The 57671-nt window shown below is 71.5% G+C and carries 49 protein-coding genes, 3 pseudogenes and 1 riboswitch (2 of these 53 cut by a window edge); of the genes and pseudogenes, 24 read left to right on the top strand and 28 right to left on the bottom strand.

The annotated features are described in order from the left end of the window. The 5 genes and pseudogenes from C1A38_RS07200 to C1A38_RS07190 all read left to right on the top strand — a co-directional run. Positions 1-433 carry the end of a DNA gyrase/topoisomerase IV subunit B gene (locus C1A38_RS07200; protein ID WP_102657040.1) on the top strand. Its footprint begins 1625 nt before the window's first position, so only the last 433 of its 2058 coding nucleotides appear in the window; its start codon lies off the left edge, out of view; its stop codon occupies positions 431-433. Positions 434-464: 31 nt separating this feature from the next. Continuing rightward, positions 465-1085 (top strand): annotated as a pseudogene (locus C1A38_RS32560) (DNA gyrase subunit A); the annotation flags it as partial. A 138-nt stretch (positions 1086-1223) separates the two neighbouring features. Continuing rightward, positions 1224-1760 (top strand): annotated as a pseudogene (locus tag C1A38_RS32555) (LAGLIDADG family homing endonuclease); the annotation flags it as partial. Positions 1761-2153: 393 nt separating this feature from the next. Then, positions 2154-4235 (top strand): annotated as a pseudogene (locus C1A38_RS32370) (DNA gyrase subunit A); the annotation flags it as partial. 210 nt (positions 4236-4445) lie between these two features. Further along, on the top strand, positions 4446-5822 hold the full coding sequence (locus tag C1A38_RS07190) for an RICIN domain-containing protein (protein ID WP_199180117.1): 1377 nt from the start codon (positions 4446-4448) through the stop codon (positions 5820-5822). Between the two features lie 90 nt (positions 5823-5912). Here C1A38_RS07190 and C1A38_RS07185 read toward each other — a convergent pair whose 3' ends face one another. The 9 genes from C1A38_RS07185 to C1A38_RS07145 all read right to left on the bottom strand — a co-directional run bounded on the left by C1A38_RS07185 (position 5913) and on the right by C1A38_RS07145 (position 15414). Next, complete coding sequence (locus C1A38_RS07185; protein ID WP_102657037.1) at positions 5913-7256, bottom strand: uracil-xanthine permease family protein; 1344 nt, start codon at positions 7254-7256, stop codon at positions 5913-5915. Positions 7257-7434: 178 nt separating this feature from the next. Further along, positions 7435-8070 carry an alpha-ketoglutarate-dependent dioxygenase AlkB gene (locus C1A38_RS07180; protein WP_102657036.1) on the bottom strand — a complete coding sequence of 212 codons (636 nt, stop codon included), beginning with the start codon at positions 8068-8070 and terminating at the stop codon, positions 7435-7437. Between the two features lie 20 nt (positions 8071-8090). Beyond that, positions 8091-9140: a PseG/SpsG family protein gene (locus C1A38_RS07175; protein WP_102657035.1), complete on the bottom strand. Its 1050-nt coding sequence runs from the start codon at positions 9138-9140 to the stop codon at positions 8091-8093. Then, the gene (locus C1A38_RS07170) at positions 9137-9871 is read right to left on the bottom strand and encodes a cytidylyltransferase domain-containing protein (RefSeq protein ID WP_102657034.1); all 735 of its coding nucleotides are present in this window, start codon (positions 9869-9871) and stop codon (positions 9137-9139) included. The genes C1A38_RS07175 and C1A38_RS07170 overlap by 4 nt, the downstream gene beginning before the upstream one ends. Further along, entirely contained in the window at positions 9864-11753 is a 1890-nt protein-coding gene (locus tag C1A38_RS07165; RefSeq protein ID WP_102657033.1) for a hypothetical protein, read from the bottom strand. The genes C1A38_RS07170 and C1A38_RS07165 overlap by 8 nt, the downstream gene beginning before the upstream one ends. Continuing rightward, a complete protein-coding gene (locus C1A38_RS07160; protein WP_102657032.1) occupies positions 11750-12589 on the bottom strand; it encodes a hypothetical protein in 840 nt (279 codons plus the stop codon). The genes C1A38_RS07165 and C1A38_RS07160 overlap by 4 nt, the downstream gene beginning before the upstream one ends. Before the next feature lie 9 nt (positions 12590-12598). After that, positions 12599-13789: a DegT/DnrJ/EryC1/StrS family aminotransferase gene (locus C1A38_RS07155; protein WP_102657031.1), complete on the bottom strand. Its 1191-nt coding sequence runs from the start codon at positions 13787-13789 to the stop codon at positions 12599-12601. Continuing rightward, the gene (pseB, locus tag C1A38_RS07150; protein ID WP_102657030.1) at positions 13786-14796 is read right to left on the bottom strand and encodes a UDP-N-acetylglucosamine 4,6-dehydratase (inverting); all 1011 of its coding nucleotides are present in this window, start codon (positions 14794-14796) and stop codon (positions 13786-13788) included. The genes C1A38_RS07155 and pseB overlap by 4 nt, the downstream gene beginning before the upstream one ends. Positions 14797-14904: 108 nt before the next feature. Then, positions 14905-15414 (bottom strand): GNAT family N-acetyltransferase, encoded by a 510-nt coding sequence (locus C1A38_RS07145; RefSeq protein ID WP_102657029.1) that lies wholly within the window; start codon positions 15412-15414, stop codon positions 14905-14907. A gap of 78 nt (positions 15415-15492) precedes the next feature. Here C1A38_RS07145 and C1A38_RS07140 point away from each other — a divergent pair, with 78 nt between their 5' ends. The 4 genes from C1A38_RS07140 to C1A38_RS07125 are packed head-to-tail and all read left to right on the top strand — an operon-like array spanning position 15493 to position 18202. Next, positions 15493-15744: a phosphopantetheine-binding protein gene (locus C1A38_RS07140; RefSeq protein WP_233196682.1), complete on the top strand. Its 252-nt coding sequence runs from the start codon at positions 15493-15495 to the stop codon at positions 15742-15744. Further along, on the top strand, positions 15741-16985 hold the full coding sequence (locus tag C1A38_RS07135; protein ID WP_102657027.1) for an AMP-binding protein: 1245 nt from the start codon (positions 15741-15743) through the stop codon (positions 16983-16985). Before C1A38_RS07140 ends, C1A38_RS07135 begins: the two co-directional genes overlap by 4 nt. Continuing rightward, complete coding sequence (locus tag C1A38_RS07130; RefSeq protein ID WP_233196681.1) at positions 16978-17751, top strand: SDR family NAD(P)-dependent oxidoreductase; 774 nt, start codon at positions 16978-16980, stop codon at positions 17749-17751. Before C1A38_RS07135 ends, C1A38_RS07130 begins: the two co-directional genes overlap by 8 nt. Positions 17752-17788: 37 nt before the next feature. After that, the gene (locus C1A38_RS07125; protein WP_102657025.1) at positions 17789-18202 is read left to right on the top strand and encodes a hypothetical protein; all 414 of its coding nucleotides are present in this window, start codon (positions 17789-17791) and stop codon (positions 18200-18202) included. 386 nt (positions 18203-18588) lie between these two features. Here the strand turns inward: C1A38_RS07125 and pseI are convergent, their stop codons facing one another. Both pseI and C1A38_RS07115 read right to left on the bottom strand, forming a co-directional pair. After that, a complete protein-coding gene (gene pseI, locus C1A38_RS07120; protein ID WP_102657024.1) occupies positions 18589-19638 on the bottom strand; it encodes a pseudaminic acid synthase in 1050 nt (349 codons plus the stop codon). Continuing rightward, positions 19635-20756, bottom strand: coding sequence for a glycosyltransferase family 2 protein (locus tag C1A38_RS07115; RefSeq protein ID WP_102657023.1), 1122 nt, complete (start codon positions 20754-20756; stop codon positions 19635-19637). Before C1A38_RS07115 ends, pseI begins: the two co-directional genes overlap by 4 nt. Positions 20757-20987: 231 nt before the next feature. Between C1A38_RS07115 and C1A38_RS07110 the strand changes: the two genes are divergently transcribed. The 5 genes from C1A38_RS07110 to C1A38_RS07090 all read left to right on the top strand — a co-directional run bounded on the left by C1A38_RS07110 (position 20988) and on the right by C1A38_RS07090 (position 25895). Next, complete coding sequence (locus tag C1A38_RS07110) at positions 20988-22112, top strand: acyltransferase family protein (RefSeq protein ID WP_102657057.1); 1125 nt, start codon at positions 20988-20990, stop codon at positions 22110-22112. 157 nt (positions 22113-22269) lie between these two features. Beyond that, entirely contained in the window at positions 22270-22638 is a 369-nt protein-coding gene (locus C1A38_RS07105) for a hypothetical protein (RefSeq protein ID WP_102657022.1), read from the top strand. Positions 22639-22804: 166 nt separating this feature from the next. Then, positions 22805-23563: a hypothetical protein gene (locus C1A38_RS07100; protein WP_102657021.1), complete on the top strand. Its 759-nt coding sequence runs from the start codon at positions 22805-22807 to the stop codon at positions 23561-23563. Positions 23564-23880: 317 nt separating this feature from the next. Beyond that, positions 23881-24023: riboswitch (cyclic di-AMP (ydaO/yuaA leader) on the top strand. Positions 24024-24149: 126 nt separating this feature from the next. Continuing rightward, positions 24150-25046, top strand: a complete 897-nt coding sequence (locus C1A38_RS07095) for a C39 family peptidase (protein WP_102657020.1) — start codon at positions 24150-24152, stop codon at positions 25044-25046. 105 nt (positions 25047-25151) lie between these two features. Then, complete coding sequence (locus C1A38_RS07090; RefSeq protein ID WP_102657056.1) at positions 25152-25895, top strand: alpha/beta fold hydrolase; 744 nt, start codon at positions 25152-25154, stop codon at positions 25893-25895. A 10-nt stretch (positions 25896-25905) separates the two neighbouring features. Here the strand turns inward: C1A38_RS07090 and C1A38_RS07085 are convergent, their stop codons facing one another. The 5 genes from C1A38_RS07085 to C1A38_RS07065 all read right to left on the bottom strand — a co-directional run bounded on the left by C1A38_RS07085 (position 25906) and on the right by C1A38_RS07065 (position 31318). After that, the gene (locus tag C1A38_RS07085) at positions 25906-26127 is read right to left on the bottom strand and encodes a hypothetical protein (protein ID WP_146017470.1); all 222 of its coding nucleotides are present in this window, start codon (positions 26125-26127) and stop codon (positions 25906-25908) included. A gap of 97 nt (positions 26128-26224) precedes the next feature. Further along, positions 26225-27922, bottom strand: coding sequence for a CDP-glycerol glycerophosphotransferase family protein (locus C1A38_RS07080; RefSeq protein ID WP_102657018.1), 1698 nt, complete (start codon positions 27920-27922; stop codon positions 26225-26227). Between the two features lie 34 nt (positions 27923-27956). Then, on the bottom strand, positions 27957-29459 hold the full coding sequence (locus C1A38_RS07075) for a bifunctional cytidylyltransferase/SDR family oxidoreductase (RefSeq protein WP_102657017.1): 1503 nt from the start codon (positions 29457-29459) through the stop codon (positions 27957-27959). Positions 29460-29607: 148 nt separating this feature from the next. Next, entirely contained in the window at positions 29608-30408 is an 801-nt protein-coding gene (locus C1A38_RS07070; protein WP_043720190.1) for an ABC transporter ATP-binding protein, read from the bottom strand. 10 nt (positions 30409-30418) lie between these two features. Then, entirely contained in the window at positions 30419-31318 is a 900-nt protein-coding gene (locus C1A38_RS07065; RefSeq protein WP_102657016.1) for an ABC transporter permease, read from the bottom strand. Between the two features lie 218 nt (positions 31319-31536). Between C1A38_RS07065 and C1A38_RS07060 the strand changes: the two genes are divergently transcribed. The 5 genes from C1A38_RS07060 (at position 31537) to C1A38_RS07040 (ending at position 37334) form a co-directional block, all read left to right on the top strand. Beyond that, complete coding sequence (locus tag C1A38_RS07060; RefSeq protein ID WP_102657015.1) at positions 31537-32136, top strand: TetR/AcrR family transcriptional regulator; 600 nt, start codon at positions 31537-31539, stop codon at positions 32134-32136. 188 nt (positions 32137-32324) lie between these two features. Then, on the top strand, positions 32325-34655 hold the full coding sequence (locus C1A38_RS07055; protein WP_233196680.1) for a DUF6077 domain-containing protein: 2331 nt from the start codon (positions 32325-32327) through the stop codon (positions 34653-34655). 138 nt (positions 34656-34793) lie between these two features. After that, the gene (locus C1A38_RS07050; RefSeq protein ID WP_013732551.1) at positions 34794-35105 is read left to right on the top strand and encodes a hypothetical protein; all 312 of its coding nucleotides are present in this window, start codon (positions 34794-34796) and stop codon (positions 35103-35105) included. Positions 35106-35191: 86 nt separating this feature from the next. After that, positions 35192-35860, top strand: a complete 669-nt coding sequence (locus C1A38_RS07045) for a response regulator transcription factor (protein ID WP_199180116.1) — start codon at positions 35192-35194, stop codon at positions 35858-35860. Between the two features lie 10 nt (positions 35861-35870). Then, positions 35871-37334 carry a sensor histidine kinase gene (locus C1A38_RS07040; RefSeq protein ID WP_102657013.1) on the top strand — a complete coding sequence of 488 codons (1464 nt, stop codon included), beginning with the start codon at positions 35871-35873 and terminating at the stop codon, positions 37332-37334. 9 nt (positions 37335-37343) lie between these two features. Here the strand turns inward: C1A38_RS07040 and C1A38_RS07035 are convergent, their stop codons facing one another. The 4 genes from C1A38_RS07035 to C1A38_RS07020 form a co-directional block, all read right to left on the bottom strand. Then, positions 37344-38318 carry a TAXI family TRAP transporter solute-binding subunit gene (locus C1A38_RS07035; RefSeq protein WP_102657012.1) on the bottom strand — a complete coding sequence of 325 codons (975 nt, stop codon included), beginning with the start codon at positions 38316-38318 and terminating at the stop codon, positions 37344-37346. 88 nt (positions 38319-38406) lie between these two features. Continuing rightward, on the bottom strand, positions 38407-39081 hold the full coding sequence (locus tag C1A38_RS07030; protein ID WP_102657011.1) for a hypothetical protein: 675 nt from the start codon (positions 39079-39081) through the stop codon (positions 38407-38409). A gap of 99 nt (positions 39082-39180) precedes the next feature. Continuing rightward, complete coding sequence (yaaA, locus tag C1A38_RS07025; protein WP_199180114.1) at positions 39181-39975, bottom strand: peroxide stress protein YaaA; 795 nt, start codon at positions 39973-39975, stop codon at positions 39181-39183. 67 nt (positions 39976-40042) lie between these two features. Continuing rightward, positions 40043-41674 carry an ArnT family glycosyltransferase gene (locus C1A38_RS07020; protein WP_102657010.1) on the bottom strand — a complete coding sequence of 544 codons (1632 nt, stop codon included), beginning with the start codon at positions 41672-41674 and terminating at the stop codon, positions 40043-40045. A gap of 178 nt (positions 41675-41852) precedes the next feature. Here C1A38_RS07020 and C1A38_RS07015 point away from each other — a divergent pair, with 178 nt between their 5' ends. Beyond that, a complete protein-coding gene (locus C1A38_RS07015) occupies positions 41853-42893 on the top strand; it encodes an App1 family protein phosphatidate phosphatase (RefSeq protein WP_102657009.1) in 1041 nt (346 codons plus the stop codon). 19 nt (positions 42894-42912) lie between these two features. Here the strand turns inward: C1A38_RS07015 and glgB are convergent, their stop codons facing one another. The 6 genes from glgB to C1A38_RS06985 form a co-directional block, all read right to left on the bottom strand. Continuing rightward, complete coding sequence (gene glgB / locus C1A38_RS07010) at positions 42913-45015, bottom strand: 1,4-alpha-glucan branching protein GlgB (RefSeq protein WP_102657008.1); 2103 nt, start codon at positions 45013-45015, stop codon at positions 42913-42915. Next, complete coding sequence (locus C1A38_RS07005; RefSeq protein WP_102657007.1) at positions 45003-47102, bottom strand: alpha-1,4-glucan--maltose-1-phosphate maltosyltransferase; 2100 nt, start codon at positions 47100-47102, stop codon at positions 45003-45005. Before C1A38_RS07005 ends, glgB begins: the two co-directional genes overlap by 13 nt. A gap of 62 nt (positions 47103-47164) precedes the next feature. Next, a complete protein-coding gene (locus C1A38_RS07000) occupies positions 47165-48010 on the bottom strand; it encodes an SDR family oxidoreductase (protein ID WP_102657006.1) in 846 nt (281 codons plus the stop codon). 101 nt (positions 48011-48111) lie between these two features. Next, positions 48112-49827 (bottom strand): 3-ketosteroid-delta-1-dehydrogenase, encoded by a 1716-nt coding sequence (locus C1A38_RS06995; protein ID WP_102657005.1) that lies wholly within the window; start codon positions 49825-49827, stop codon positions 48112-48114. A 15-nt stretch (positions 49828-49842) separates the two neighbouring features. Next, a complete protein-coding gene (locus tag C1A38_RS06990) occupies positions 49843-51072 on the bottom strand; it encodes an NADH:flavin oxidoreductase (protein WP_102657004.1) in 1230 nt (409 codons plus the stop codon). After that, positions 51069-51683 carry a TetR/AcrR family transcriptional regulator gene (locus C1A38_RS06985; protein WP_102657003.1) on the bottom strand — a complete coding sequence of 205 codons (615 nt, stop codon included), beginning with the start codon at positions 51681-51683 and terminating at the stop codon, positions 51069-51071. The genes C1A38_RS06990 and C1A38_RS06985 overlap by 4 nt, the downstream gene beginning before the upstream one ends. Positions 51684-51801: 118 nt before the next feature. Between C1A38_RS06985 and C1A38_RS06980 the strand changes: the two genes are divergently transcribed. Together C1A38_RS06980 and C1A38_RS06975 are read left to right on the top strand one after the other, a co-directional pair. Beyond that, positions 51802-52041, top strand: a complete 240-nt coding sequence (locus C1A38_RS06980) for an AbrB/MazE/SpoVT family DNA-binding domain-containing protein (protein WP_102657002.1) — start codon at positions 51802-51804, stop codon at positions 52039-52041. Between the two features lie 13 nt (positions 52042-52054). Continuing rightward, complete coding sequence (locus C1A38_RS06975; protein ID WP_233196679.1) at positions 52055-52501, top strand: type II toxin-antitoxin system VapC family toxin; 447 nt, start codon at positions 52055-52057, stop codon at positions 52499-52501. On the opposite strand, the gene glgA is transcribed toward C1A38_RS06975, so the two are convergent. Then, entirely contained in the window at positions 52491-53714 is a 1224-nt protein-coding gene (gene glgA, locus C1A38_RS06970) for a glycogen synthase (protein WP_102657000.1), read from the bottom strand. The two genes, C1A38_RS06975 and glgA, sit on opposite strands and share 11 nt — an antisense overlap. Positions 53715-53785: 71 nt before the next feature. On the opposite strand from glgA, the gene glgC reads away from it, so the two are divergent. Both glgC and pgm read left to right on the top strand, forming a co-directional pair. Further along, entirely contained in the window at positions 53786-55018 is a 1233-nt protein-coding gene (gene glgC, locus C1A38_RS06965) for a glucose-1-phosphate adenylyltransferase (protein ID WP_102656999.1), read from the top strand. Continuing rightward, a complete protein-coding gene (gene pgm / locus C1A38_RS06960; protein ID WP_102656998.1) occupies positions 55015-56661 on the top strand; it encodes a phosphoglucomutase (alpha-D-glucose-1,6-bisphosphate-dependent) in 1647 nt (548 codons plus the stop codon). The genes glgC and pgm overlap by 4 nt, the downstream gene beginning before the upstream one ends. An 81-nt stretch (positions 56662-56742) precedes the next feature. Here the strand turns inward: pgm and wecB are convergent, their stop codons facing one another. Then, on the bottom strand, positions 56743-57671 hold the 3' portion of the coding sequence (gene wecB / locus C1A38_RS06955; protein ID WP_199180113.1) for a non-hydrolyzing UDP-N-acetylglucosamine 2-epimerase. Its footprint extends 157 nt past the window's final position; only the last 929 of its 1086 coding nucleotides appear in the window; the start codon falls outside the window, past its right edge — the gene reads right to left on this strand; it ends in the stop codon at positions 56743-56745.

The raw sequence follows: 57671 nt of genomic DNA, 5'->3' as shown, positions 1-57671 counted from the left end.
CGTCGACGGCGCGCACATCCGGACCCTGTTGATCACCCTGTTCGCCCGGTACATGCGACCGCTGATCGAGGCGGGTCGGCTCTACGCCGCGATGCCGCCCCTGCACAAGATCACCACCAAGGGGCGTAACCCGGAGACCGTCTACACCTACACCCAGGCGGAGATGGAGGCGACCGTCCGCAAGCTGGAGCAGGCCGGCAAGCAGATCGTCACCCCCATCCCCCGGTTCAAGGGTCTCGGTGAGATGGACGCCGACGAGTTGTGGGAGACCACGATGAACCCGGCCACCCGCTCGGTGCGCCGGATCACCCTGGAGGACGTCGACGCCGCCGAGCGCATCCTCGAACTGCTGATGGGGGAGAAGGTCGAGCCGCGCCGCAACTGGCTGATCGACTCCGCCGACCGCGTCGACCGCGACGCCATCGACGCCTGACCAACGGGTTCTTCGGAAGGAAAGCTGAACCATGGCACGCCGCAAGGAAACGAAGGTCGACCACTCCGCGTTCGACCGGGCCGGCGCGCGGGTCTTCGACAACCCGCTGGTCACCGAGGTCTCCGACTCCTACCTGGAGTACGCCTTCTCGGTCATCCACTCCCGCGCCCTGCCGGACGCCCGCGACGGCCTCAAGCCGGTGCACCGGCGCATCCTCTACGCCATGTACGAGTCGGGCTTCCGGCCCGACCGGGCGCACGTCAAGTCGGCCCGCGTGGTCGGTGACGTGATGGGCCGCTACCACCCGCACGGCGACACCGCGATCTACGACGCCATGGTTCGGATGGCGCAGGACTTCTCCCTCAACGTCCCACTCATCGACGGGCATGGAAATTTTGGGAGTCCAGACGATGGACCGGCGGCGGCGCGTTACTGCGTGACGGGCGATACTCGAATTCGCCTGGCGGACGGTTCGAGTCCTCGAATCGGCGAGCTGGTGGATCTCGCTCCCGATAGTGAGGCTGACGTCGATTTCGAGGTGCTCGACAAGGACGGCAAGGCCGTCCGGGCAAGCAAGGTTTTCAACTCGGGAGTCCATCCCACCATCCAGATCCGTACCGAAGCCGGGTTCTCACTCCGGGGCAGCGAGAATCACCTGGTCTTGTGCCTGGAAGCACCGCTCGGCGTGCCAGTGTTCCAATGGCGACGTCTCGACGAGGTGGCCCCCGACACGGTCGTCTGCATCGCGCGAAACGCCTGGTACCAGGTAACCCCTACGGCTCGGGAGTACATGCTGGGAGTACTCGGGGGTGCCTGGGTATCCGAAGGGTTCGCGAGTGAGTCGCGAGCGGGCTTCAACAATACGGATGAGCACTTCTTCGGCGAGGTTCTGCATGCATACGACCAAGTCGTAGGCGGGCAGCGCTACGTCAGCGAGCGGCATACCCGCCGCGACCGCAAACGCATCCAGGAGCTGGATGTACAGGAGTATGCCGGGGGGATGGCCGCGTTCCGTGCCAGCCCGCTCGCCGAACTCATCGGACATCAGGCGCGGGACAAGTTCGTTCCGCAGTTCGTCTGGACCGGAGGGTGGGGTGTGAAGCGTGCGTTCCTGATGGCGTTGTTTGAAGGAGACGGCGGCGTACGGGTAGCGAAGGACAGCTTCACCATTCAGTACACGAGCTTCAGTGAACGCCTTACTCGGGACGTCCAAGAGTTGTTGGCGGAGTTCGGCGTCATCGCGTGTTGGCGGCAATATACGCGTCCGAGTGGCTCGGTGGAGCATCGACTGGTCATTTCAGGGATGCGGAACATCGCGGCGTTCGCCAATCGAGTCGGGTTCCTCCGTACCAAGCAGGCTGTGCTGCACAGGGTGCTCAAGCGTTCACCGCTGCGCCCGCATCGACTCAGTAAAGACCACGCGCCCTTCGTGGCCGAGTACGTTCGTGGGGCGCTCGCCTTCGACAGGCGTGGTTCGGGCCGCAAGTGGCTGACTCGGCACAACTTCGACCGGGTAGAGCGTTGGGAGACTGAACGGCTTCGCATCGTCGATCGGATCAAGGATCCCGAGATCTTGGCGACGATCCTGCCTGTGATGGACTCGGGCTACCGATTCGAGCGGATCACCGAGGTGACCCCGTGCGAGCCGGCCGAGGTCTACTCAATCAGGGTCGACACAGAAGACCACTCATTCCTCGCTGGCGGTTTCGTCAACCACAACACTGAGGCTCGAATGTCGCGGGAGGCGATGCTGCTCGTCGGCGAGCTGGGTGAGGAGACCGTCGACGTCGAGCCCAACTACGACGGCTCGCTGACCCAGCCCACCGTGCTGCCGGCCGCCTTCCCGAACCTGCTGGTCAACGGCACTTCCGGGATCGCGGTCGGGATGGCGACCAACATGATCCCGCACAACCTGGGCGAGGTCGTGTCGGCGGCGCGCTGGCTGATCCGGCACCCGAACGCCACCCTCGACAAGCTGATGGAGTTCGTGCCCGGCCCCGACCTGCCCACCGGTGGTCTGCTGCTCGGCCTCGACGAGGTGCGCCGTGCCTACGAGACCGGCCGGGGCGTGGTGCGGATGCGCGGCAAGGTGGAGATCGGTCCGCTGGAGGGCAGCCGGGGTCGGCAGGCGATCACCGTGGTCGAGTTGCCGTACGGGGTGGGCGCGGAGAAGGTCATCGCGGCCATCACCAACGAGGTCACCAAGACCAAGCGGCTGACCGGGATCGCCGACGTCAAGGACCTGACCGACCGGGAGAACGGCACCCGCCTGGTCATCGAGTGCAAGGTGGGGGTCAACCCGCAGGCGTTGCTGGCCGACCTGTACCGCCTCACCCCGCTGGAGCAGTCCTTCGGCGTGAACAACCTGGTGCTTGTCGACGGGCAGCCGCGCACCCTCGGGCTGAAGGCGCTGCTGGAGGTGTTCCTGGCGCACCGCTACGAGGTGGTGACCCGGCGCAGCGCGTACCGCAGGCGTAAGCGCGAGGAGCGGCTGCACCTGGTCGACGGTCTGCTGATCGCCCTGCTGGACATCGACAAGGTGGTCAAGCTGATCCGGGCCAGTGAGGACGCCCAGGAGGCCAAGGACGGCCTGATGCGCCGGTTCAAGCTCTCCGAGATCCAGGCCAGTTACATCCTGGACACCCCGTTGCGTCGGCTGACCAAGTACGACCGGCTGGAGTTGGAGGCCGAGCAGGAGAAGCTGCGCGCCGAGATCGCCGAGCTGTCCACCATCCTGGACGACGAGAACGTGCTGAAGAAGCTCGTCTCCGACGAGTTGGCTGCGGTGGTCAAGCAGTTCGCCGCACCGCGTCGGACCACGCTTGTCGACGGTGACCTGAAGGAGGTGCTCGCCGCCTCCGCCCCGGCCGGGCCGCTGGAGGTGGCCGACGACCCGTGTCAGGTGATCCTGTCCGCTACCGGTCTGGTGGCGCGGACCGCGGCCGAGTCGGAGGAGGCCGCCGAGGGGCGCCGCCGGCACGGCCGGGTCAAGCACGACGCGGTACGCGCGGTGGTGCACTCCACCGCCCGGGGTCGGGTGCTGTTGGTGACAAGCGCCGGTCGCGCGTTCAAGGTGGACGTGTTGCCGTTGCCGGTGTTGCCGGAGCAGGCGGGCACGGTGTCGTTGCGTGGTGGGATGTCCGCGGCCGAGTTGGTGCCGTTGGAGCCGGGGGAGAGCGTGGTCGGTCTGGCGCCGCTCGGCCCGACGGCCGAGGGTTCTCCCGGTTTGGCGTTGGGCACCCGGCAGGGGGTGGTCAAGGTGTGTGCCCCGGACTGGCCGGTCCGCTCCGACGAGTTCGAGGTGATCGGGCTGCGGGACGGCGACGAGGTGGTCGGGGCGACCTGGTTGACCGACGGTGCGGAATCTCTGGCCTTCCTGACCAGCGCGGCGTCGCTGTTGCGTTTTCCCGCCGGCACGGTTCGTCCGCAGGGGCTCAAGGGTGGCGGCATGGCCGGCATCGCCCTGCCGGCCGGGACGCAGGTGGTGTACTTCGGTGCGGTGCGTACCGACGATCCGCAGCACGGTGAGCCGATGGTGGTGACCTCCACCGGCGGCACTGTCAAGGTGACGCCGTTCGCGGCGTACCCGGCGAAGGGGCGGGCGACCGGCGGGGTGCGTGCGCAGCGGTTCCTCAAGGGTGAGACCGACGTGGTCGTCGCTTGGATCGGTCCTCGCCCGGTGGGCTCGACGGCGAATGGTGAGCCGGTCGAGCTTCCGACCGCCGATCCCCGTCGGGACGGCTCCGGTTTCGCCGTGATGCTCGGCCCCACCGTGATCGGTCATCAGATCGATCGCCAGTAACTGGAGGTCCCGGTCTGGCCTGGACGTGTGAATCGGGCAGGTCGGAGTCATATCGATGTTCGTCATTGACGTAAGACGTATGACGACGCTACGTTGAGGCTGTCCGCAGGGGCAGCCTTGACGTGTTTTTGCACCACCACCCGGACGTCGGCGCCTGCGGCGACGTGCGCCTGTCCTGAGCGCGCGTGGTCCCAGTCGAAGGAGTCAGTAATGACCGGTGAGGTTCGTCCCGCCTCTCCTGAAAGACGTCGACGGTCCTCCGCAGTGGCTGCGGCCGGTGCGGCGCTCCTGGTGGCCAGCACACTCGTCGCAATCGATGCGGCCCCCGCCGCTGCCGCGACGCCGGACACCAATGCCTGGTACGTGCTCGTCAACCGCAACAGCGGCAAGGCGCTGGACGTGTACGGGCTGGCCACCAACGACGGCGCGCGGATCAGCCAGTGGTCGCGCAACGACGGGGCCAACCAGCAGTGGCAGTTCGTGGACTCCGGTGGTGGCTACTACCGGCTGAAGTCGCGGCATTCCGGCAAGGTCCTGGACGTGTCGGGGGCGTCGACCGCCGACGGTGGCGCCATCGTGCAGTGGGCGGACCACAACGGGACGAACCAGCAGTTCCGGCTGGCCGACTCCGACTCCGGCCACGTCCGGCTGATCACCCGGCACAGCAACAAGGTGGTGGAGGTGCAGGGCGCCTCGACCGCCGACGGGGCGAACATCGTCCAGTACGCCGACCACAACGGCGCCAACCAGCAGTGGCAGTTGGTGGCGGTCGGTGGCGGGTCCACGCCACCGCCCACGGGTGAACCGGGGGCCGGGTGCGGGAGGGCACCGACGTTGAGCAGTGGCTCGCACACGATCCAGAGCGGTGGCAAGAGTCGCAGCTTCATCCTGCGGATTCCCGCGAACTACAACAACAACACCCGCTACCGGTTGATGTTCGCGTTCCACTGGCTGGGTGGCACCTCCGGTGATGTCGCCTACGGTGGCGCCGACGGGGCCGCCTGGGCCTACTACGGGCAGCAGGAGCAGTCGAACAACAGCGCGATCCTGGTCGCGCCCCAGGGCATCGGCAACGGCTGGCCCAATTCCGGCGGCGAGGACGTCACCTTCGTCGACGACATGATCCGGCGGATCGAGAGCGACCTCTGCGTGAACACGACGCAACGCTTCGCCCTCGGTTTCAGCTATGGCGGTGCCATGAGTTACGCGCTCGCCTGCGCCCGACCGAACATCTTCCGGGCCGTCGCGGTGTACGGCGCGCCGCGCGAGCTGAGCGGGTGCAGCGGTGGCACCCAGCCGGTGGCGTACTTCGGTATCCACGGCATCTCCGACAACATCGCCAGCGGGCGGGCGTTGCGCGACAGGTTCGTCCGCAACAACGGCTGCAACCAGCAGAATGCGCCGGAGCCGGCGCCGGGTAGCCGGACGCACATCACCACCGTCTACTCGGGGTGCCGTGCCGGGTATCCGGTGCAGTGGGGCGCGTTCGACGGCGGTCACACCCCCGGCCACGTCGACGGTGGCGGTGACAGCGGCGCCAGGACGTGGACCAAGGGCGAGGTCTGGCGGTTCTTCTCGCAGTTCTGATCCGGACGTGTCGAAGTCCCCGGCGCTGGCCGGGGACTTCGACATCCGGTTCGGCCTCGACGCTGCCGGCGAGCCGAGCGGTGAATCCGCTCAGAGTTCCGGCTCGGGGCCCTGGCGGGAGGTCGGGGTGGTGTTGCGGAGGCGGGCGATCAGGCGCATGCCGTGGTACGCGATCAGGGCGGCGGCGGTGCCCAGGGCGATGCCGTTGAAGGAGAGGTCGCCGGCGGTGAGGGTGTAGTCGGCGGCACCGATGATCACCGCGACGGCGGCGGTGAGCAGGTTCACCGGGTCCTGGAAGTCGACCCGGTTGTCCAGCCAGATGCGGGCGCCGAGGATGGCGATCAGACCGTAGAGGGCGGTGGTGGCGCCGCCGAGCACGCCGGCCGGCACAGTGAGGATCAGCGCGCCGACCTTCGGGCTGAGCCCGAGCAGCACCGCGGCCAGCCCGGCTACCCAGTACGCGGCGGTCGAGTAGACGCGGGTCGCCGCCATCACACCGATGTTCTCCGCGTACGTGGTGGTGCCGGAGCCGCCGCCGGAGCCGGCGAGCACGGTGGCCAGGCCGTCACCCATGAACGCCCTGCCCATGTCGCGGTCCATGTTCCGGCCGGTGGTGGCGGCCACCGCCTTCACGTGGCCGGCGTTCTCCGCGATCAGCACCAGCACCACCGGGATGATCAGCACCACCGCACGCAGGCTGAAGCTGGGCGAGTGGAACTCGGGCAGCCCGATCCAGGCGGCCTCCCGTAGCCCGGTGACCGTCGTCGGGTCCAGCCCGCCGGTGAGCGCGGCGAGCAGCCACCCGACGAGCACCCCGAGCAGGATCGACAGTCGGGCCAGGAAGCCCCGGAACAGCACCGTGAACAGCAGGATCGACACGAGCGTGACGACCGCGATCAGTGGTTGGGCCTTGACTCCGCCGTCGCCGCCGCCGTCCCAGGCCACCGGGGCGAGGTTCAATCCGATCAGCATCACGATGGCGCCGGTGACCAGGGGCGGCATCAGCCGGCTGATCCAGCCCGCGCCGGCGATCTGCACGACCAGGCCGACCAGGGCCACCGCGACGCCGGCCACCACGATGCCGCCGAGGGCCGGGCCGATGTCACCGCCGGCCTTGGCCGCCAGCACCGGGGCGATGAAGGCGAACGACGAGCCGAGGTACGACGGCAGCCGGTTGCCGGTGATGAGCAGGAACAGCAGGGTGCCCAGCCCGGAGAAGAAGAGCGTGGTGGCGGGCGGGAAGCCGGTGATCAGCGGCACCGTGAAGGTGGCGCCGAACATCGCCACCACGTGCTGCACGCCGATGCCCAGGGTGCGGGGCCAGGAGAGCCGCTCGTCGGGCTGCACCACGTCGCCGGGGCGTACGGTGCGGCCGTCGCCGTGCAGGGACCAGGGCGACCAGCGGGAACGCGGTTCGGTGGGGGACTGGGTCATGGTGGCCCTTCGCGTCGGAGTGCTGACGGGGGCGATCGACCCTGGAGGTAATTTCTAGCACGGCCGGTCGCGGGGCCTGCGGAGGCTGCGGGTGGCGGCGGGCGGCTGCGGTTGGCTGCGGCGTTAAGAAGGGGCCCTTCCTCTACCCGAGGCGTTAACAAGGTGCCCTTCCTTACCGTCAGGCGACGCCGGCGGGGCGGAACTGGACGCTGACGCGGGGGCCGACCGGGCGGGTGGTCTTGGGCACCGCGTGCTCCCAGGTGCGTTGGCAGGAGCCGCCCATCACGACCAGGTCGCCGTGACCGAGGGGGAAGCGCAGGCTGGTGCCGCCGCCGCGTGGGCGCAGCAGCAGGTGGCGGGGGGAGCCGAACGAGACGATGGCGACCAGGGTGTCGGTGTGTGCGGAGCGGCCCTGGGTGTCGCCGTGCCAGGCCACGCTGTCGCGGCCGTCGCGGTAGAGGCACATGCCGGCGGTGACGAACGGCTCGCCCAACTCGTCGGCGTAGTGCCGGGTCAGCGTGGTGCGGGCGACCGAGAGCACCGGGTGCGGCAGCGGCCGGCCCGCGCCGTACCAGCAGAGCAGGCGGGGGACGTCGACCTCGGTGTCGTACATGGTGCGTCGCTCGGCCCGCCAGGGCACCTCCCGCAGCAGGACGTCGAGCACCTGGTCGGAGCCGTGCACCCAGCCCGGCAGGTGGTCCACCCAGGCGCCCCGACTCAACGGATGCCGGCGCAGTCGTCCCGGCAGCGGCCCGAGCGTCGGCTCCGCGTCGGTGACGTCCAGCATCGACGGCTGGTAGGCGGCCTGCGACATAGGGGCACCCTAGCAGGCGATTAGCACAAGCGTTCTACCGAACGGCGAAGCGTGTCGAGCACGGCGTCGACCACCCGGGCCCGGCCCCGCCCGTCGACCGCCGACCAGGCCCGCTGCGACAGCGCCGCCCGGCGCTGCGCACTGCCCAGCAGCGCGTCCAGGGTCCGCGCGGCGGCGGCCCGGGCGGTCGGGTCGGCGACCAGGGTCGGCAGGTCGCCGAGCCCGGCGGCCAGCCCGGCGGCGACCACCCGGTGGTACGACTCGCGCTGGTTGTCCACCACGCAGACCAGCGCCGACGGCGCACCCAGACAGCACAGCTCCCAGGTCGACGTGCCGGCCGCGCTGACCACCAGGTCGGCGGCGGCGATCAGGTCCGGCAACCGGCCGGTCGGCGGCAGCACCGTCAGCGTCTGCCCCGGCGCCGGGACGAGCCGGGCCAGCCGGTCGGCCAGGTCGGGACGACCGGCGACGACGGTGAGCGCCATCGGCCGGCCGGTGGACAGCAGCACCTCGGTCAGCAGCGGCGCCGCGCCGGCCGCGTCGGTGCCCCCGAAGAAGGCAAGCACCGTCGGACGGTCCACCGGCACCGCCGGGCGGGCCGCTGCCGGCCGGGCGGCCAGCACCTCACCCCGCAGCAGGGCGTACGCGCTGCCGGCCAGCAGCCGTCCCGCCGGCACCACCAGGTCGGTGTCGAAGTTCTGGTCGAGGTAGAGGTCGGCGTCCTGCCCCCGGGTGTCGCCGTCGACGATCGCCAGGGTCACCACGGCCGCCGCACGCACCGCACCGGCCGCGGCCGGATCCAACTCGTACGAGTCGAGCACCAGCACGTCCACCTCGTGTCGGCGTACCGTCTCGACCAGTTCCTCAGGCGTCTCCGGGCCCGGATGCCGTGGGATGCCTCGGGCGGCGAGTTGGTCGGCCGCCCAGTCGACGCCGGCCACCGTGCCGAACATCTGGACCCGAGCACCCCGGCTCAGGAACTCCTCACCGAGGGCGAGGCAGCGGACCAGGTGCCCGACCCCGCGCTGCGGCCCGGCGTCGCACCGCAGACCGACCCGTGGCGTGTTCAGCTCTCCTCCAACCGCTTCTGCCGGACGTCGGCGTTGAGGGACCGCAGCTGCGGCTGCCCGTCGAGCCAGTCGGCGAGCTTGGCCAACGGCACGCTGACGTCGCCGAACTGCTCCACCACTGCCCGCACCAGCTGCCAGTCCGGTTCGGTGTCCAGGGTGAGCCGCAGCGCGGAACGATCCGGGGTCAGCGTCACGCCGAGCACCCGGAACAGCTCCGGATGACGGTACGCGTACGAGGTGACGTGCACCCGGTGGTGCGCGGTGGCGAGCCGGTCCACGGCCCGCAACGCGTCGGCCCGGATGATCTCGACGTCCAGCCCGCGGGGCAGCGTACGGGCGATCGACGTGCTGACGTAGTGCAGCCCCGGGGCGCCCCGGTACACCCCGGCGACCAGGGCGACGATCTCCGGGTCGAGCAGCGGACAGTCGGCGGTGAACCGCATGACGGCGTCGGCGGGATACGCGTCGAGCGCGCCGACGAACCGGGTCAACACGTCGTCGACGGGCCCCCGGTGCCAGGCCACCCCGAGCCGGTCACACTCGGCGACCACCGCGTCGTCGGAGCCGTCGGTGCTGGTCGCCACCACCAGGTCGGCGAGCACCCCGCTGTCCTGAGCAGCCCGCACCACCCGACCGAGTACACTGCGACCGGCCAGCGGGCGCAGCACCTTGCCCGGTAGCCGGGACGAACCCATCCGGGCCTGGACGATGCCCACTATCCGGTCACTCACGGTTGCCGTCCTTCCGGGTGATGGCCGCACGGGCCCGTCGTTTCACGGCCCGCGCCCCTCGACGGGCGATGCGGGCCGGGGTGACGGCCAGCCGGGCGAGCTGGTAACTGACAGTTCCGCTGAGCAGGTCGAGCTTCGCCTCGGCCCGGCGCAGCGCCTTCTCCCGCGAGGCGAGCAGGTCCTCGGTCCAACTCAGCGCCGCAGCCAGCCGGGTGTTCTCGTCCCGCTGCCGCAGCCAGGCGTCACGCAACTGCTGGTAGCTGTGCCGTCCGGGCGGCGGGTCGGTGGACGTGACCGTCCGCAGCCCGGCCTCGGGGCCGCCGCGTCGATCGGCGCCCCGACTGTCGCGGCCTTCCGTGCCCCGGTTGTCCGGGCCTTCCGTGTCCCGGTTGTCCCGGTGTTCTGCCTCTCGGATGCGTCGGACCGCGGCGTCGACGTCCAGCGCGGCGTCGACAACGGCCCGGTCGAAGTCCCGCCCGGCCACGCCACCGAGGACCACGGTCAGACCGATTGCGTCCAGTGTGGAGGTCCACGGGTGGGCGTAGCCGCCGGTGAGTAGTTCGGTGGCGAAGCGCCACAGGGCGCGGGCCAGCACCACGTCGACAGGTAACGGGTCGTCGGCCCGCCAGCTCGGATCGAGCACCGCGAACCGGTCACCGGCGACGACGAGGTTGTCCACCCCGGCCAACGCCACCGCACCGGTGAGCGGGTCGGCGGCGGCCTGGTGGGTGAGCCAGTCGGCGTAGCCGCGTAGCAGTCGACGCAGCAGGGCCGTGTCGCGGCGCAGGCAGCCGTCCAGCAGCAGGTTGTGCAGCAGACGGCCGTCGGGCACCGGCCCGTCCGGCGCCGCCGGATCGAGGTGGGCGATCTCCCGACTGGCGTACGGCGCGGGCGTCGCCGCAGCCGCCACCGGCCCAGGTCGATGCCAGTGCCAGCCGTGCGGACCGTCGACGACCTCGACGATCCGGGCATCCGAGCCGCCGCCCCACAGCAACACCGGTAGTCGCCCTGGCCCGCCGCCGGCCGTGGGCAGGCCGGCTGCCGACATCGCCGGTTCGGGACCGAAGGCGGGTGGGCGGTGGGCGACGGCCAGCCAGGACGGGGCGAGGTCGCACGCCCGGCCGGCGAACAGCGCGTCGACCGCCAGCCGTGCCGGGTCGGCGAGCACGAACCGGCCGGTGTAACCGTGGGTGCAGCTCTCCTGCAGGACCGCCTCGAACAGCCCGGAGGTGGTCCGCCGGGCCAACTCGTCGGTCGCCAGCAACGCGGTGGTCGACTCCGGGCGGGGATAGCCGGCGTAGCTTCCCGCCACCCGCAGCCCCACCGCGTCGAGCCGCAGCCGCAACTGGTCCAGGTTCGCCGGACGGCTCTGGTCGAGCACCCCGCCGAGGGTCCACTCGGCGTCGTCACGGCCGACGTACCAGCCGCAGGACGCCACCAACCGGTGGACACCGAGCGGGTTGTCCAGCCGCAGCAGCAGGACGCCGCCGGGGCGTACCGCCGCCGCCAACCGGGCCAGCACCCCGTCCCAGCCCAGCCGGGGGCCCTCCACCGACTCCACGGCGTCCAGCCCGGCGGCGGCGATCACCACGTCGTACGCCTCGTCGGCCGGCAGGCCTGTTGCTCCGGCGGCCACCACCCGGTCGACCCGGCCGGCCAGCGCCGCCGCGTCCGGATAGCCGCGCAGCAGAGCGGTGACCCGGGCCCCACCCAGCGCGTCGAGCACCGCCGGATCGACCGGCCCGGCCAGCAGCACGTCGGCACCGGGCGGCACCAGCCGCGCCACCAACGCGGCAAGCGGCCGGTTGCCGGCATCGGCACGCCGGTCGGACCAGGTCAACATCTCGCCGCCGGGCAGCGTCACCGCGGTCTCGGTCGTCACGCGCTCTCCTTGTGCACAGCAGCCGTCCAACCGAGCAGTTCGCGCAACGCGGCCGGTGGGTAGCGGTGGTCGACGCCCAGCTCGGCGCGGGCGATCTCCACGGCGGTCGGCAGGTGCACCTGTTCGCCGTGCAACTCGGGCCACTGCCGCCGGATCCGGGCGGTACCGCCGAAGGTCGGATCCTCGTCGGCCAGCACCATCGGGTTGCCGTACACCGCCGGTTCGCAACCGGCCGCGATGCCGTAGAAGACGGCGCTGGTCAGCCGGTTGGAGGCGACCCGGGCGTGCCGGCGCAGCTCGGTGAGCTGGCGGTCCAGGAAATCCGGGTCGGTGCCGGACCACCAGTGCCCGCGGTAGCCGTGACAGATGACCCGGAAACCCGCGTTCTCGTACCGGCGGCGGACCCGGCGCATCCGGTGCTCGTGCCAGTAGAGGCAGACCGTGACCGGCCCAGGCTCGGTGTCCCGGATCTGGGCGATCAGCCGGTCGTGGTCGCCCTCGACGTGCTGGCCCTCCCAGCCGTGGAACGGGTACCAGATGGTGCCGGCCCGCTGCGGCGGCGACTGCGGTTCGGGGCGCATCGCCAGCAGGTAGCCGAACGGTGCCCCGATCACGGTGACGTTGCGCCGCCCGACCGACCAGGCCCGCCGCCGGGTCTGCTCCGACCACAGCAGACTCGGGGTGCCCTCGGCGTACGGGTGCCCGGGGGCCAGGCCGTCACCGATGTTCCAGCCGTGCTGGACGTACCCGTTGATCCGCGGTGGATGCCCGTCGCCGAGGCCCGCGTACCGGGCCAGCACGTGGGCGTGGCCGTAGAAGTGGTTCGCGTGGTGCATCGGCGTCCCTCAGGTGACGGGGCGGACCGGGACACCAGCCGGTCGTGGAGGTCCAGGCCAAACTGGTCGCCGCAGGGCCGCGGCGAGCGCGTCGACGACACGCTCCTGGTCGCTGTCGCGCAGCCCCGGAAACAGCGGCAGCGACAACTGCTGGGCGTAGAACCCCTCGGCCACCGGGCAGCTGCCCCGCCGGTAACCGAGGTCGGCGAACGCCGGATGCCAGTGCACGGGAAGGTAGTTGACCTGTACTCCGATGCCGGCGGCGCGCATCGCGTCGTACACCTCGCGGCGTCGACCGTCGAGCACCCGGATCGGGTACAGGTGCCAGGCCGGGCTCGCCCAGTCCCGTCGCCCCGGCGTCAGCACGCCCGGTAGGTCGGCGAGGGCTTCGTCGTAGCGGGCCACCAGTTCGGCGCGGCGGCGCAGGAAGGCATCCAGGCGGCGCAGCTGGCTGCGGCCCAGCGCGCAGAGCACGTCCGGCAGCCGGTAGTTCAGCCCGAAGGCGTGCACCTCCTGGTGCCAGCCGCCCTCGTCGGGCCACCGCAACTCGTCGCGTTCCCGGACCAGGCCGACGGTGCGGAACCGGCGGGCCCGGGTGAGCAGCTCGGGGTCGCCGGTGGCGACCGCGCCGCCCTCGGCGGTGGTCAGGTTCTTGGTGGGGAAGAAGGAGAACGTGGTCAGGTCGGCGAGCGAGCCGACCGGACGGCCCCGGTAGGTCGCGCCGATGGAGTGGGCGGCGTCGGCGAGCAGCAGCGCGTCGCTGCCGGCGAGGCCGGCCCGCAGGGCGTCGTAGTCGGCCGGGTGACCGGCGTAGTCCACCGCGGCGACGACAGCCGTCCGCCCGGTGGTCGCCGCGGCCACCGCCGCCGGGTCGAGGGTGAACGTCTCCTCCTCGACGTCGGCGAAGACCACCCGCGCGCCCAACGCGACCGCGCTGCTCGCGGTGGCGACGAACGTCATCGGCGGCACGATCACCTCGTCGCCGGGGCCGACCCCGGCCGCCGCGTACGCCACGTGCAACGCGGCCGTGCCGTTGGAGACCACGGCCACCCCGGCCCCGCCGGCCCACCGGGACAGCTCCGCCTCGAAGGCGGCGACCTCGGGGCCGGTGGTGAGCCAGTCGCTGCGCAGCGCCGCGACCACTGCCGCGACGTCGTCGTCGGTCACCGACTGCCGGCCGTACGGCAGGAGAGAGGTCATGCTTCGCCACCGGCTGGCAGGCTCGCCGTCGTGATGCCGAGCATGTCGCGCAACTGCGGCACGCTGAGCCACTCGTCGTTGGTGTCCGACTGGTACGCGAAGCCGTCCGGCACCGGCGCACACTCCACCGGCGGCTGATAGCCCCAGGTCGCGATGGTCGGCTGGACGATGAACCGGTCCTTGGCGATGAGCGTCCGCCGGCTGTCGTCCGGGGCGATCATCTCCTCGTGCAGCTTCTCGCCGGGGCGGATGCCGATCTCGTGGGTGGTGGCGTCCGGGGCGACCGCCTCGACCAGGTCGAGGATGCGCATGCTCGGGATACGCGGCACGAACAGCTCGCCGCCCTGCATCTGGTCGAACGAGTCCATGACGAACTGCACGGCCTGGTCCAGCGTGATCCAGAAGCGGGTCATCCGCTTGTCCGTGATCGGCAGGCTCCTGCCCTCGGCGGCGAGCCGCCGGAACAGCGGCACCACCGAACCCCGGCTGCCCACCACGTTGCCGTAGCGCACCACGGCGAACCGGGTCGGGTGGTGCGCGGCGTAGTGGTTGGCGGAGATGAACAGCTTGTCGCCGACCAGCTTGGTGGCGCCGTACAGGTTGATCGGGCTGGACGCCTTGTCGGTGGAGAGCGCGATGACCTTGCGCACTCCGGCTTCGATCGCGGCGTCCACGACGTGCTGGGAACCGGTGATGTTCGTGGCGATGAACTCCGACGGGTTGTACTCGGCCGTGTCGACCTGCTTGAGAGCGGCGGCGTGCACCACGTGGTCGACGCCGTGCATGGCGCGGGTCAGCCGGTGCCGGTCCCGGATGTCGCCGATGAACCAGCGCAGCCGGGGGTCGTCACCGAGTTGCTGGCGCAGCTCGTACTGCTTGAGCTCGTCGCGGGAGAAGACCACCACCCGCGCCGGGTCGGCCTCGGCGAGGAGATGCCGCAGGAAGGTCCTGCCGAAGGAACCCGTACCCCCGGTGACGAGGATGGACGATCCACTCAACTCGCTCAATGTGGTGCTCCCGTGTTCGTCGTGATGCGGTTGACCGGATCCACTCAACCGGTGAATGGCCGGCCGGCGGAAAACGTCTCGTGAACAGTTGATGGACGGTACGATAAATCAGCGCCTACGGCGGGCCGCACGATCGAGAGAAATGGGAATGACGGTGATTTCCCGACCGTCGTGAACCTCTGCTCGTCCGGTGCCTTCGACGAATCGAAACCGTCGGTTCATCTGGCGTACGGCGGTGTTGTGCGCGAGCACCTCGCCGTCGAGCCGGTCCAGATTCAGCACATCGAAGGCGTGGTCCACCGCCGCGCGCATGACGTCGATCCAGGCGGGCAGCGTCTCGCCCCGCTCGGCCAGCGCGTCGGCATCCAGGTAGAAGCCCCAGGAGCCGGTACGCGGAGCGTCGAACCGCAGGTCGAAGAAGTTCACCACCCCGCAGGGCAGCCCGTCGCGCAGGTAGATCAGCACCCGCCGGGCGGGGTCGGCCCGGACGGTCGCCCACCAGTGGGCGTGCTCGTCGGCGCTTATGACATGGTGCGTCCTGCTGGCCATTCGGTTGATTTCCTGATTACGCCAGGACAACATCAGGTTAACGTCTTCCTCGGTGGCGTCACGCAGCATGTCCCGCTCGCTTTCTGCTCCATTTTCGGGCACCCCGGGAAACCTAGTCACCAGCAATCTGGCTGTACACTCCGCCGCATGACGGAATTGAGTCGTGCGCGAATTCGCGACCTCATGGGACAGGTGCTGGCCAATCAGGGCAAGGTGCTGCCCGATGACGACGACGCGGATCTGCGGGAGATCGGCTTCCGGTCGTTGGACTTCTCCGAGTTGGCCCTGCGGGTGGAGGACGAGACCGACGAGGAGTTGAACTTCGACGCGGCGGGACTGCGCCGGATCGCCACCGTCGGTGACGTCCTGGACTTCCTCGCCGACCTCCAACGGCCGTGAGCGTCGACACCGCGCGCCCGGCCGCACCACCCCCGGCCGGCCTGGACAACCGGGTCGTGGTCGACGGCACCGCGTTGTCCTGGCGGGACCTGCCGGAGTTGCGCCTGCCCGCCCCGGTGGCGCTGCTCGCGCACCGTGCCCGGTACGCCCTCGCCGCCGCCCGCCACCACGCGGTGCACGGCACCGAACTGCTGCTCACCACGGCCGGCCGGGCCGACAGCGTGCTGCGCGCCGAACTGTCCGAAGCCGGCTTCACCGTCACCGACACCGGCGGCGCCGACCTCCCGCCGTCGCGGCCACGTGCTGGCGAACCCGGCCGACTGTGGCTGCTCACCTCCGGCACCACCGGCCGCCCCAAGCGGGTCGGGCACACCCTGGAGTCACTGACCACCGTCCGTGGCCGCCAACCCGGCCGCACCTGGCTGTGCCCGTACGCGCCGGGCAGCTACGCCTGGTGGCAGGTGGTGACCCTGTCGCTGACCCAGCCGGGTCAGCATCTGGTGGTGGTGGAGCCGGAGCAGCTCGACGACTGGCCGACGCTGGCCGCGACGCACGGGGTGGACGCGGCCTCCGGCACCCCGACCTTCTGGCGTCGAGCCCTGCACCGCGACCCCGCCGCCCTCGCCCGGGTGCCGCTGCGCCAGCTCACTCTCGGTGGTGAACCGGTCGACCAGACGATCCTGGACCGGCTCCGCGAGGTCTACCCCACCACCCGCATCTCCTGGATCTACGCCTCCTCCGAGGTCGGTGCGGCGATCGTGGTGCACGACGGCCGGGCCGGGTTTCCGGTCGAGTGGCTGGACCGCCCGGCACCGGGACGCCCCACCCTCGGCGTACGCGACGGGGAACTGATGGTCACCTCGCCGTACCACGGCGTCGGCCTGGCCGGCCCGATCCGTACCGGCGATCGGGTGCAGGTCGTCGACGGCCGGGTCCTGATCACCGGTCGACTCGACTCCGACGAGATCAACGTGGGCGGCAGCAAGGTCTCCGCCAGCGCGGTGCGGGACGTGCTGACCGCCCATCCGCAGGTGGCCTGGGCCCGGGTGGGTGCCCGGCGCGCGCCACTGCTCGGCCACCTGGTCGTCGCCGAGGTGGTACCCACCGCCAGCGTCGGGCCGCCCGACGAGGCGGCGCTGGCGCGCTGGTGCGCCGACCGGCTGCCCGAGTACGCGGTGCCCCGCCGGATCCGTCTGCTGCCCGAGATCCCCGTCAAGGAGACCCTGAAAAGCGATGTCTGACCCCACCATGTCTGACCCCACCACGTCCGCCCCGCCGGTTTCGCCCTCCACAGTGGTGCTCGTCTCCGGTGGTTCGCGCGGGCTCGGCCTCGCCATCGTCACCGACCTGCTCGATGCCGGCCTGCGGGTCGCGGCCTTCGCCCGCACCGTCACCCCGGAGTTGGCGAAGCTCGCCGCCAACCACCCGGACCGCTCGCATGTCGGCCCGGTCGACGTCACCGACCTCGCCGCCGTGCAGGCGTTCGTCCGGGCCGCCGAGCAACACCTCGGCCCGATCGACGGTCTGGTCAACAATGCCGCCGTCGGGCAGGACTCGCTGCACGTGCACACCGCCACCGCCGACCTGGCGGGGATCGTCGAGACGAACCTGACCGCGCCGCTACAACTGACCCGCCTGGTCGTACGCCGAATGCTGGCCCAGTCCCGACGCGGCCGGATCGTCAACATCACCTCGATCTGCGGGCAGCGCGGCTTCCCCGGCCTGGTCGCGTACTCGGCCACCAAGGGCGGCATGGACGCGGCCACCCGCTCCCTGGCCCGGGAGCTGGGCGGGCGGGTCCTGGTCAACGCCGTCGCGCCCGGCTTCTTCGCCTCGGAGATGTCGGCGGTGCTGGGCCAGACCCAACTGGACCAGATCGTCCGCCGCACCCCGACCGGTCACCTGACCGAGCCGGACGAGGTGCTCCCGGTGGTACGGATGCTGCTGCGCGAGCAGACCAACATCAACGGCCAGGTCCTCGTGGTCGACGGTGCTGCCTCGATCTGACCCCGCCCCGCCATCGGACGGGTCCGGGGCACCGTCGGTGGTCTCGCTGCTCGCGGTCGCCCACCGGCACCTGCGGCTCGCCGCTCCGGCCGAGTCGGTCGACGCGACCACCCGCAGCTATCTGGACGACGGCCGCTGCCTCGGCTGGTACGCACCGCCGGTGCCACGATGGCGGGCGGCGATCGACGCCGAGCGAGTCGGCGCAGCAGTACCGACGGCGCTGGCCCGGCGCTTCGGCACCGGTGATTTCTGGGCCCGCTGGACCCGCGCCGAATGCCTGGCCAAGCTCACCGACGTCCCGATGGCCATCTGGTGGCAGCGGCACGGACTGGAGGTGCCGCCCCGCATCGACTGGCTGTGGCGCACGCTGACCCTCGCCGACCTGGTCGTCACCGTCGCCTTCGTCGCCACCGACCGACCCCGCAACACCACTGACGGCACCCCTACCTGACGGCGCGACCCTGACGGCGCCGCCCTGACGGAACCGCCCGGGTGGTGACGTCCGGGTAGCGATGCTCGGGTGACGGCGCGGACCACCGCAGCCGCAGCCACTACTGTAAGTAACAATCGGCGTCCTCCATCATGGTCACCGACCGTGACTGGCGGCCTGTCGCCCCCTCATGTTCTCTTCTGGCCCTTTGCTCTGCTTCAACCCACGCAATAGCGTCCGACCAGGGAAGTTGTGGTGGCGAGGCTGCATGCCGCCTTGGTGGCTGCTCACCGAGGGTCACTGTTGCGTATGTTGAAGCAGAGCAAAGGGCCAACGGGCACATGGCGGCCGGGCGAGGTGAGACACCGACAGTGACGCCGTGGTCGAGCTGCCCCCGGGACGGCCGGTCAGATCAGGTCCCAGCTGAGGGGGGTGCCGCGTGTGACGTCGACGGTGAAGTGGCGGCCCAGCACGCGGTCGATCTCCACTGGGGACAGTCCGCCGGCCGGTCGGATCGAGCGGACGTTGGCGGCGGTGACCTCGTCGCCGGCGCGGACGTCCGCCACCACGTAGAGCGAGCGGCGGAAGCGTAGCCCTTCCCGTTCGGCCGGGGTGGGGCCGATGGTGGTGCCGCCGAGTGCCGCGTGGGCGCGTTCCGCCTCGACCACCAGGGCCGACAGTTCCGCCGGGTTCAGGGAGAAGTCGGAGTCCACGCCACCGTCGGCCCGGTCCAGCGTGATGTGCTTCTCGATGAAGCAGGCGCCGAGGGCCACCGACGCGACGGGCACGCCGATGCCGGGGGTGTGGTCGGAGAGGCCTACCGGTACGCCGAACGCCTCGGCGAGCACCGGGATGCGGCGCAGGTTGCTGTCCGCGGGTGGGGCCGGGTAGGCGGCGGTGCAGGCCAGCAGCACGATCCCGCCCGTACCGGCGGACCGGGCCGTACGGACCGCCGCGTCGATCTCGGCCAGGGTGGCCATCCCGGTGGAGATGATCAGGGGTTTGCCGGTGGCGGCGACGAGCCGGATCAACGGCAGGTCGACAAGTTCCGAGGAGGCGATCTTGTACGCGGGCGCGTCCAAGCCCTCCAGCAACTCGACCGCCGTGGCGTCGAAGGGGGAGGAGAAGACCGTCAGGCCCCGCTCGCGGGCCCGTTCGAAGATCGGACCGTGCCACTCGTACGGGGTGTGGGCCCGCTCGTAGAGCCGGTACAGGTTCTGCCCGCCCCACAGTTCGTGGCCGCCGGAAATGCGGAAGGCCGGGGCGTCGACGTCGATGGTGATGGTGTCCGGCCGGTACGTCTGGAGCTTCAACGCGTGTGCACCGCTTTCGGCCACGGCGTCCACGATGGCCAGTGCCCGGTCCAGGTCACCGTTGTGGTTGCCGGACATCTCCGCCACCACGAAGGGACGTTCGCCGGTGCCGATCAGATGCGGCCCGATGGTGAGCGTGGTCATCGCGTTCCGTTTCCGTGTGTCCGCATCAGTGTGCGAGGTTGCGTGAGGTCGGGACCGGCGTCGGGGCCGGTCGTCGCGGGCGGTGGGGCCGACGGGCTGCGTAGCCTGCCGGCCAGCCGGTGGGCGCGGCGCAGTGCCACGTACGCCAGGTAGTTGTTGTGGTCGACCAGCCGGTGCTTGAGGCCGGCCACGCCGCCCGGCCGGGGGTAGCCGCCGCCGGGTAGGTGTCGGCGGTAGTGGGCGGCGACCCGGCGGAAGAAGCGCCGCCGCAGGTGCGGGTGCAGCCGGTCGTCGTTGCCGACCACCACCAGGAAGTGGTTCACCATCAGGTCGAACAGTTCCGCGTGCCAACGCCCGTCGGGGTGGTGCTGTCGCAGCCAGGCGAACAGCCGGTCGTACTGGTCGAAGGCGTCGAAGTGCCGGCCGCTGCGGGTCGAGGTGATCGCGCCCTGGCGGCCCTGCCGGTACAGGTAACAGACCCGGTTCAGCACCGAGATCCGATTCGCGCCGATCAGCAGCGGATGGCTGAACGGGATGTCCTCGTACCAGCCGGGGTGGAAGCGCAGCCCCAGCTCAGCCATGAACGCCCGGCGTACCACCTTGTTCCAGGCGGTGTGTTGCACCCGCAACAGCTGCGGCCGGTCGACCAGCCGCACCACGCCGGGTGTCCCGCGCAGCAGGTGACTGCTGGCGTCGGTGTCGCGACGCCCGCACTCGTGTACCCGGAGATGATCGACCATCATCACGTCGGGCCGGTCCGCACGCAGCCGGTCGAGTATGGCCGCGATGCTGCCCGGTGGCAGCCAGTCGTCACTGTCGACGAACCAGACGTAGTCGCCGGTGGCCACGTCCAGGCCCGCGTTGCGCGCCGGCCCGAGACCGACGTTCGTGTCCAGGTGCAGCACCCGCACGCCGGGGTGGTCGGCGGCATACTCGCGCAGCAGGTGTCCACAGCCGTCCGGCGAGGCGTCGTCGACCGCGATCAACTCCACCGTCGCCGTCTCGTCCGCGGGCACATCGCCGTGAATCGAGTCGAGGCACTGACGCAGGTACGCCTCGACGCCGTAGACCGGCACGACGATGCTCAGCAACGGCGCTCGCGTCGGCTGATTGACCACGCCGACACCCTCGACCGCCAGGGTGGACGGGACGGGAACCAGACATGGCCGACAGCGGTGAAGCGATTGAACAGCGTGACAGCGTACGGTCACCGATCACCCGGCGAGTGGATCGATCACCGAGCGGGTAGGGTGCCCGACGGCGACGCCGGGTGGCCCCGGCAGCCGATCGGACGGGCCAACCGGCCCTGGGGAGGGGAGACGCGTGCCGCCGACGCCGGAGGTGCCCGTATGACCAGCGCACCGGTGGCGGCGCCGCCGGGCTCCGCGACCGACCGGGCCCTGGCCAGCCGGCTACCGTCGTTGACCGGGCTGCGGTGGATAGCCGCGCTGCTGGTCTTCGGCTTCCACGCCGGCACCATGCGGATCATCGCCGAGCCGGACTACCAGGCGGTCGTCGGCAAGGTCTTCACCCTGGGCCTGTCCGGGGTGCAGTTCTTCTTCATCCTCAGCGGCTTCGTGCTGGTCTGGTCGGCCCGACCTGAGGACTCCCGGCGGCGGTTCTGGCGGCGTCGGTTCGCCAAGATCTATCCGAACCACGTCCTGCTCTGGGCGTTGGCCATGGGGGCCGCCGTCTGGTTCGCCGATCCGATCAACCCCGTCGCGGCGCTGGAGAACCTGTTCCTGCTCCAGGCCTGGGATCCCCGTCCCGGGTACTTCTACAGCGTCAACAACGTGAGCTGGTCGCTCTCCTGCGAGCTGTTCTTCTACCTGTGCCTGCCGCTGGTCCTGCCACTGGTGCGCCGGGCCCGGCCCTGGCACCTGTGGGCCGTGGTGATCGCCGTACCGCTGCTGATCCTGGCGCTGTGGCCTGCCCAGACCCTGGTGCCGGAGCAGAGCCGATGGTGGTTCACCCAGGTGTTCCCCCTGGTCCGCTCGCTGGAGTTCTGGATGGGCGTGGTCGCCGCCGAGCTGATGCTGCGCGGGCGGTGGCGGGGCCCCGGCCTGCCCCTGGCAAGCCTGATCTTCGTGGGCACCTGGGTGGTCGCCGCCGAGTGGATCCGGGCCGAGTTCTGGGCGGCGCTGCTGGCGGCGGCGTACATCCTGGTCATCGCCGCGGCGGCGGACGCCGACGTGCGGGGGCGTCGCTCCCCGCTGCGGTCGCGCCCGATGGTCTGGCTCGGCGAGGTCTCGTTCGCCTTCTACCTGGTGCACGTATTCGTGATCATGACGATTCTCCGGGTCACCGGGGACTGGGGGACCGGCCTGCCCGGCTGGTGGGGCCCGGCCGCGGTGATCGGCTTCCTGGCCCTCACGCTGGGGCTCGCCGCACTTGTGCACCGCTTCGTCGAACAGCCGATGATGCGTCGCCTGGCACCGCGCCGACCGCCCCCTGCCGTCCAGCCTGGACGGTGACTCCACCCCGCTGACCTGCGGCCCTCCGGTCAACCCGAATCAGGTTCTTCGCTGCGACACGCCGGGCGGCAGTGCGGCCCGCGGAACCTGGCGGTAGCGTGGCAGCGTGTTCCCGGTCGTCCCCACTCGTCCTCCTCTGTGGTGGTTGGCGCGTCGGGTGACACGGCTGCTGACCGGGTTCGCCGTCGCCGCCGCGTTCGCCGTCGGCGCCTGGACGATGCCCGCACACCCCGGCCACCCCGGTGATCTCGGACCGGCGGCGGGCCCTGCCGGGCAGCCCAGCATGGTCAGCTTCGCCCCGTCGACCGGGACGTCGGCATCCGACCGGTGCGCCGCGATTCCGCCGACAGTCGATGGACTGACCAGCGGCAGCGACGACCGCCCCGCCGCTGGCGCCGCGACGACACCGGTGTCCCCGGCGCGGCCCGACCAGGGCGCCGACCCGACTGGCGTGGCTGTCGACGATCAGCCGCCTGCGGTGGACACCTCGGGTCTGCGGTGCGTCCGCGCCCCGCCCGGCGCCTGACTCCCGCCCGTACCGTCGGCTGACCCGGACGTCCCTCGCACGGCTGTCCCGGTGTGCCTTCCGCCTCCCGCGCTCCACCACCTTGACGATCCGGGATCCGTCGCTACGCGGCGACCCGCCACCGGCGGCACCCCAGGCCGCCACATCGCTCCCGCGAGGTATCGACATGGAGAAGACCGTTCTCTACCAGTTCCTGATCGACGCGCCTCGGGCCGCCGCCATCTGGTCGGTGTTGCTGGTGCTCGCGCTGGGCGTACTCACCGCGCTTGTCGCCCGGCCCGAGCCGGGCCCGCCGACCGACCGGACCCCGGACCTCCCGGACCTCCCGGACCACGACGATGTCGCGGACCAGCGTCGCTACGCCGGTGAGGTCGCCGTCGCCGCGGCGGGCGCCACGCAGAACGCCGGACGTCGCCGCGACGCATGGCAACGCGCGCAGACGGAACTCGACCGTGCCTGGGCCGCGTACGACGAGGCGGAGACCGCCGCCCGACGGCTCGCCGCCGCCACCGCCTGGCCCAGCCCCGGTACGCCCCGGACCCCCGCCGAGTACGCGGCTCGGGAGCGCTGGCTGCACCACGCCGCGATGACCGCATACTGGCGCGGCGACCTGACGGGGCGGCAGCTCGCCGACGCGCTGGCCCACCGGGCCGGCTGGGATCCCCGACGGCATCCCGCGGAGCAGGAGGTCTTCCTGGCCCGGGTGGTGCGTGACGGCCGCCTGGCGGCCTATCAGGCGGCCGCGCAGCGGGAACGCGACGCCTGGCGGGCCGCGGAACTGGCCGCCGACGCCGCCCGCGCCCTCTCCACCGAGGCGTACGCCGCAGCTCAGCGGCTGCGGCCGAACCCGCTGCCGGTGCCTCGTCGGGTGGTCGCCGGTCGGCCCGCAACAGCCCTGCGCTGGCGGCCGGCACGGGTGGGATGAGCGTCGCCTCCCCGTCCGTTCAGCGGCAGGTGGCCGAAATTCGGTGACCCCGGTCACAGCAATTGCCGAATCGGTCAACGTGGGTCAGACGTCGAAGACGGGCCACAATGTGCGGGAACATTGTCAACGTCCGGTCCGGTTACCGCCCCGACAGGAATGTCCGCGAGCGCTGTCCCATTGAGCGACGACAGTTCCGCGATACCCGAAAAAAATCGCACCGGACCAGGTTTAGGCAGGTCAGGGCAGGCTTGGCAGGAGCGATACCGGACAGTAGTGTCGGCCTGTCCGGTGCGGTAAATGATCGCAAGTGGCGACGCCGCGCCGACCCGCTCAATCGTGATCACACGAACCGGGGAACCACTGCACCACTTGGGGTGAATCCGCGAGCCACGGCTCGCGGTAGGGCGATCTTCCCGCCCGAATCCGTCAGCTAACCCGGTCGGCGGTGTCGGAAGGAGTTCCTGTACTCGTGCAGCACAATTCAACACCCCCGATATTCCCCCGCCTCCACGGCACCGTGGTGCCTGCGCTCGCCGGTCCGCTCTCCGCAGCCTGAGCCAGGCCCCACCCGTCCACCCCTCAGCCCGTGGAGGCTCTCGTGAAGCACACCCTCAAGCGTCAGCTCCGTAAGCTGGCCACCGAACGCCCCTATCAGCTCTTCGCCACGTCGGCGGTGGCCCTCGTGCTGGCCACCGGTGCCGGTGCCCTGGTCGCCCGGAGCGACGACAACCTGGTCGACGCGCCCACCGCCACCGCCGTGGCCGAGCTGCGCGACGACAGTGCGGCCTCGCGTTCCCTCGCGCGGGTCGCCACCGCCCCCAGCAGCGACGCGCCCAGCAGTGCCGACCCGAGCAGCACCCCGCGCAGCGCCGTCCCCAGCAGTGCCGCGCCGAGCAGCGCCGCCGCCTCGCCGTCGGCGCGGGCCACCACGGCCGACCCGGACGTGGCCAGTAAGAAGGCCGCCCCGAAGCCGCCGGCGGAGAAGGTGCTGTCGTACGACTACCAGGCCCAGATCAACGGTTACTACTGCGGCCCGGCAGCGGTGCGCAACGCGCTCAGCGCCGCCGGCATCGAGCGCGGCCAGGAGACCCTCGCCGCCCAGATGGGCACCACCTTCGCCGGCACCAACTCGGCGTACGACACCACGCGGGCGCTCAACGCCGCGGTCAAGGGTGAGCCGTACAAGACCACGATGATCCCCGGTGGCGCGGCGACCCCGGCCCAGATGGACCAGCTTCAGGCCGATGTCGTGGCGGCCATCTCCGACGGGCGCGGCGTCGTGGTGAACGTCGCCGGCAGCGTCGTGGACACCGCCGGTGGCTGGCACTCCTTCCCCGGCGGCCACTACGTCGCCGTGGTCGGCTACGAGGACGAGGGCCGGATGGTGAAGATCGCCGACTCGGCCGACGCGTCGTACTACTCGTACTGGTTGAGCACGATCGACCTGGCCAACTGGGCTGCCACCCGGGGCTATTCGTCCTGACTCATGCTGTTCGTGCCGGGCGTCGATCCTTCGGGGTCGGCGCCCGGTGTCGTATCCCGGTCGCGGCTCTCGCCGACCGGACCGGGCGGTGGCAAACTGCCCGACATGATCACGGAGTCGGGTGAGCGGGGCGGCGCGCCGGTGTTGCTGCTGTTGCACGGGATGGGCGCCACCGGCGACGTGTGGCTGCCCTGCGCGCCGCTGCTGCACCAGCGGTGGCCGGGACGGTGGATGGCCCCCGATCTGGCCGGCCACGGCGCGTCGACCCCGCTGCCGGCGTACTCGTTCGCCGCACTCGCCGATCAGGTCGCCGCGAGCCTGCACCCCGGCGACCGGGTGATCGTGCTGGGCCACTCGCTCGGCGGGGTGGTCGGTCTGGCGCTCGCCGCCGTGAGCCGAGCGGTCACCGTCGACGCGGTGGTCGGGCTCGGCATCAAGGCGGTGTGGTCCCCGGCGGAACTGGCCCGCGCCGGTGATCTGGCGGCCCGCCCGGTCACCTGGTTCGACAGCCGTGACGAGGCGGCCCGACGGTATCTGCGGGTAGCCGGCCTGGCCGATCTGCTCAGCCCCGACGATCCGGCCGTGGCGGCCGGGCTACGGCAGGTGGACGGCCGGTGGCGACTGGCGATGGATCCGGCCGCCTTCGGCGTCGGCGAGCCCGACCTGACCACCCTGCTGGCCGGGATCGACGCGCCGGTGCTGCTGGCCCGTGGCGAGCACGATCCGATGGTCTCCGAGACACAGCTCAAGCAGTACGGCGTACCGGTGGTGACCCTGCCCGGGCTCGGTCACAACGCCCACGTCGAGGATCCGGCGGCCGTGCTGGCGCTGCTCGACGCCGTCGGGTGACCGGTCCCGGTCAGGAGCGTTCGCCGTCGCCGGCCTGCTCGGGGGAGACCTGGTCGGGGGACTTGCGTAACCACAGGACCACCCCGAGCACTCCTGCCACTGCGCTGCTGATCGCGATCGCCGTCTCCGCCAGTTCGGGCCAGTCGTCCATGAACGGGTACATGCGCGAGAGGACCATCCCGACGAAGCAGTACAGCAGCAGAACGACGGCGACGACGCGCTGGAGAATCATGGCATTCATTGGAGCACAGTGTCGCGAGCGACCGTCGGGCACCATCCACAGTGTCCACTGAGCCAGCCGCCGGGCCGGTACCCGGCGGCGGCATCGCTCAGGTGGCGGGGGAGAACGGGGCGTCGCTGGCGGACCGGGGGGCCGGGGCGGCCCAGTGCGGGTCCAGTTCGCGCCGGGCGGCGGTCAGGAACCCCTCGGCGTACGTCTCGGTCGGGAAGTCCCCCAGGTACCGGCGGCGGGTGGCCCACCGGGCCTCGGCCAGGGGGTCGGTGTCCAGCAGTCGGGTCAGCACCTCGTCCACCTCGGCCAGGTCCCGACGCAGGACGTAGCCGGAGGCGGCCAGCGGGAACCGTTCCAGGAACCGGTCGCCGTCGACCCCGGTGTCGGTGACCGCGTACGGCTTGCCGGAGTGCAGCCAGTCGGACACCACCCCGGAGACGTCGGAGATCAGGGCGTCCGCGCGGTTCACCGACTCGGCCAGGGTCAGCGCGCCGGCGGCGGCACCGAACAGGTGCGGGCGACCGGTGCGGGCCCGGTCGGCGGCCAGCAGGTCGTGCAGCCGCCCCAACTGGCGGGCCGAGGCCGGGTTGTGGGCGGTGTACGGGTGGGGCCGCACGATCACCGTGGCCCCCCGGTCGAGCAGCCGGGTCAGCAGGGCCTCGGCGAACGGCAGGGAACAGTAGTCGGCGTCGGCGTGGTGCCCGGTCCAGGTGGGGGTGTAGAGCACCGTGGGGTTCGGCAGGCGACGGACCGGGCCGGTGCGCACCTCGATCGCCTCGACCTGGGGCCGGCCGACCACCACGAACTTGTCGGCCGGGATGTCCACCCCGGCCCGGGCGTACCTGTCGATGGCCGCCTCACCCGCGACGAAGATCCGGTCGAAGATCGCCGACACCGGGTTGGCGCTGGAGGCCTTGTCGCTGTCGCCGTGATGCAACTGGATGTGGGTGAGCTGGGTGAAGCGCAGGCAGTGGCTGTTCTTGGCGCCGTGGTTGACGTAGAACGCCGCGCGCAGGCTCGGCACCAGCACCTCGTCCATGCTGCGCAGGGTGGGGCAGTAGAGCACCGGAGCGGTGGTCGCCGCCGCGATGACCGGCAGCGCGTCCGGCTCCCGCAGCATCACCACGAACGGCCGTCCGATCCGCTCCAGGTACGGCAGCCACATGGTGACCTGGTACTCGGACCCGGGCGGGGCGGAGAAGTAGAGCAGGAACTCCGGCTGGTGCCGGCGTAGCTCCCGGGTCACCGGGGAGCCACCAGAGGCGGGACGCAACCGCCGCTGGACCAGTTTGACGGCGACCGCGCCGACGGCCCCACCGGCCAGCAGGCTCGCCGCCAGGGCGACGACAGCGGGCAGCGCCGCCAGTGCGGCAAGCGCCAACACCGCGAGCAGGGCGGCGACCAGGTCACCGAGGCGGGCGGTGACCTGCGGCACCCAGGTGCGTACCGGCAGGTTGGCGGTGCGGAGCTCCAGGTTCCCCGCGTCGCGCAGCGGGCCGGTGAGCGCCATCAGCCCCAGCAGGATCAACGCGGTACCGGCCAGGGCCGGGTCGAAGCCGGCGTCGAGCTGCCGGGCGTAACCGACAAGCACCCCGGCCGCGATCAGTGTGGTTTCCGCACCGCTGTCCGCCCCGGGGCGCACCCGACGTTCCCAGACCGTGGCGGCGAGGGCGAGCACCGAGAGCGCGAGCCCCCAGGTGGTCGCGCCGGTGAGCGCGACCACGATGAACGCCAGGACTGCCGCACCGGTGGCCAGGCCCCGGGCGGCCAGTTTCCTGACCAGGTCACCACGCATCTCGGTGCTGCCTTCCGCGGTCGTCGTGCGTCGGTCAGCCGACGGGGGTGGTGCTGGTCGACCGGCTGCCCTGGGCCGGCACGACAGGGGTCGGCGCCTCGCCCGGGGAGCGGCGCACGTCGATCACCTGGCCGGTCAGCTCCGAGACGAGCACGTCCAACGAGGCCTGGGCGACGATCTCGGCGGCGAGCAGCGTGTGCTCGGGCTCGGTGCCGAACGCCTTGGTCCGCATCGGGGTGGCGGTCCGCTCGGGGTTGATGACGTTGACCCGTACGCCCAGCTCGGCCCACTCGTCCGACAGCGCCTGGGTGAGGTTGACCAGGGCCGCCTTGGTCGCCGAGTAGAGCGCGTAGTCCGCCCGACCCCGGGTGTACGAGCTGGAGGTGTACAGCAGCAGCTGGCCCTTGGTGTGCTGAAGGTAGGGCAGCGACTGCCGGGCGACCGTGACCGGGCCGACGAAGTTGACCTGGAGCACCCGGTCGATGGTCTCCTGGTCCATCTCGGCCAGCGCGCCCTTCTCCAGGATGCCGGCGGTGACCACCACGTAGTCGATCCGCCCGGTGGCCTCGAAGGCCGTCTTCAGGGCGGCCTCGACGTCGGCCGGGCGCTCGACGTGGGTGCCGGTGCTGGAGCGGCTGAACGGGAAGACCTGGGCGCCGTAGCGGCGGGCCAGTTCGGTCAGGTCGTGGCCGATGCCGTAGCTGCCGCCGAACACGACGATCGTGCGGCCCGCGACCTCGTCGCTGTAGGTGCGCTGGTCGGCCAGGCGGGGCACCTTGGCGGCGGCCAACTGGAAGAGCTTGTCCGCCAGGTGCACGTCGACCGGGTGGGTGACCTTGATGTTCTCGTCCGAGCCGTCGATCACCTTGATCGGCACCTCGGGCAGGTAGCGCAGCACCACACCGCAGTCGTCGGTGGCGGCGAAGTTCGGGTCACCGGCGGCCCGCCGGTACGCCTCCCGGATGGTGCTGGAGCGGAACGCCTGCGGGGTCTGCCCCCGGCGCAGCGTGGAGCGCACCGGGATGTCGGTGATGCACTCGTTCTCGTCGACCTGGATGATCGTGTCGGCCGACGGGATGGCCACGTCGACCGCCGAGTACGTCCAGAGGGCGTTCACGCACTCCCGCACGATCCGGCCGCTGAGCAGGGGCCGTACCGCGTCGTGGAAGAGGATGTTGCAGTCCTGCTCACCGACCGCGTCCAGGGCGATGCGGGTGGTGGCGTTGCGGGTGTCGCCACCCTCGATGACCTTGGTGACCTTGCGGAAGCCGGCCTTGGTCACGATCTGCTGCGCCTCGGCGACGTGCCCGCTGGCCATCAGCACGATGATCTCGTCGATCTCCGGTGCGGCCTCGAAGACGGCCAGGGTGTGCTCGATGATCGGCTTACCGGCGATCTTCAGCAGCTGCTTGGGGATGCCGAGGCCGAGCCGGGTACCGGTGCCGCCGGCCAGCACCACGGCCACCGTCCGTGAGGGTCGCCACGGCGCCGTGTTCTGCGGCGTGGTGCCCGAATCGGTGGTCTGGTCCTGCGTCATTGCCGGTCCTCACTCTCGGTGCATGGCGGTGGGGGGTTGTGTGAACGGAAGGTGTTGTCGACGATGCGACGGGATGAACGATAACGCGGGTGGGCATCGTTCGGGCGCGGCGCTGTCGCCCGAACGATGCCGAACATTCACCGAAACTCTACTTCCCGCTGGTGAACGCCTCGTATGCCTTCAATACCTCATCGGTGGGGCCATCCATCTTGATGACTCCGGATTCCAGCCAGATTGTCCGCTCACACGTGTCGCGTACCGAGGAGAGCTGGTGGCTGACCAGGAACACCGTTCCGGCGTTCTCCCGCAGCTGCCGCACCCGCGCCTCGCTGCGCTTGCGGAACCGCTTGTCACCGGTGGCCAGGGCCTCGTCGATCAGCAACACGTCGTGCTGCTTGGCGGCGGCGATGGAGAACCGCAGCCGGGCCGACATGCCGGAGGAGTAGGTGCGCATCGGCAGCGAGGCGAAGTCACCCCGCTGGTTGATCCCGGAGAACTCGATGATCTCCGGCAGTTGGCGCTGCACCTCGGCCGGGGACATGCCCATGGCCAGGCAGCCGAGTGTGACGTTGCGCTCGCCGGACAGGTCGTTGAGCAGGGCGGCGTTCACCCCGAGCAGGGACGGCTGGCCCTCGGTGTAGACCGCGCCCCGCTCCACCGGCAGCAACCCGGCGATGGCCCGCAGCAGGGTCGACTTGCCGGAGCCGTTGGTGCCGATCAGCCCGATCGCCTCGCCCCGGTACGCGGTGAAGGTGACACCCCGCACCGCGTGCACCTCCCGCACGTTCGGTGTGGAGGTGCGGGTCACCAGCCGCCGCAGCGCGGCCACCGGGCTGTGGCTGCCTGCGGCGCCCTTGTGCACCCGGTAGACGACGTGCGCGTCGTCCACCACCACCGTCGGGATCCGATCCTGGATCCGGGGCAGGGTCACCGTCACGTCGTTGGACATCGCGAGGTGATCAACCACGGCCGTACTCCTGTTCGCCGCGCCAGAAGTAAAGGTAGCCCCCGAGGCCCATCACGAGCGACCAGCCGATCGCGACCAGCCAGGTCAGCGGCAGGGAGTCGTTGAGCAGGGGAGTGTTCTCCAGCAGCGCCACGCGGGCCAGCTCGATGTAGACAAGCATCGGGTTGAACTGCACGATGGCGGTGGCCCAGCCCGGCAGGTTCTCGGCGAACAGCTCGACGCTGTAGAGCACACCGGAGCCGTACATCCAGGTCCGCAGGATGAAGGGCATCACCTGCTTGAGGTCGGTGGCCTTGGCGCCCAGCCGCGCCACCGTCATGGTCAGCCCGGCGTTGAACACCGTCTGGAGCAGCACCGCCGGCACCAGCATCAGCCACATCAGGGTGATCGGCTCGCCGGTGATCAGCACGATGGCGATCAGCACCACCATCGAGCCGAGCAGCTGCTGGAACTGGGTGATGGTGATGGCCAGCGGCAGGCTGGCCCGAGGGAAGTGCAGGGCGCGGATCAGCCCCAGGTTTCCGCTGATCGCCTGGGTGCCCTGCTGCACGCTGGTCTGGGTGAAGTTGAAGATGAACAGCCCGGCGGTCAGGTAGGCGATGAAGTTGTCCATCCCCCGGCTCTGCTGGAGCACCAGACCGAAGATCAGGTAGTAGACCGCCGCGTTGCTCAGCGGGGTGAGCACCTGCCAGAGCTGCCCGAGGCGGGCGTTGCTGAACGAGGCCGCCAGCTTCGCATTGGCGTACGCGGTGATGAAGTGCCGGTAGCGCCAGAGCTGGCGGCTGTAGGTGCCCAGGGAGGGGCGTTGACCGGCCATGCGCAGCCCGTGCCGGGCGGCCAGCTGCGCAGGGGGAAGGCCGGAGTCGGGATCGGCCAGCGTGGTGTTGGCCATAGGGATGGGCGCTCCGATCTTGTCGAGCCGGCGGGTGCGTTCGCGACGATGGAATCTAGCGTGTTCGTACCCGGAGCGCCGCCTCGCCGCTGCGTGGACATTAGTCCGAAATACGTCGGGACGCAACCGTACCGTCGTTGCGGTACATTGTCCTGCGTGACAGCCGAGAAGAGTCCCAGGTGACGACCGGGAAGAGGCGGGCGCCGGCCGGTGCGGCGGTGCTTCGTGGAGACATCACCACGGCCATCCGCCGGGCCCTGATGCAGGAACTCGCCGCGGTCGGCTACGGCCGACTATCCATCGAGGCGGTGGCCCGCCGCGCCGGAGTCAGCAAGACGGCAATCTATCGCCGCTGGAACTCGAAGCTCGACCTGGTCCTGGAGGTGGTCACCGCCGCCGCCGGGGCGCGCCTGCCCGCCCTGGACACCGGCAGCCTGCGCGGCGATCTCGCCCTGCTGTTCCAGGTGGTGGCACACGCGCTCGGGCACCCGCTGGCCGCGCAGATCATCCCGGACCTGCTCGCCGAGGCCGCCCGCAACCCGACGATCGACGAGACGCTCCAGCAGGTGCTGCGGGCCCGGCAGCAGGAGGTCGCCGGTCGGCTGATCACTCGTGCCGTGGACCGGGGCGAGTTGCCGGCCACGACCGATCCGGACGCGGCGGTGGACCTGATCGTGGGGCCGCTGTACTGGCGGCTGGCCATCGCCCGTACCCCCGTGACCGACAGTTACCTGGAGGGCCTGGTGGATTCGGTGGCGCGGGCGCTGGGCGCCGTGGACGCCGTACCCCGTCAGCGAGCCTCGCCGACATCGGGTTGAGCTGGACCGGTCCGGGGTATGGCTGCTCGCTGTGGCCCGCCACCCGGGCCCGGACCGGCGCCGCCACCACCGGTCCCAGGGAGCCGGCTACTACCCTCGGTGGCGTTCGCCCGGCACGGTGGCTGCCGCGACGAACCCTGCCCGCCTGAGCCGCACCCGCCCGTACGACGACAAGGACGCTCGTGTCGATGACCGACCACTCCGTCGCCGTCGCCGCAACCAGACCGGCTGCGACTGACGAACCGGCCGAACCGGCACCGGTGCACCGCAACCGGATCCGGGCCGTGCTCGACGGGGTCCGCGCCGGCATCGCGGCGATACCCGCGCTGCTGACCGACTGCGCCGTGCTGGCGTTCGCGCTCTTCACGCTGCTCTACCACGCGGCCCTCCCGTTGGGCCTCGCCCCGTCGCTGACGCTGCGCATCTGGCTGGTCGTCGGATCGGTGCTGGCCGTGCTCGCCGTCCTGCTCCGGCTCGGCCTGCGCCTGCGACGCCGACGCGCGACCCCGGGTTCTGACTCCGACCCGGACGCCACCTCCGACCCTGACTCCGATCCGGACGCCGAGGACGCCTCGGATGCTGAAACCGGTCCGGACGCCGTGGCCGAGGATGCCTCCGACCCCGGACCCGGTCCGGACGGCGTGGTCGAAGTCGCCTCGGATGCTGCACCTGCCTCCCGCGCGGCCGGGGCGTCGGTGCCGGCGGCCTCGACCGTCGACCGGGCCGGCTGGGTGGGTGTGGCGCAGCGGTGGGGGACGGTGCTGACCCTGCTGGTCGGCACCGTCGCCGCGATCACGGCCGGGCTGGCCGGCACCCCGGCCGGTGCGGGCATCTCCTGGTGGGTTCCCGGCTCCGCCGGGCTCGTGGCGGCGGTCGGTGCGGTGCTGCTGACCTGGCAGACCTGGCGGGCCACCCCGCCGACCCCGACGGACGTCCCGGCGCCGAAGGCCTGGCAGTCGGTGTACGCGCTGCTGATCGCCGGGCTGGCCGCGGTCGCCTCGCTCTACCTGGCCCGTAGTACCCCCGACGACATCTACTACGTGGGCCGCTCGGTCTGGGTGGCCGAGCGCGACATCGTGCCCCTCAACGACTTCCTGTTCAGCGAGAATGTGCTCCCGGCGATGGCCTCGCAGCCCCCGGTCGCCAGCATCGAGGTCTTCGCCGGAGCACTCGCCCGCTTCTTCGGCATCCCGGCCGCCTCGGCCACCTGGTACCTGCTGCTGCCCGTCCTGGCCGTCCTCGCGGTACTGGCGCTGTGGCGCCTGGTGCAGCGGTGGGCGCCGCGCCGTCCGGTGCTCGCCTTCACCGTGGCCGTCACCTTCCTGGCGCTGGTCTGCGGCCCGGACGCGGCGCTGGGCACCTTCCACCTGCCCCGCCTGTACCAGGGCAAGGGCATGTTCGTCTCCGCGGTCGTGCCGTTGATGTGGCTCTACCTGACCCGCTGGTTCGACGACCGCTCCAAGCGGAACCTGGTGCTCATCGTCGCCCTGTCGATCACCGCGATCGGGCTCACCACCACCGCGGCGATCATCCTGCCGATGCTGGTCGGTGGGGCGGCCCTGATGATGCTGCTGGTGGGGCGCTGGAAGTCTGCGCTGATCGCGGGGGTCGCCGCGTTGGCCTACCCGGTCGGGGCGGTGGTCATCACCCAGTTGCTGATCGGCACGTCCGCCAACGAGGCGGCGGCGGACGTCAACTTCTACGACGCCGCGCACACCTACCGGCGGACCTTCGAGATCGGCATCGTGGGCGTGATCGGCGGGCTCGCGTTGTGGTGTGGTCCGTTGCTGGCCCGCCGTCGTACTCCGGCGCTGCTCGCGGCCGGCGGTGCGCTGACGCTGAGCGTCCTGCTGGTGCCCGGGGTGCTGGAGTGGCTCAGCGCGGTCACCGGCATCTCGGTGGTGCTCTGGCGGGTTCCCTGGCTGCTGGCCGTCCCGGCGTTGATCGGTCTGCTCTGCACCGTCTGGCTGCCCACCCGGCTGCGCGTGGTGCGGGCCGTGGTCGGTGTGGTGCTGGCCGCCGCGATGGTGACCTCGTTCGCCGTCTACGCCGTGCCGATGTGGGACGAACGCAGCGGTGTGCTGGTGCACGAGGAGCCGACCTGGAAGATCCGGCCGCAGCGGCAGGCCATCGCGCAGTTCATCATCGATCTCGACCGTCCGGACGGCCTGGTGCTCGCCCCGGCGAGCATCATGCGGACCATCCCGGTGATGAGCAGCGCACCCCGAGTGGTGCTGCCCCGCGACTTCTTCCTGGTCGAGTACGACATCAACTCGCAGTTCTCGCAGGACCGGCTGCTGCTGACCAAGTTCGCCAACGGGGGCCCGAGGGTGGAGCGGCCGGAACGTGACGACGTGATCGCCGCGCTGCAACGGCTGGACGTGGGGACGATCTGCTTCTACAGCCAGAACCGCTACGCCCTGCGTACCGGTGAGCGGGCCGGTTACACCATGGTCGCCGAGCGGCCCGCCGAGCCGCCCGTGCACCCCAACGCGGTGACCTGCATGGTCCGGCAGTGACCGGCTCCGGCCGAGCCCGTCGCCGGGCGGAGCCGGACCGAAATTCGCGTGGCCGGCGGTGGCTTGTGCGGTACCCGCCCGATCCGCCGTCGGGACGGGCATGCTCACAGGGCAGGCCGTCGCACACGGGAGGTGGGCATGGAGAGCTACCACGAGGACTGGACGGACAGTCAGCGCGCGCTCTACGACGAGTGCTACCGCTGCGGAACCGACTGGGCCGACGATCCGGCGACGCCCGCCGAGGACGTGCAGCACGTGATCAACCTCGGCGAGGCCGACGACGACACCCTCGCCGACGCCGAGATCGACTTCCCGCCGCTTGTCGACGCGGTCACCCAGGCGACCGGCGAGATCGTCACCACGGTGCCCGCCAGCCACGACGACCCCGCCTTCAAAGGCTTCGTCGACGGGGTACGCGACGCCACCTCCGACGAGGTCTTCGGTCTCTGAGCACGGGTCAACCGCCCCCAGGCCTGTCACCCCGGCCGGTCTTCTGCCACCATCAACCGGAACCGTTCCGGCGCGGAGCAGACCTGATGGGAGGCCAGGTGCGGATCCTGTTGGTCGAGGACGACCGCCGGGTGGCCGGTGCCCTGTCGTCGGCCCTGCACCGGCGTGGGTACGACGTGGAGCACGCCGCCACCGTCGCCGCCGCTCTCTCCGCCGCCCCGTGCGACCTCGTGCTGCTCGACCTGACCCTGCCCGACGGGGACGGCACCGACCTGTGCCGGGAACTGCGTCGGCGCAGCAACCAACTCGGCATCATCGCGGTGACCGCCCGTGGTGAGGAACGCGACCGGGTCCTCGGCCTGCGGATCGGCGCCGACGACTACGTCGTCAAACCCTTCTCGATGGTGGAGTTGCAGGCCCGGATCGAGGCGGTGCTGCGGCGGGCCTCACACGCCACGCCGCACCGTAGCCTGATCGAGGTCGGGAAGATCCGCGTGGACGTGTCGGCGCGTACGGTCACCGTGGCCGGCGAGCCGGTGTCGCTGACCCGCAAGGAATTCGACGTCCTGCTCTCGTTGGCCCGGCAACCCGGCGTCGCCGTCCCCCGGGACCGGATCCTGCTCGACGCCTGGGGCACCACCTTCGCCGACCGGCACACCGTCGAGGTGCACGTCGGCTCGCTGCGCGGCAAGCTGGGCGACCCACGCCTGGTGGAGACCGTCCGCGGCGTCGGTTACCGGCTACGGGCCGAGTGAGGGGCCGGGTGTGCGACGCCGCCTGGTGATCAGCTATCTGCTGCTGATGGTGCTGGTGCTGGTGGCGTTGGGGACGCCACTGGCGATGACGCTTGCCACCCGGGAGACCGACCGGATCCGGGCCGACCGGATCGCCGACGCCACCCGGTTCGCCTCGTTGGCCGGGCCGGCGTTGCGCGACGGCACGACCGGCCCGCTCGACAGCGAACTGACCAGCTACGAGGGGCTGTACAGCATCAACGCGGCGGTGGTCGACCGGGACGGTGCGGCGGTGATCCCGTCGCCGGGCTGGCAGTGGACCCTGGGCACCCGGGAGGCGCTTGACGTCGCGTTGTCCGGGCAGCAGACCAGCCGACCCGACGCGGTCTGGCCGTGGGTGGACGATCCGATCGTGGTGGCGGTGCCGATCAACGACGGGGGCGAGGTCCTCGGGGCGGTGATCACCGCCAGTCCGTCCGACGGAGTCCGTCGTACGGTGACGACCTGGTGGCTGCTGCTGGCCGGCACCGGCCTGGTCGCCGTGCTGGCCTGCGTACTAACCGCGTTCGGGCTGGCCGGCTGGGTGCTGCGCCCGATCACCGAACTCGACGCGGTGACCCACGAGATCGCCGAGGGGGACCGGGGCGCCCGCGTACAGCACCGCCTCGGCCCGCCGGAGCTGCGTCGCCTGGCGGCGAGCTTCAACCACATGGCCGACGTGGTGTCCGACGTGATGGACCGGCAACGGGCGTTCGTCGCCCACGCCAGCCATCAGCTGCGCAACCCGCTTACCGCGTTGCGGCTGCGGGTGGAGGAACTCGGGCCGAGCCTGACCGACGAGCAGGGTCGCGCCGAACACCAGCTCGCGCTGGAGGAGACCGACCGGCTGACCCTGCTGCTGGACGGCCTGCTCACCCTGGCCCGGGCCGAGCGCCGGGAGAACCAGCGGGTGACAGTGGACGCGGTGGAGGTGGCCGAGTCCCGGGTGGCGGCGTGGGAGCCGCTGGCCCGGTACCGGTCGGTGACGCTGCGGCTGACCACCGGCCCGGCCCCGGTCTACGCCCGGACCGTGCCGACCGCGATCGACCAGGCCCTCGACGCGTTGATCGACAACGCGGTGAAGTTCAGCGGCGCGGGCGGCGAGGTGACGGTGACCGTCACGGCCCGCGACGAAGGCTGCGTGCTGGAGGTACGCGACACCGGCCCCGGCATGACCCCCAGTCAGCTCGGCCAGGCCACCGAGCGGTTCTGGCGGGCTCCGGAGGTGCAGAACGTCGACGGCGCGGGACTGGGGTTGACAATCGCCGCGGTGCTCGTCGACGCCTCCGACGGTCGCCTCACCATGCACCCGAACTCGCCCCGCGGACTGGTCGCCACGCTGTGGTTCCCGGCCCCCGACGAGCCGTCCACCTCGGCCGAGTCGTCGGACCTCGACGTGCCACCCGCTGCCGGCGGCCCGCGCGCCGAACTGGAGTCGGCTGTGCGATCCGGCTGACCGGCCCGGTCAGGGTTTGCTGTCGCGGTAGTACTCGGCGGCACCCGGATGCAGCGGCAGCGGCGGGGTGGCGATCGCCGACCGGGCGCTGATCCGCCCGGCTGCCGGGTGCGCCTCGGCCAACTCGGCGCGGCGTTCCATCAGCAGGCGGGTCACCTGACGGACCAGGTCCTCCGGCAGGTCGGCCCGGACCAGCAGGTAGTTGGGGTTGGCCACGGCGGTGACCGGGTCCATGCCGTACACCGACCGGGGTATGTCCCGGGGCACGTACACCTCCCGGTTGCCCCGGCGCAGCGGCACCGTCCACTCGCCGAGGTCGACGAGGCGGGCGGGAGTGTCCTCGACGAACTGGACCACGGCCCGCACCGGCAGGCCACCAGAGAAGAAGAAGGCGTCGATCTCACCGCGGCGCAACGCGCTCACCGAGTCGTCCAGACCGAGCTGCACCCGGTGCAGCCCGGCGTCGTCCAGCCCGGCCACGGTGAGCAGCCGGTTGACGGTGATCTCCGTACCGGAACCGGCCGCGCCGATGGACACCCGCCGACCCGCCAGGTCGGTCAGCTTGCGGATCGGGCTGGCGGCGGTGGTGACCAGGTGCAACAGGTCGTCGTAGACCCGGGCGACCGCCACCACCGGCGGATCCGGCCCCGGGTAGGCCGGCAGCACGTCGGCCTGGGTGAACCCGAGTTCGACCTCGCCGGCCTTGAGCAGCCGGACGTTCTCCACCGAGGCGGCAGTGACCAACACCTCAGCGCGTACGTTCGGCAGTTCCCGGTTCAGGATGGCGGCCAGCGACGTGCCGAAGGCGTGGTAGACGGCGGTCGGGCTGCCGGTGGCGATGCGGATGCGTACCGTGTCGTCGGGATCGTCCCGGCAGGCGCTGAGGCTGCTGGGCAGGATCAGCAGCACGGCGACCAGGACGACGGCGCTGGCGACGGGCCGCCGGTCTCGGGCAGCAAACCGGGTACGGGTCACGGGCAGCACTGTGCGCCGCCGGACCCCTGCGGCGCAACCCCAGGGGGGCGGAGTTCGTCCCAATCGCGGTGCAGTCTGCCCTGACCGGGTCGTTTACTCAGGCGACCGGGCGGTGCGCCACCTCCTCACCGGCATGGTGCAGAATCCGGTCGCGGTCCGGGCCATGGGCGACGCTGACCAGGTAACAGCCGGTGCCGGCGCGCAGCAGCGCCGGTACGTCGAGCAGGGCGGCGCCACGGACCAGTACGGCGGCCAGTTCCCGGTCGGTGATCCGTACCCCGAGGATGTGCCGGCGCACGTGCCGTCCACCGGCCAGCAGCGCGGCCCGCCAGGCGGCGGAGGCCAACCGGGTGCGCCACTGACGGCGTGCCGTCGAGGCGCCCGGCGCCGGGCCGCCGAGCAGTTCCCGTCGGCCCCGGTGCCAGCCGTTCTCCATCAGCGCCGTGTAGTCGGATCGCGCGTCACGGGCCACGTGCAGCCGGTGCAACTCGTAGCGGCGACGCAGGCCGCCGACGGCCAACTCGTGCTGTACCGGGATGCCGAGCCGGTCCAGCAGTTGTCGCGTACGCCGGGCCGCCTCCTCCCGGTTGAACTCGATCGCGGTGGGCAGGCTGGCACGCCGCCCGGCGTGGCGTTGACCGGGCGTGGCCGGCGGCGGCATGCAGCGCAGCAGGCAGGCTGCTTCGAAGGCGTCGGCCAGGGTCGTCCAGTCCAGCGGCGGCAGGGTCGACGGCGAGCGGGGTCGGTCGAGCAGAATCGGTTCGGCAACCACCCGGAGGGCCTCCTCGTGGTGTCGGGTGTCATTACGGTGACCCGAGACGCCCTGCCGTGGTACCGATCCGGCCCAGCCTTGAGGAAATCTTGCGGCTGGTTACAGCGCCGACACGACAACGTCGATCTGCCGTGGCCGTCCCGCTGCCGAGGGCTGCTCGCACACCGTGTACTTCAGGTCGCGTAGCGCCCCCACCAGCGCGTCGGCGCTGCGCGGGCGGACGCCGTGCAGCAGCAGATCCCGCACCAGTCGACCCTTCGTGGCCTTGTTGAAGTGACTCACCACCGAACGCACCGGTGTCCCGTCGACCTCCCGTTCGTGCAGCACCCGGACGGTGACGGTGCGTTCGGCCAACTCGCCGCGCGGCGTCCAGGCGGCGGCGTAGGCACCGGAGCGCAGGTCGAGCACCGGCCCGGCACCCGCCGCCGAGGTCAGCGCCGGACCCAACACCGGCCGCCAGAGCGCGGGCAGCGCGGCGACGCCGGGCAACCGGGCCCCGATGGGGCAGCGGTACGGCGGAATGCGGTCGGTCAACCGGACCGCCCCCCACAGGCCGGAGGAGATCAGCACCTGCCGGGCCGCCGCGCGCTGTGCCGCCGCCGGGAGGGTGGCCAGGTCCAACGCCTCGTAGAGCACCCCGGTGTAGATCCGGCCCGCCGGTGCGGTGGCCGCCCGCTCCAGGCGGGCGTTGCGGCGAAGCTCACCGTGCTGGCCGCTGCCGAGCCCGAGCGCGGCCAACGCCGCCTCCGCCGGCCCCGCGCTGAGCGTCAGCAACGCGGCCAGCACCTGTTCGCGGACGGGGTTCAGCTCCGGCAGCGAGAGCTTGGTCAGGTCCAGGCGGCGACCGGCGCCGGCCTCGGCCTTGCCCTCCGAGGGCGGCAGCAGGATGAGCATCGACAGACTCCTCGACGTCCCGGACCGCACCATCCGCGCCGGGGGTCCGGCCAGCGTACGACCCGGCTCACCGCCACGGCCGCAGCGGCGTCGGCGGGTGGTAGACGCGGAAGTCGCCGACCTCGGCCAGCAACGCGGCGTCCGCTCCGTCGCCGAGCAACTCCCGCAGGCGTCGCTCCGCCGACCCGCCGGCCTCCAGCACGTAGCCGGGCCGCGAGGCGCGAGCCAACCGCCACCAGTACGCCGGGTAGCGGTTCTGCCCCGGATGCAGGTCACCGTCGAGCACACCACAGACCACCTGCTCGCCGGTGTTGAAGACCAGCCGGTTGCAGGTCCAGTACTCGCCGTACACCTCGCGCAGCCCGGCCGCACGGACCGTGTCCGCGAGTTGGCGGGACTGCCGCTCCTCCACCCGGCCCGGCGCCGCGCCGACGGTGGCGAACAGCACGGTGACCACCAGCGACGTCGCCGCCAACGCGGCCAGCAGCGCGGTCGCCAGCGCGCCGACGAGCCGACCGGCAGCGCCGACCGTGCCGCGCGCGCACGCCGCCGCCGCCACCCACAGCGGCCACAGCACCGCCGGTAGCGACAGTTGCAGCACCGACAGGTAGCGGGCGTTACCCAGCGGATCCGTCGCGGCGAGCGAACTGCGCACGTACGCCAGCAGGGTCGCCGCCGCGCCGACGAGCAGGGCGAGACGCACCACCGCCACCACCCGCTCACCCCGTCCGACCCGGCGGCGGTACGCGAGCCCGGCGAGCACCACCGCGACGACCAGCAGCACCGGGTAGAGCAGGCCGAACCACTCCTGCCAGCCGGCACAGCCGGTCATCGGGCACAGCCCGGCGGCCAGCGGCACCCCCTCCAGCAGCCCGCCGTCGAGCCGTTGGCCCCACGTCGGGGACGGTCCCTGCGCGCCGCTGATACGGCCCAGCACCGAGAGGGAATCCTGCCCGGTCGGGGCCACCAGGTTGTCGCGGATCATCGGGGCGATCCCGACGCCGAACCCGACGACCAGCAGCAGACCGGCCCCACCGAGCAGTTCCCGGCGCAGCACCCAGAGCAGGGCCGCCCCGGCCACCGCCAGGTACGGCGCGATCAGCCAGTCCGACCACAGGGCCAGCCCGGCGAGCAACCCGAAGCCGCCGACGGCCCACCGGCGGTGCCGCACCGTGCCGCGGGCCAACCCCACCACGATCAGCAGCATCACCAGTACGGCGACCTTGACCTCCGGCCGACCGCCGACCGTCGTCACCTGGTCGCGGATGACCCGCTCGGAGCCGAGCGCCAGCAGACCGACGATCGCGGTGGCGAACCACGGTGAACCGATCCGCCGGGTCAGCCGGTGGATCAACCAGAGGAACAACGCGTAGAGCGCGAGCACCGGCAGCCGCAGCGCCGGCCAACTCGGCCCGGTCACCGCGAGCAGGGGCGCCGCCAGGTAGGACTGCAGCATGCCCATGTAGCGCTGGCCGTACAGGAAGACCGGATGTTCCCGGCCCTGGGCGATGTGCAGGGCGGCCAGCCCGAAGGTCGCCTCGTCACTGTTGGCCACCGGCACGGTGTTCAGCACCAGATACAACCGGTAGCCGACCCCGAGCACGCCGAGGATCAGCGCGACGAGGGCGGGCCGGTCCAGCCGTGGCTGCCACCGCCCGCGCCGTCGCTGTGCTCGCGACTCTGCCTGTGGCACGACCATCGCCCCCGTCGTCGTCCCGACCGGAGTGTTTCACGCTGGGCAGCCGCCCCGGGCGCGGTTGCCCTTGATCGTCTTCATTCCCGCTGCTGCCGTGCTCGCAGGCCGGCCCGAACGGAGACGATCAAGAAGCCCGGGTCTCGCGTGGCCGAGGTCGGCGGGGTGTGGCAGGGTTGCAGACGTGCCATCCACACCCGCAGGCCAGTTGGCCATACCGAACCTGCATCGGGCCGCGCGGATCGAGGACGCCGTGCACAAGCTGGTCGAACGCCGCCTGCGGCGGACGGGCTGGCGGACCAACATCATCGCCTACACCGGCTACGGCGCGCCCGGCTGGGCGCGGGTGATGTGCCGGGTGCTGCTGGGCCGGCCGGACACCCGGCAACGCGGGCGGCTGGAGAAGGTCCGAGGTTGGCGCAGCTTCACCACCCTGCCGGCCAAGCACGTCACGGTGACCATCGAGACCGGTGGGGTGGTGCACGAGGCGCAGGCCGACCGCAGCGGCTTCATCGACACCACAGTCGAGGCGGACCTGCCCCCCGGCTGGGGCTCGGTGCGGCTGAGCATGCCCGACGCCGAACCGGTCGAGGCACCGGTACGCATCCTGGACCCCGAGGTCCGCTTCGGCATCCTCTCCGACATCGACGACACGGTCATGGTGACCGCGCTGCCCCGCCCGCTGCTCGCCGCCTGGAACACGTTCGTGCTCGACGAGCACGCCCGCGCCGCCGTGCCCGGCATGGCCGTGCTGTACGAGCGGCTGGTCACCGCCCACCCCGGCGCACCGGTGTTCTACCTGTCCACCGGCGCCTGGAACGTCGCCCCGACCCTCACCCGCTTCCTGTCCCGGCATCTCTACCCGGCGGGACCGCTGCTGCTCACCAACTGGGGTCCCACCCAGGACCGCTGGTTCCGCAGCGGCCGGGAACACAAGCGGGCCACCCTGGCCCGGCTGGCCAAGGAGTTCCCCGACGTACGCTGGCTGCTCGTCGGCGACGACGGCCAGCACGACCCGGAGATCTACCGCGAGTTCGCCGCCGCCCACCCGGACAACGTGGCCGCCGTGGCGGTCCGCCGCCTCTCGCCCGCCCAGTCCGTGCTCGCCGGCAGCCTGCCGGTCCCGCACGACCAGCCGACCGAGGGCCCGATAGGCCAGAAGTGGCTCTCCGCCCCCGACGGCGCCGGCCTCTGGACCCTGCTCCGCGGCGCCGGCCTGGTCTGAGTCCGCCGCGGTGCCCGTTCTACGCCGGGCGGAGCCAGAGGGCGCCGAGTGGGGGGACGCGCAGCGACACCGAGGCGGGTTGGCCGTGCCAGGGGACGGGCTCGGCGTGCACGGTGCCGAGGTTGCCGACGCCGGAGCCGCCGTACGGGTGGGCGTCGGTGTTGAGGACCTCGGCCCAGGGGCCGGCGGCCGGTAGGCCGATGCGGTAGTCCTCCAGCGGTAGGGCGGAGAAGTTGGCCACGCAGACCAGGGTCGCCCCGTCGGGGGCGATCCGGACGAACGAGACGGTGTTGTTGGCGACGTCGTCACCGGCGAGCCAGCGGAAACCGGCGGGGGAGGTGTCCTGCGCCCACAGCGCGGGGGTGTCCCGGTAGACCCGGTTGAGGTCGCCGACCAGGCGTTGCACGCCGGCCCGGGCCGGGTCGTGCAGCAGGTACCAGTCGAGGCCGCGCTCCTCGCTCCACTCCCGGTCGTCGGCCAGCTCGCAGCCCATGAACAGCAGTTGCTTGCCCGGGTGCGCCCACATGTAGGCCAGCAGCACGCGCACGTTTGCCAGCCGCTGCCACTGGTCGCCGGGCATCTTGCCCAGCAGCGAACCCTTGCCGTGCACCACTTCGTCGTGGCTGATCGGCAGCACGTAGTTCTCGCTCCAGGCGTACGCCAGGGAGAAGGTGAGCTGATTGTGGTGGTGCTGCCGGTAAATCGGGTCCTTCGAGGTGTAGAGCAGGGTGTCGTGCATCCAGCCCATGTTCCACTTGAAGCCGAACCCGAGCCCGCCGTCGCTCGTCGGTCGGGTCACTCCCGGCCAGGCGGTGGACTCCTCGGCGATCATCACCACCCCGGGGTGGTGCTTGTAGACCGTCGCGTTGGTCTCCTGCATGAACGCGATGGCCTCCAGGTTCTCCCGGCCGCCGTACTGGTTGGGCACCCACTGCCCGTCGGCGCGGGAGTAGTCCAGGTAGAGCATCGAGGCGACCGCGTCGACCCGCAGCCCGTCGACGTGGAACTCCTCAAGCCAGTAGAGCGCGTTGGCGACCAGGAAGTTGCGCACCTCGCGGCGGCCGAAGTCGAAGACGTACGTGCCCCAGTCCGGGTGCTCGCCGCGACGCGGGTCGGGGTGCTCGTAGAGCGGGGTGCCGTCGAAGCGGGCCAGGGCCCACTCGTCCTTGGGGAAGTGCGCCGGCACCCAGTCCAGGATCACCCCGATGCCGGCGGCGTGCAGCCGGTCCACCAGGTGACGGAAGTCGTCCGGGTCACCGAAGCGGGAGGTCGGGGCGAAGTAGCCGGTGACCTGGTAGCCCCAGGAGCCGCCGAACGGGTGCTCCATCACCGGCAGGAACTCCACGTGGGTGAAGCCCAGCTCCGTCACGTACGCGGCCAACTGCTCGGCCAGTTCCCGGTAGCCCAGGCCGGGCCGCCACGAGCCGAGGTGCACCTCGTACACGCTCATCGGCTCCTGGTGCGGCTGCTGCTTCGCCCGCCGCGCCAGCCATTCCGCGTCGCCCCACTTGTACGTCGAGCGGTGCACCACGGAGGCGGTGGCCGGCGGCACCTCGGCGTACCCGGCGAGCGGGTCGGCCTTGTCCCGCCAGTAGCCGTCGGCGCCGAGGATGCGGTACTTGTACCGGGCCCCCACCTGCACCCCGGGCACGAAGATCTCCCACACGCCGGTGGAGCCCAGGGACCGCATCGGCCAGCCGTCGTCGGGTGCCCAGCCGGTGAAGTCACCGACCACCCGCACGCCCCGGGCGTTCGGGGCCCAGACGGTGAACGCCACCCCGCCGTCGAGGACGCGGGCGCCGAGGGCCTCCCAGAGCCGCTCGTGCCGGCCCTCGCTGATCAGGTGCAGGTCCAGCTCACCCAGGGTCGGCGGGTGCCGGTACGGGTCGTCGTGCGGCTGCCCGTTCCACTCGATGCGGTAGTCGAGCACCTCGCCGGGCACGGTCGCCTCGAAGACGCCCACCTCGTGCACCCGGGTCATCGGGTACCGCTGTTCACCCACCAGCAGGCACAGTTCGGTCGCGCCCCGCCGCAGGGTGCGGATCACCGTACGGCCGTTCGCCGGGTGGGCACCGAGCACGGCGTGCGGGTCGTGGGTCTCCCCGGAGATCAGCTGGTCCATCGGGCGTCGTCCTTCGTGGCGGAGGCGGTGCCGCCACGGGGACCGGCGGCAGTGGCGGGCACGGTGGTGGCGATCGGCGGGGGCGAAGCCGTCATCGCCGTGGCGGCGGATGACGCGGCGGCGTCTGGACGGCGCAGGGTGAGCACGTGGGCGGGATGCAGGTACGGGTCGAGCCGGACCGCGTTGCGCTGCCCCCAGTCGTAGCCGGCCCCGGTCAACTCGTCGTACACGGTGAACCGGTCGTGCCAGTCCAGGCCCAGCGCCGGCATGTCCAGGGTGGTGTTGCCCCACTGCACGGTGTGCGAGTCGAACGAGCAGACCACCAGCACGGTGTTGCCGGTGACCGGGTCGTGTTTGGACCAGCACAGCAGGGCAGGGTTGTCGATGTCGTGGAAGACCAGGTTGCGCAGCCGGTGCAGGGCGGGATTCTCCCGGCGTACCCGGTTCAGGGTGGCGATGAACGGCGCCAGGGAGCGCCCCTGCGCCTGGGCCTGCGCCCAGTCCCGGGGCCGCAGCTCGTACTTCTCGTTGTCGAGGTACTCCTCCGCGCCCGGACGCGCGACGTGCTCGAACAGCTCGAAGCCGGCGTACATGCCCCACGAGGGGGAGAGCAGCGCAGCAAGCACCGCCCGGATCTTGAACATCGGCGGCCCGCCGTGCTGCAGGCTCTCGTGCAGGATGTCCGGGGTGTTGGGCCAGAAGTTCGGTCGCATGTAGTCGGCCGCCGCCACCAGCTCCGCGCAGTACTCGCGCATCTCGGTGGGCGAGGTCCGCCAGGTGAAGTACGTGTACGACTGGGTGAAGCCGACCTTGGCCAGCCCGTGCATCATCGCCGGTCGGGTGAACGCCTCGGCGAGGAAGAGCACGTCCGGGTCGGTCCGCTTGACCTCCCAGATCAGCCAGTGCCAGAAGTCGACAGGCTTGGTGTGCGGGTTGTCCACCCGGAAGATCTTCACGCCCTCGCCGACCCAGTGCCGTACCACCCGCAGGATCTCCGTGCGGATGCCGTCGGGGTCGTTGTCGAAGTTCAGCGGGTAGATGTCCTGGTACTTCTTCGGCGGGTTCTCCGCGTACGCGATGCTGCCGTCGGCGCGGGTGGTGAACCATTCCGGGTGCTCGGTCACCCACGGGTGATCCGGCGCGCACTGCAACGCCAGGTCCATCGCCACCTCCAGGCCGTGTTCGGCGGCGGCGGCCACGAAGTCGCGGAAGTCCTGCGGCGTACCCAGGTCGGGGTGGATGGCGTCGTGGCCGCCCTCGGCCGCGCCGATCGCCCACGGCGAACCCACGTCCTCCGGCCCGGCGACCAGGCTGTTGTTCGGGCCCTTGCGGTTGACCCGGCCGATCGGGTGGATCGGCGGCAGGTAGAGCACGTCGAAGCCCATCGCCGCCACCCCGGGTAGCCGTTCGGTGGCGGTGGCGAAGGTCCCGGAGCGGGCCGGTGTCTCGGTCGTGGCCAGGATCGCCCCCTCCGAGCGGGGGAAGAACTCGTACCAGGCGGAGTACAGAGCCCGCTCCCGGTCCACCCAGATGCGGTACTCCTCGCCGGTGGTGACCAACTCCCGCACCGGGTGCGCCCAGAGCAGATCGGCCAGGGTCAGCGCCGGGGCGCTGCGCTGCGGCAGGGGCAACGTCGAGTCCGCCAGGGCGGCCACAGCCTGCTCGATCCGGGCCCGCTGCGCCGCCGGCACCAGGTCGGCGGCGGCGGTCAGCACCCGTACGCCCTCGGCCAGGTCGTTGGTCAGGTCTTCCGCGCTCTGGCCGGCGGCGATCTTCTTGGTCACCGCGTTGTGCCAGGTCAGGTACGGGTCGCTGAACGCCTCCACCGTGAAGATCCACTCGCCGACCGCGTCGGGGGTGATGGTGGCGTGCCACCGGTCCCGTCCGGGCTCCCCGGGCCGCATCCGGGTGAACGGACGGGCCCGACCGTCCGGCCCGAGCCAGACCACGTTGCAGCCGAGCGCGTCGTGCCCTTCGCGGTACGCGGTCGCCGACACCGGCACCAGTTCCCCGACGACGGCGCGGGCCGGATAACGTCCGCAGGAGACGACGGGGGAGACGTCTTCGATCGGGAACCGTCCAGTCACCCCGTCAACCTACTGCGCGAGATCCTTTCGCGCTCGATTGCGCGCTGCTTCCACCACGCCGGTCAGCGCCGCGCCCGCCACGCCTTGGCGCGCCGCAGGTAGCGCAGCACCCCGACCGGGCCGGTCGAGACGGGCCAGTCGTCGGTGCGGAAGTAGGCGTCCGAGCCGCCGTCCAGGAAGATCACCGAACCGCAGAGGAAGTCGGCGGCCGGCGAGAGCATGAACGCCACCCACTCGCCGACGTCCGCCGGCTTGCCGCGCCCGCCGATCGGCACCGGCAGCCCTTCGACCGCCTCCCTCTCGCCCCGGGCCATCTGCTCCTCCAGCAGCGGGGTGGCGATGATGCCGGGGGCCAGGACGTTCACCCGGATGCCGGCGCCGGCCCACTCCGGCGAGATCGCGGCGTGGCGCGCCCACCGCGTCACCGCCAGCTTCGAGCTCGCGTACGCGAACGGCGCCGAGCGCTTGCCGAAGCGCCCCACCACGCGCAGCGCCCGGCCGGCGTCGCGGTCGAGCAGGGCCCGCACGGCGCGCTCCGGCACCATCGGGGTGAGCGTGACGGAGTTCGAGCCGAACACCACGACCTTGCTGTTGCCGGCCGCAGCCAGCGTCGGTCGCCACGCCTCGAGCAGCTCCACCACGCCGAAGAAGTTGACCTGCTGCACGAGCTGGTCCCGGCCGGGGATGCCGCCGAGCCCGGCGGCGCAGACCGCCCCGTCGAGCCGCCCGCCGGCGCGCTCCAGCACCTCGGTGGCCGCCGCCGCGCGCCCGGTCGGCGTGGAGAGGTCGGCGATCACCTCCACGTCCCGCAGGTCCACGCCGACGACGGTGTGCCCGTCGCGGCGCAGCCGTTCGGCGGACGCCCGACCCATGCCCGAGGCCGCGCCGGTCACCGCGTACGTACCCATCTCGGTTCCTCTCCGCTTCGCCGACGGTCGGTCCGGATCGGCCCCTTGCGTCCTGCCGGATGCTGGCACGCCCGGCGGCCCCGGGTGCGCCAAAACCGTGCCTATTCCGCCGTCTGGTTCTCCGGGGCCGGGTCGGCGGCGGGGAGCTTGCCCGCCGCGTGCCGTCCGACGATGTAGCCGTAGACCAGGCCCTGCCCGATGGTCGCCCCGGCCCCCGGGTAGGTGCGGCCGAAGGCGTTGGCGGCGGCGTTGCCGATGGCGTACAGCCCGGGGACCGGGGTCCCCTGGTCGGACAGCGCCCGGCCGAGGCCGTCGGCCCGGATCCCGCCGCAGGTCCCGAGGTCGGACAGGACGACCCGGACGGCGTACAGGGTGCCGGCCAGCGGCCGCAGGTTCGGGTTCGGCGTCACCGTCGGATCGCCGTAGTAGCGGTCGTACGCGCTGGCGCCCCGCGCGAAGTCGTCGTCCACGCCCGCGGCGGCGAGCTGGTTGAACCGTGCCAGGGTGGCGCTCAACGCGTCGGCGTCCACGCCCATCGACCGGGCGAGGTCACCCGGGTTGCCCGCGCGGTGCGCGATGCCCGCCTCGTACCAGGACTTCGGCAGCGGGGCGCGGGGGAACTGCGTGCCGGCGAAGACGTAGCTGTTGCGGTACCGCTTGTCGAAGACCAGCCACATGGCCGGCAACGCCCCACCTTCGCGGGCGAGGCCGAGCACCCGCTGCCCGAACGTCATGTAGTCGCAGGACTCGTTGACGAACCGGCGGCCCGTGCCGTCCACCATGAGCGACCCGGGCAGGGAACGCTCGGCGAGGAGCACCGACGGCGCGGCGTCGCCGACCGGCGCGACGGCGGGGAACCACCACGCCTGCTCCATCAGGTCGGTGCCGGCGCCCGCCTCCTGCGCGGCGCGGATCCCGTCGCCGGTGTTGCTGTCCGCGCCGAGGCTCCAGTCGCCCAGGTCGCGGTGGTGGTGGGTGTGCCGCAGCGGCAGGTCGTGGTCGAAGCCGCCGGTGGCGAGCACGACACCCCGCTCGGCCCGTACGGCGAACGTCGTATCCCCGTGGCGCAGCTCGGCCCCGACGACCCGGTCCCCCTCGACCAGGAGCCGCTCCAGCGCCGTCTCGGTCCAGACCGGGATGCCGGCGCGGCGGACGCCGGCGAACAGGCCGGCGGCGATGGCCTGGCCGCCGGCGGCGTACTCGCGCCCGAGCGCGAGGCCGCCGAGGCCCTGGGCGAGGCGGGTCACGATGCGGGGCAGCGCGCGAAACGGGGTCTTCGCCATCAGGTTGAGCCACTTGTAGTCCGCGCCGGTGACCGGCATGGGCACGGGCGCGGAGAGAACGGCGGGACGCAGCCGCGCCCGATCGGCACCGAGGACCTTCAGGTCGAGCGGACGGCACTCGCAGCTCCGGCCGTCGGCGGTGCCGCCGGGCAACTCCGGGTGGTAGTCGGAGTAGCCGCGGGCCCAGAGGAAGCGCATCGGGGTGGTCCGGGTGAGCATCTCGATCGTGGCGGTGCCGTGCTCGAGGAAGCTGCGCCAGCGCTGTTCGGGCGCCGAGCCGTCCACGACGGCCTCCAGGTACGCCGCACCGCGCTCGGGCGTGTCCCCGGAGCCCTCGGCGGTCAGCACGGGATTGGCGGGGATCCAGAAGGCGCCGCCGGAGCGTGCCGTGGAGCCGCCGACCCAGCGCGACTTCTCCACGACCACGACGGAGAGGCCGGCCTCGTGGGCGCTGAGCGCGGCGGCCAGGCCGGTGCCGGAGCCGATCACGACGAGGTCGACCGAGGTGGGCCGGGGCTGCCGGGGTACGGACATCGGGGAACTCCTTGCTTATGGGGCGACGACGGGCCGGGTGCCGGCGGCGACGAGCGCCGTCGTCCCCTCGGTGTCCAGGGGGCAGTGGGTGCCGGTGAAGATGCTGGCGGCGCAGAGGTTGCAGTGGGTGCAGCGCGACCGGGTGGTGGCGTCGCGGCGGATCTTGTTGATCAGGTCCGGCTCCCTGAGCAGGGCGCGGGCCATGGCGACGTACTCGAAGCCGTCGCTCATGGCCGTGCGCATCCCGTCGAGGTCGGTGACGCCGCCGAGCAGAATCAGCGGCATGGACAGCTCGCGGCGGAACTGGAGCGCGAGGTCGCGGAAGTAGAGCGGCTGGTAGGGGTAGTCGCGGAACAGGAACCGGCCGAACATCTTCATCCCGAGCCGCAGCAGCGGCGGCTGGGGCGCGGCCATCGCCGCGAGCGGGATGTCGCCCCGGAACAGGAACATCGGGTTGAGCAGCGAGGACCCGCCGGTGAGTTCCAGGGCGTCCAGGTGCCCGTCGGCCTGGAGCATCCGGGCGAACGGGATCGACTCGTCGAGGTCGAAACCGCCGGGCACGCCGTCGCTCATGTTCATCTTGGCGATGACGGCCACGTTGTCGCCGGCGGCCTCCTTGACGGCGGCCAGGATCCGGCGTGCGAACTCGGCGCGGTTGGCCAGCGCACCGCCGAACTCGTCCCGGCGTCGGTTGAGCTTCGGCGACAGGAACGATCCGGCGAGGTAGGTGTGGCCCAGGTGCACCTCGACGGCGTCGAAGCCCACCTCGCGCGCCGCCGCGGCGGCGCTGCCGTGGGCGGCCACGATGCGGTGGATGTCGTCGTGGGTCGCGGCGCGGTCGAAGCCCATCGACAGGGGGTTGAACCGCGCCGATGCGGCGAGCGAGGGCAGCCCGTTCGAGCGGGAGTTGGCCACCGGGCCGGCGTGCCCGATCTGGGCGCTGACCTTGGCGCCGGTGGCGTGCACCGCCTCGGTCAGCCGCCGCAGCCCGGGCAACGCCTCGGGCCGCCAGTAGACCTGGCCCCGTTCGGTGCGCCCCTCGGGCGCGACGGCGAGGTAGGCGACAGTCGTCATGCCGACGCCGCCGCGACCCACAGCGGTGTGGTACTCGATCAGGCGGTCGGTGACCAGGGCGTCCGGGGTCGCCCCCTCGAAGGTGGCGGACTTGATGACCCGGTTGCGCAGGCGTACCGGGCCGAGGGTGGCGGGGGCCAGCGGGTCGGGAATCGGGCGGGTGGTGGTCACGGGGCTTCCTCGGGTGTGGTGATGCGGATGTCCAACCGACGCAGCAGGGCGTCGACGGCGAGGGCGGGCGAGCCGTCGGGGCTGCGGGCCCAGTCGTACAGCGCGGCCTGGGCCGCCTCGCGGTACGCGGTGGCGACGGCGTGGTAGATCGCGCTCGGCGCTCCCGGTCGACGCCGGGCGATCTCCCGGGCGAGGGCCTCGGTCCAGGGCGCGTAGGCGCGGGCGGAGGCTTCCGCCAGCTCGGGTTCCTCGGCGACGACCCGCATCCAGTACCCGCCCGCGCTGAGCACGAGCGCGTCGTCGGAGACGGAGGCGACCACGGCGGCGCGCAGCGCGTCCGACAGCGGGATGTCGAGGGGCAGCGTGCGGAACGTCTCGGTCAGCCGCCGGGTGGCGGCGGGCACCCCCACCCAGGCAACGGCGGCCTTGGACGGGAAGTGCCGCATCAGGGTGCGGGCGCTGATCCCGGTGGCCGCGGAGATGTCGTCCCAGCCGGTGGCACCGTAGCCGCGCTCCGCCCACAGCCGCAGGGCCGCGGTGCCGACCGCTTCGGGATCGAGCACGGTGGGTCGACCACGTCGGCGCGGGGTGGGCGAGGGTTCCGAGGCCATGCCACAAGTGAATCATTTTTGGCAGGAAGCGTCAATAATCGGGGCTGATGCTGATGGGTCACCTGTCGGCATCCGCCTGTAACACGTATCGTGTGTATTACGTATCAGGGGGGCAGTCATGAAGTTGAACAGCAAGGGGCAGGTGACCATCCCGGCCGAGCTGCGCGTTCGGTACAACTTGCACGAGGGCGACGAGGTGGACGTGATCGAGGAAGGTGGCGCCCTGCGCATCGTGCGCGTCGAGGATGCCGAGACCCGTGGGCGACGCCTGGTTCGGCACATGCGTGGCCGGGGCGGTGCCCGGGAGATGGAGGGCATGTCGACCGACGACCTGATGGATCTGCTTCGTGGCGACTGAACGGATCCGGGGTGTGGCCAACCGGGCACACGACACGATCGCGACTCTGGTCGACACCAACGTCCTGCTGGACATCTTCACCGACGATCCGAAGTGGGCCGACTGGGCGGCTGAGGCACTGGCTGCCGCGCGTGACGCCGGCGTGCTGGTGATCAACCCCATCGTGTACGCCGAGGTGTCCGTGCGGTTCACGCGGGTTGAGGACCTCGACGATGCCCTGCCCGCCACAGACTTCCTCCGCGAGGAGCTGCCGTACTCCGCAGGCTTCCTCGCCGGCAAGGCGTACGCGCGATACCGCAGGCAGGGCGGCGCCAAGCGTTCGCCGATTGCCGACTTTTACATCGGGGCACACGCGGCGGTGTGCCGCTACCGCCTACTCACCCGCGACAGCAGCCGCTACCGCACGTATTTCCCGACCTTGACGCTGATCGCGCCCGAGGGCCGCCCGGCTACGCCGTAGGCGTTGACAGGGGGCCCTTCCTCACCTGCTCGTAGAGCGCGAGGGTGCGGGCGGCGATCGCGTCCCAGGAGAAGTGCTCGACCGCCCGGCGACGTCCGGCCCGGCCCAGGGCGGCGGCGTGGTCGGGGGAGGCCAGCAGCTCGTTCATCCGCGCTGCCAGGTCGGCCTCGAAGCGGGCCGGGTCGGCGGGCGTGCCGTCCAGACCGGCCTGCTCGATCGGGACCAGCAGGCCCGTCTCGCCGTCGGCGACCACCTCGGGGATGCCGCCGGTGGCGGTGGCGACCACTGCGGTCTCGCAGGCCATCGCCTCCAGGTTGACGATGCCCATCGGCTCGTACACCGAGGGGCAGACGAAGATGGTGGCGTGGGTGAGCACCTGGATCACCTCGGGCTTGGGCAGCATCTCGGCCACCCAGATCACCCCGGACCGGCTCGCCCGCAGCTCGGCGACCAGACCCTCCACCTCGGCGGCGATCTCCGGCGTGTCCGGTGCGCCGGCCAACAGCACGAGCTGCGTCTGCGGGGGCAGGTTGCGGGCGGCGCGCAGCAGGTGCGGCAGACCCTTCTGCCGGGTGATCCGCCCGACGTAGACCACGCTGGGCAGGGCCGGGTCGATGCCGAGTCGGGCCAGCACGTCCGTGCCCGGGTCCGGGGCGTACTGCGCGGTGTCGATGCCGTTGTAGATCACGTGCACCCGGTCCGGATCGATCGACGGGTACGCGGTCAGCACGTCCCGGCGCATGCCGGCGCTGACCGCCACGATCGCGTCGGCCGACTCGTAGGCGGTGCGTTCGCACCAGGAGGAGAGGGCGTACCCGCCGCCGAGCTGTTCGGCCTTCCACGGGCGCAGCGGCTCCAGGCTGTGCGCGGTCACCACGTGCGGCACCCCGTACAGCAGCTTCGCGGTGTGCCCGGCCAGGTTGGCGTACCAGGTGTGGCTGTGCACCACGTCCGCGCCGGCACACCCGGCGGCCATCTCCAGGTCGACGCCCATGGTCCGCAGCGCCGGGTTCGCGCCGGCCAGGCCCGCCGGTTCCGGGTACGCCCGCACGCCCGGCTCGGTGCGCGGTGCGCCGAAGCAGTGCACCCGGACCTCGGCGAGCCGGCGCAGTTCCCGGGCCAGGTACTCGACGTGCACCCCGGCGCCGCCGTAGACCTCCGGCGGGTACTCCCGGGTGAGCAAATCGACGCGCAGTCCGGTGGAGTCGGTCATGCCCGGCACCCTAGTGCAGAAGTGTGCCCGTACGAGTGGTGAAGCGGCACCGGGATGGATAGCGTCTGGTCATGGCTGAGAAGGTGCTCGCGATCGTCCTGGCCGGCGGAGAGGGCAAGCGCCTGATGCCGCTCACCGCGGACCGGGCCAAGCCGGCCGTCCCGTTCGGCGGGATGTACCGCATGGTCGACTTCGTCCTCTCCAACCTGGCCAACGCCGGGTACCTCAAGATCGTCGTGCTGACCCAGTACAAGTCCCACTCCCTCGACCGGCACATCACCAAGACCTGGCGGATGTCGACGTTGCTCGGCAACTACGTCACGCCGGTGCCCGCGCAGCAGCGCCGGGGCCCGTGGTGGTTCGCCGGCTCGGCGGACGCGATCTACCAGAGCTTCAACCTGATCTACGACGAGCAGCCCGACTACGTGATCGTCTTCGGTGCCGACCACATCTACCGGATGGACCCCCGGCAGATGGTGGAGGAGCACATCGCCTCCGGGGCAGCCGTGACCGTGGCCGGCATCCGGCAGCCGCTGTCCATGGCCGACCAGTTCGGTGTCATCGAGGTCGCCGAGGACGGCCGGCGGATCCGGGCCTTCCGGGAGAAGCCCACCGACGCGGTGGGGCTGCCCGACGCGCCCGACGAGATCTACGCCTCGATGGGCAACTACGTCTTCACCACGCGGGCGCTCATCGACGCGGTCGAGCGGGACGCCGAGGACCGCTCCAGCAAGCACGACATGGGCGGCAGCATCATCCCGATGCTTGTCGAGCGGGGCGAGGCGAACGTCTACGACTTCCGCGACAACGAGGTGCCCGGCAGCACCGACCGGGACCGGGGCTACTGGCGTGACGTGGGAACCCTGGACTCCTTCTACGACGCGCACATGGATCTGATCAACGTCCACCCGGTGTTCAACCTCTACAACTTCGACTGGCCGATCTACACCGAGCAGCCGCCGTACCCGCCGGCCAAGTTCGTGCACCAGTGGGGTGAGCGGGTCGGCCGGGCGGTCGCCTCGATGGTCTCGCCCGGTGCGGTGATCTCCGGCTCACTTGTGGAGAACTCGATCGTCTCGCCCAAGGTGAAGGTGCACTCCTGGGCGCACGTGGACGGTTCGGTGCTGATGGAAGGTGTCGAGATCGGCCGGCACGCGGTGGTGCGCCGGGCCATCCTGGACAAGAATGTCCACGTTCCCGAGGGCGCCGAGATCGGCGTCGATCTGGAGCGCGACAGGCAGCGCTACACCGTCTCCGACAACGGCATCGTGGTCATCGGCAAAGGTCAGAAGGTGGAGCCATGAGCAGTCATTCCCGTGCCGGGCAACCGGCTCAGCCCGCCGACCTGGTTGACGTGCCTCGGCTGGTGACTGCCTACTACGCCGAGCATCCGGATCCCGCCGACCCGGCCCAGCAGGTCTCCTTCGGCACCTCGGGGCACCGCGGGTCGAGCCTGCGCAACGCCTTCAACTCGGACCACATCCTCGCCGTCACCCAGGCGCTCTGCGACTACCGCCAGGCCCAGGGCATCGACGGGCCGCTCTTCCTCGGCCGGGACACCCACGCGCTGTCCGCGCCGGCCGCCGTCGACGCGCTGGAGGTGCTCGCCGCCAACGGGGTCACCGTGCTGCTGGACAGCCGTGACGGCTACACCCCCACCCCGGCGGTGTCGCACGCGATCCTCACCCACAACCGGGGCCGCACCGCCGGGCTCGCCGACGGCATCGTGATCACCCCGTCGCACAATCCGCCGGACGACGGCGGGTTCAAGTACAACCCCACCCATGGCGGCCCGGCCGACTCCGACGCCACGAAGTGGATCCAGGACCGGGCGAACGCGATCCTCGCCGCCGGGGGCAAGGAGGTGCGCCGCATCCCGTACGCGCGGGCCCGCGCCGTCGACACCACCGGCACGTACGACTTCCTCGGTGCGTACGTCGACGACCTGCCTGCGGTGCTCGACCTGGACGCGATCCGTGCCGCCGGGGTCCGCATCGGCGCCGACCCGCTCGGCGGTGCCAGCGTCGCCTACTGGGGTGAGATCGCCGAGCGGCACCGCCTCGACCTGAGCGTGGTCAACCCGACCGTCGATCCGACCTGGCGGTTCATGACCCTGGACGGCGACGGCAAGATCCGGATGGACTGCTCCTCGCCGAACGCGATGGCGTCGCTGATCGCCATGCGCGCGGACTACCAGGTGGCCACCGGCAACGACGCCGACGCCGACCGGCACGGCATCGTCACCCCGGACGCCGGGCTGATGAACCCGAACCATTACCTGGCCGTGGCGATCGCCCACCTGTTCGGCACCCGTGAGCAGTGGGGTCCGGCCGCGGCGGTCGGCAAGACCCTGGTCTCCTCATCGATGATCGACCGGGTGGCGGCCGACCTCGGGCGTCCGCTGCTGGAGGTGCCGGTCGGCTTCAAGTGGTTCGTGCCCGGGCTGCTCGACGGCACGGTCGGCTTCGGTGGGGAGGAGAGCGCGGGAGCGTCGTTCCTGCGCCGCGACGGCGGCACCTGGACCACCGACAAGGACGGCATCCTGCTCTGCCTGCTCGCCTCCGAGATCATCGCGATGACCGGCCGTACGCCGAGCGAGCACTGGGCCGAGTTGGCCGAGCGTTTCGGTGCGCCCGCGTACGCCCGGATCGACGCCCCGGCCACCCGGGAGCAGAAGGCCGTGCTCGGCAAGCTCTCCCCGGAGCAGGTACGCGCCACCGAACTCGCCGGTGAGCCGATCACCGCCACGCTCACCACGGCGCCCGGCAACGGGGCACCGATCGGCGGGCTGAAGGTGACCACCGAGTCGGGCTGGTTCGCGGCCCGCCCGTCCGGCACCGAGGACGTGTACAAGATCTACGCCGAGTCCTTCCAGGGGCCGGAGCATCTGGCCCGGATCCAGCAGGAGGCCAAGGACGTGGTCGACTCGGTGCTCGCCGGCGCGTAGGCAGCCCCTGCCCGGCCGGCGGCCTCGACCGGACGAAGCCGGCTCAGCCGGAGGACTCCGGCTCAGTCGGGGGACTCCGGCTCAGCGGAGGAATTCGGCGATCACCGCGGCGATGCGTTCACCGGCTCGGCCGTCCCACAGCGGCGGCACCGGCCAGTCGGCGGCGTGCCGGTCGGCGGCCAGCAGGGTGCGTACCTCGTCGACCAGGCCGGCCCGGGTCACCAGCCGGTTCGTGCCGTGGGTGATGGTCACCGGGCGTTCCGTCTCGGCCCGCAGGGTCAGGCACGGCACGCCCAGCACCGTCGTCTCCTCCTGGACGCCACCGGAGTCGGTGACGACCGCCCGGGCACCCCGGACGAGGCTGAGGAACTCCAGGTAGCCCAGGGGCTCGATGACCCGGATTCCGGGATACGGGTACAGGCCGGCGGCGGCGAGCCGTTGCCGGCCGCGCGGGTGCAGCGGGAGCACGACCTCGATCTGGTCGGCGACACCGTGCATGGCCTTGGCCAGTTCGGCGGCGTCGCCGGGTTCGTCCACGTTGGCTGGTCGGTGCAGGGTGGCCACCACGTACTGCTCGGGTAGGCCCAGTTGGCCGCGGATGGCGGCCGCGTCGAACCGGGGCAGGTTGGCCAGCAGCGTATCGATCATCGGGTTGCCGACGAAGTGCACCTTCTCCGCGGCGATCCCCTCGTTGCCGAGGTGCACCAGCGCGTCCGGGCTGGTGGCGAAGAGCAGTTCGGACAGCCGGTCGGTGACCAGTCTGTTGATCTCCTCCGGCATGGCGCGGTTGAAGCTGCGCAGCCCGGCTTCCACGTGCGCCACCGGGATGGCGAGCTTCGTGGCGACCAGGGTGGCCGCCAGCGTCGAGTTGACGTCGCCGTAGACGACCACCAGGTCGGGGTCGGCCTCCTGGAAGGACGTTTCGAGCCGCACCATCATGTCGGCGGTCTGCCGCCCGTGGCTGCCGGAGCCGACGGCCAGGTTCTCGTCCGGTTCGGGGAGCCCGAGCT

This window comes from Verrucosispora sp. ts21 (assembly GCF_002879555.1).
Taxonomy (GTDB): Bacteria; Actinomycetota; Actinomycetes; order Mycobacteriales; family Micromonosporaceae; genus Micromonospora; species Micromonospora gifhornensis.
The sequence above is the reverse complement of the archived record's forward strand: the minus strand, read 5'-3'. Positions and strand labels throughout refer to the sequence as shown.

Excerpts from the sequence above, each read along its gene's own strand:
- C1A38_RS07180 (WP_102657036.1), bottom strand. The coding sequence starts at position 8,070 with ATGTCGCAGGCCGCCTACCAGCCGTCGATGCTGGACGTCACCGACGCG.
- C1A38_RS06995 (WP_102657005.1), bottom strand. The coding sequence starts at position 49,827 with ATGTCCGTACCCCGGCAGCCCCGGCCCACCTCGGTCGACCTCGTCGTG.
- C1A38_RS07190 (WP_199180117.1), top strand. The coding sequence starts at position 4,446 with ATGACCGGTGAGGTTCGTCCCGCCTCTCCTGAAAGACGTCGACGGTCC.
- C1A38_RS07160 (WP_102657032.1), bottom strand. The coding sequence starts at position 12,589 with ATGCACCACGCGAACCACTTCTACGGCCACGCCCACGTGCTGGCCCGG.
- C1A38_RS07110 (WP_102657057.1), top strand. The coding sequence starts at position 20,988 with ATGACCAGCGCACCGGTGGCGGCGCCGCCGGGCTCCGCGACCGACCGG.
- C1A38_RS07045 (WP_199180116.1), top strand. The coding sequence starts at position 35,192 with ATGGGAGGCCAGGTGCGGATCCTGTTGGTCGAGGACGACCGCCGGGTG.
- C1A38_RS07050 (WP_013732551.1), top strand. The coding sequence starts at position 34,794 with ATGGAGAGCTACCACGAGGACTGGACGGACAGTCAGCGCGCGCTCTAC.
- C1A38_RS07000 (WP_102657006.1), bottom strand. The coding sequence starts at position 48,010 with ATGGGTACGTACGCGGTGACCGGCGCGGCCTCGGGCATGGGTCGGGCG.
- C1A38_RS07100 (WP_102657021.1), top strand. The coding sequence starts at position 22,805 with ATGGAGAAGACCGTTCTCTACCAGTTCCTGATCGACGCGCCTCGGGCC.
- C1A38_RS07020 (WP_102657010.1), bottom strand. The coding sequence starts at position 41,674 with ATGGTCGTGCCACAGGCAGAGTCGCGAGCACAGCGACGGCGCGGGCGG.
- glgA (WP_102657000.1), bottom strand. The coding sequence starts at position 53,714 with ATGACCGACTCCACCGGACTGCGCGTCGATTTGCTCACCCGGGAGTAC.
- yaaA (WP_199180114.1), bottom strand. The coding sequence starts at position 39,975 with ATGCTCATCCTGCTGCCGCCCTCGGAGGGCAAGGCCGAGGCCGGCGCC.
- C1A38_RS07070 (WP_043720190.1), bottom strand. The coding sequence starts at position 30,408 with ATGTCCAACGACGTGACGGTGACCCTGCCCCGGATCCAGGATCGGATC.
- C1A38_RS07155 (WP_102657031.1), bottom strand. The coding sequence starts at position 13,789 with ATGACCTCTCTCCTGCCGTACGGCCGGCAGTCGGTGACCGACGACGAC.
- pseI (WP_102657024.1), bottom strand. The coding sequence starts at position 19,638 with ATGACCACGCTCACCATCGGGCCGCATCTGATCGGCACCGGCGAACGT.
- C1A38_RS07085 (WP_146017470.1), bottom strand. The coding sequence starts at position 26,127 with ATGATTCTCCAGCGCGTCGTCGCCGTCGTTCTGCTGCTGTACTGCTTC.
- C1A38_RS07080 (WP_102657018.1), bottom strand. The coding sequence starts at position 27,922 with ATGCGTGGTGACCTGGTCAGGAAACTGGCCGCCCGGGGCCTGGCCACC.
- C1A38_RS07140 (WP_233196682.1), top strand. The coding sequence starts at position 15,493 with ATGACGGAATTGAGTCGTGCGCGAATTCGCGACCTCATGGGACAGGTG.
- pgm (WP_102656998.1), top strand. The coding sequence starts at position 55,015 with ATGAGCAGTCATTCCCGTGCCGGGCAACCGGCTCAGCCCGCCGACCTG.
- C1A38_RS06985 (WP_102657003.1), bottom strand. The coding sequence starts at position 51,683 with ATGGCCTCGGAACCCTCGCCCACCCCGCGCCGACGTGGTCGACCCACC.
- glgB (WP_102657008.1), bottom strand. The coding sequence starts at position 45,015 with ATGGACCAGCTGATCTCCGGGGAGACCCACGACCCGCACGCCGTGCTC.
- C1A38_RS07065 (WP_102657016.1), bottom strand. The coding sequence starts at position 31,318 with ATGGCCAACACCACGCTGGCCGATCCCGACTCCGGCCTTCCCCCTGCG.
- glgC (WP_102656999.1), top strand. The coding sequence starts at position 53,786 with ATGGCTGAGAAGGTGCTCGCGATCGTCCTGGCCGGCGGAGAGGGCAAG.
- C1A38_RS06980 (WP_102657002.1), top strand. The coding sequence starts at position 51,802 with ATGAAGTTGAACAGCAAGGGGCAGGTGACCATCCCGGCCGAGCTGCGC.
- C1A38_RS07130 (WP_233196681.1), top strand. The coding sequence starts at position 16,978 with ATGTCTGACCCCACCATGTCTGACCCCACCACGTCCGCCCCGCCGGTT.
- C1A38_RS07145 (WP_102657029.1), bottom strand. The coding sequence starts at position 15,414 with ATGCTGCGTGACGCCACCGAGGAAGACGTTAACCTGATGTTGTCCTGG.
- C1A38_RS07185 (WP_102657037.1), bottom strand. The coding sequence starts at position 7,256 with ATGACCCAGTCCCCCACCGAACCGCGTTCCCGCTGGTCGCCCTGGTCC.
- C1A38_RS07055 (WP_233196680.1), top strand. The coding sequence starts at position 32,325 with ATGACCGACCACTCCGTCGCCGTCGCCGCAACCAGACCGGCTGCGACT.
- C1A38_RS07075 (WP_102657017.1), bottom strand. The coding sequence starts at position 29,459 with ATGACGCAGGACCAGACCACCGATTCGGGCACCACGCCGCAGAACACG.
- C1A38_RS07090 (WP_102657056.1), top strand. The coding sequence starts at position 25,152 with ATGATCACGGAGTCGGGTGAGCGGGGCGGCGCGCCGGTGTTGCTGCTG.